The organism is Euzebya rosea, assembly GCF_003073135.1.
In the GTDB taxonomy this organism is placed as follows: Bacteria; Actinomycetota; Nitriliruptoria; order Euzebyales; family Euzebyaceae; genus Euzebya; species Euzebya rosea.
This window is the reverse complement of sequence record NZ_PGDQ01000003.1, coordinates 401,036-457,854: the sequence shown is the minus strand read 5'-3', so window position 1 is coordinate 457,854 and position 56,819 is coordinate 401,036. Positions and strand designations below refer to the sequence as shown.

General features: G+C 70.9%; 48 protein-coding genes, 1 tRNA gene and 2 riboswitches. Of the genes, 33 read left to right on the top strand and 16 right to left on the bottom strand.

The window, feature by feature from the left end:
* The first annotated feature begins 310 nt into the window (after positions 1 to 310).
* On the top strand, positions 311 to 925 hold the full coding sequence (locus CUC05_RS05045; protein ID WP_108664966.1) for a 2,3-bisphosphoglycerate-dependent phosphoglycerate mutase: 615 nt from the start codon (positions 311 to 313) through the stop codon (positions 923 to 925).
* Positions 926 to 945: 20 nt separating this feature from the next.
* Here the strand turns inward: CUC05_RS05045 and CUC05_RS05040 are convergent, their stop codons facing one another.
* Positions 946 to 1,212, bottom strand: coding sequence for a hypothetical protein (locus CUC05_RS05040; RefSeq protein ID WP_108664965.1), 267 nt, complete (start codon positions 1,210 to 1,212; stop codon positions 946 to 948).
* A 36-nt stretch (positions 1,213 to 1,248) separates the two neighbouring features.
* Here CUC05_RS05040 and CUC05_RS05035 point away from each other — a divergent pair, with 36 nt between their 5' ends.
* The 4 genes from CUC05_RS05035 to CUC05_RS05020 all read left to right on the top strand — a co-directional run bounded on the left by CUC05_RS05035 (position 1,249) and on the right by CUC05_RS05020 (position 7,369).
* Positions 1,249 to 2,199 (top strand): threonine ammonia-lyase, encoded by a 951-nt coding sequence (locus CUC05_RS05035; RefSeq protein WP_108664964.1) that lies wholly within the window; start codon positions 1,249 to 1,251, stop codon positions 2,197 to 2,199.
* A gap of 90 nt (positions 2,200 to 2,289) precedes the next feature.
* The gene (locus tag CUC05_RS05030; RefSeq protein ID WP_157965217.1) at positions 2,290 to 3,765 is read left to right on the top strand and encodes a leucyl aminopeptidase; all 1,476 of its coding nucleotides are present in this window, start codon (positions 2,290 to 2,292) and stop codon (positions 3,763 to 3,765) included.
* 61 nt (positions 3,766 to 3,826) lie between these two features.
* Positions 3,827 to 5,548 carry a putative bifunctional diguanylate cyclase/phosphodiesterase gene (locus CUC05_RS05025; RefSeq protein WP_108664962.1) on the top strand — a complete coding sequence of 574 codons (1,722 nt, stop codon included), beginning with the start codon at positions 3,827 to 3,829 and terminating at the stop codon, positions 5,546 to 5,548.
* A gap of 48 nt (positions 5,549 to 5,596) precedes the next feature.
* A complete protein-coding gene (locus CUC05_RS05020; protein WP_170127920.1) occupies positions 5,597 to 7,369 on the top strand; it encodes a proline--tRNA ligase in 1,773 nt (590 codons plus the stop codon).
* Between the two features lie 22 nt (positions 7,370 to 7,391).
* Here the strand turns inward: CUC05_RS05020 and CUC05_RS05015 are convergent, their stop codons facing one another.
* Positions 7,392 to 9,581, bottom strand: coding sequence for a sensor domain-containing protein (locus CUC05_RS05015; protein WP_170127919.1), 2,190 nt, complete (start codon positions 9,579 to 9,581; stop codon positions 7,392 to 7,394).
* Between the two features lie 185 nt (positions 9,582 to 9,766).
* On the opposite strand from CUC05_RS05015, the gene CUC05_RS05010 reads away from it, so the two are divergent.
* The 6 genes from CUC05_RS05010 (at position 9,767) to CUC05_RS04985 (ending at position 14,027) form a co-directional block, all read left to right on the top strand.
* On the top strand, positions 9,767 to 10,837 hold the full coding sequence (locus CUC05_RS05010) for an alpha/beta hydrolase family protein (protein ID WP_108664960.1): 1,071 nt from the start codon (positions 9,767 to 9,769) through the stop codon (positions 10,835 to 10,837).
* A 59-nt stretch (positions 10,838 to 10,896) separates the two neighbouring features.
* Positions 10,897 to 11,427, top strand: a complete 531-nt coding sequence (locus CUC05_RS05005; protein WP_108664959.1) for an O-acetyl-ADP-ribose deacetylase — start codon at positions 10,897 to 10,899, stop codon at positions 11,425 to 11,427.
* Positions 11,428 to 11,473: 46 nt separating this feature from the next.
* A complete protein-coding gene (locus tag CUC05_RS05000) occupies positions 11,474 to 12,598 on the top strand; it encodes an AI-2E family transporter (protein WP_157965216.1) in 1,125 nt (374 codons plus the stop codon).
* 88 nt (positions 12,599 to 12,686) lie between these two features.
* Positions 12,687 to 13,100, top strand: coding sequence for a PaaI family thioesterase (locus CUC05_RS04995; RefSeq protein WP_108664957.1), 414 nt, complete (start codon positions 12,687 to 12,689; stop codon positions 13,098 to 13,100).
* A gap of 23 nt (positions 13,101 to 13,123) precedes the next feature.
* Positions 13,124 to 13,363: a hypothetical protein gene (locus tag CUC05_RS04990; protein WP_157965215.1), complete on the top strand. Its 240-nt coding sequence runs from the start codon at positions 13,124 to 13,126 to the stop codon at positions 13,361 to 13,363.
* 67 nt (positions 13,364 to 13,430) lie between these two features.
* Positions 13,431 to 14,027: a Uma2 family endonuclease gene (locus tag CUC05_RS04985; protein WP_108664955.1), complete on the top strand. Its 597-nt coding sequence runs from the start codon at positions 13,431 to 13,433 to the stop codon at positions 14,025 to 14,027.
* A 51-nt stretch (positions 14,028 to 14,078) separates the two neighbouring features.
* Here CUC05_RS04985 and CUC05_RS04980 read toward each other — a convergent pair whose 3' ends face one another.
* Together CUC05_RS04980 and gcvP are read right to left on the bottom strand one after the other, a co-directional pair.
* Positions 14,079 to 14,543, bottom strand: a complete 465-nt coding sequence (locus CUC05_RS04980; RefSeq protein WP_157965214.1) for a GNAT family N-acetyltransferase — start codon at positions 14,541 to 14,543, stop codon at positions 14,079 to 14,081.
* A gap of 28 nt (positions 14,544 to 14,571) precedes the next feature.
* Complete coding sequence (gene gcvP, locus CUC05_RS04975; RefSeq protein ID WP_420810893.1) at positions 14,572 to 17,358, bottom strand: aminomethyl-transferring glycine dehydrogenase; 2,787 nt, start codon at positions 17,356 to 17,358, stop codon at positions 14,572 to 14,574.
* A 97-nt stretch (positions 17,359 to 17,455) separates the two neighbouring features.
* Positions 17,456 to 17,546: riboswitch (glycine riboswitch) on the bottom strand.
* A gap of 2 nt (positions 17,547 to 17,548) precedes the next feature.
* A riboswitch (glycine riboswitch) is annotated at positions 17,549 to 17,647 on the bottom strand.
* 190 nt (positions 17,648 to 17,837) lie between these two features.
* Here gcvP and CUC05_RS04970 point away from each other — a divergent pair.
* The 3 genes from CUC05_RS04970 (at position 17,838) to CUC05_RS04960 (ending at position 22,163) form a co-directional block, all read left to right on the top strand.
* On the top strand, positions 17,838 to 19,328 hold the full coding sequence (locus tag CUC05_RS04970) for an alkaline phosphatase PhoX (RefSeq protein WP_205712131.1): 1,491 nt from the start codon (positions 17,838 to 17,840) through the stop codon (positions 19,326 to 19,328).
* A 76-nt stretch (positions 19,329 to 19,404) separates the two neighbouring features.
* Complete coding sequence (locus CUC05_RS04965; RefSeq protein ID WP_108664952.1) at positions 19,405 to 20,673, top strand: FAD-binding domain-containing protein; 1,269 nt, start codon at positions 19,405 to 19,407, stop codon at positions 20,671 to 20,673.
* Positions 20,673 to 22,163 (top strand): cryptochrome/photolyase family protein, encoded by a 1,491-nt coding sequence (locus tag CUC05_RS04960; protein ID WP_108664951.1) that lies wholly within the window; start codon positions 20,673 to 20,675, stop codon positions 22,161 to 22,163. Before CUC05_RS04965 ends, CUC05_RS04960 begins: the two co-directional genes overlap by 1 nt.
* A gap of 13 nt (positions 22,164 to 22,176) precedes the next feature.
* Here the strand turns inward: CUC05_RS04960 and CUC05_RS04955 are convergent, their stop codons facing one another.
* From CUC05_RS04955 to CUC05_RS25265, 3 genes are read right to left on the bottom strand one after another with little or no spacing between them, the layout of a single operon-like run.
* Positions 22,177 to 23,025 carry an Fpg/Nei family DNA glycosylase gene (locus tag CUC05_RS04955; protein WP_108664950.1) on the bottom strand — a complete coding sequence of 283 codons (849 nt, stop codon included), beginning with the start codon at positions 23,023 to 23,025 and terminating at the stop codon, positions 22,177 to 22,179.
* Between the two features lie 59 nt (positions 23,026 to 23,084).
* Positions 23,085 to 23,729: a response regulator gene (locus tag CUC05_RS04950; protein WP_108664949.1), complete on the bottom strand. Its 645-nt coding sequence runs from the start codon at positions 23,727 to 23,729 to the stop codon at positions 23,085 to 23,087.
* Positions 23,726 to 24,982, bottom strand: coding sequence for a sensor histidine kinase (locus CUC05_RS25265; protein ID WP_205712130.1), 1,257 nt, complete (start codon positions 24,980 to 24,982; stop codon positions 23,726 to 23,728). Before CUC05_RS25265 ends, CUC05_RS04950 begins: the two co-directional genes overlap by 4 nt.
* A gap of 283 nt (positions 24,983 to 25,265) precedes the next feature.
* On the opposite strand from CUC05_RS25265, the gene coxB reads away from it, so the two are divergent.
* Genes coxB through CUC05_RS04910 form a run of 7 tightly spaced genes read left to right on the top strand, consistent with a single transcriptional unit; the run spans position 25,266 to position 31,920 of the window.
* Positions 25,266 to 26,483, top strand: a complete 1,218-nt coding sequence (gene coxB, locus CUC05_RS04940) for a cytochrome c oxidase subunit II (protein ID WP_108664948.1) — start codon at positions 25,266 to 25,268, stop codon at positions 26,481 to 26,483.
* A 4-nt stretch (positions 26,484 to 26,487) separates the two neighbouring features.
* Positions 26,488 to 28,434, top strand: coding sequence for a cytochrome c oxidase subunit I (ctaD, locus tag CUC05_RS04935; protein ID WP_108664947.1), 1,947 nt, complete (start codon positions 26,488 to 26,490; stop codon positions 28,432 to 28,434).
* A complete protein-coding gene (locus CUC05_RS04930) occupies positions 28,434 to 29,042 on the top strand; it encodes a cytochrome c oxidase subunit 3 (protein ID WP_108664946.1) in 609 nt (202 codons plus the stop codon). The genes ctaD and CUC05_RS04930 overlap by 1 nt, the downstream gene beginning before the upstream one ends.
* Before the next feature lie 15 nt (positions 29,043 to 29,057).
* The gene (locus CUC05_RS04925; protein ID WP_108664945.1) at positions 29,058 to 29,375 is read left to right on the top strand and encodes a cytochrome C oxidase subunit IV family protein; all 318 of its coding nucleotides are present in this window, start codon (positions 29,058 to 29,060) and stop codon (positions 29,373 to 29,375) included.
* A 27-nt stretch (positions 29,376 to 29,402) separates the two neighbouring features.
* Positions 29,403 to 30,281 (top strand): cytochrome c oxidase assembly protein, encoded by an 879-nt coding sequence (locus CUC05_RS04920; protein ID WP_108664944.1) that lies wholly within the window; start codon positions 29,403 to 29,405, stop codon positions 30,279 to 30,281.
* Positions 30,278 to 30,907 carry a plastocyanin/azurin family copper-binding protein gene (locus CUC05_RS04915; protein WP_108664943.1) on the top strand — a complete coding sequence of 210 codons (630 nt, stop codon included), beginning with the start codon at positions 30,278 to 30,280 and terminating at the stop codon, positions 30,905 to 30,907. The genes CUC05_RS04920 and CUC05_RS04915 overlap by 4 nt, the downstream gene beginning before the upstream one ends.
* 53 nt (positions 30,908 to 30,960) lie before the next feature.
* Positions 30,961 to 31,920 carry a glucosyl-3-phosphoglycerate synthase gene (locus CUC05_RS04910; RefSeq protein WP_205712129.1) on the top strand — a complete coding sequence of 320 codons (960 nt, stop codon included), beginning with the start codon at positions 30,961 to 30,963 and terminating at the stop codon, positions 31,918 to 31,920.
* 24 nt (positions 31,921 to 31,944) lie between these two features.
* Here the strand turns inward: CUC05_RS04910 and CUC05_RS04905 are convergent, their stop codons facing one another.
* Positions 31,945 to 33,627: an alpha-amylase family glycosyl hydrolase gene (locus tag CUC05_RS04905; RefSeq protein ID WP_108664942.1), complete on the bottom strand. Its 1,683-nt coding sequence runs from the start codon at positions 33,625 to 33,627 to the stop codon at positions 31,945 to 31,947.
* Between the two features lie 144 nt (positions 33,628 to 33,771).
* On the opposite strand from CUC05_RS04905, the gene CUC05_RS04900 reads away from it, so the two are divergent.
* Positions 33,772 to 35,058 (top strand): citrate synthase, encoded by a 1,287-nt coding sequence (locus CUC05_RS04900; protein WP_108664941.1) that lies wholly within the window; start codon positions 33,772 to 33,774, stop codon positions 35,056 to 35,058.
* Between the two features lie 380 nt (positions 35,059 to 35,438).
* Here the strand turns inward: CUC05_RS04900 and CUC05_RS04895 are convergent, their stop codons facing one another.
* A complete protein-coding gene (locus CUC05_RS04895) occupies positions 35,439 to 40,214 on the bottom strand; it encodes an NAD-glutamate dehydrogenase (RefSeq protein ID WP_108664940.1) in 4,776 nt (1,591 codons plus the stop codon).
* Positions 40,215 to 40,305: 91 nt separating this feature from the next.
* On the bottom strand, positions 40,306 to 40,686 hold the full coding sequence (locus CUC05_RS04890) for an ACT domain-containing protein (RefSeq protein WP_108664939.1): 381 nt from the start codon (positions 40,684 to 40,686) through the stop codon (positions 40,306 to 40,308).
* A gap of 194 nt (positions 40,687 to 40,880) precedes the next feature.
* Between CUC05_RS04890 and CUC05_RS04885 the strand changes: the two genes are divergently transcribed.
* From CUC05_RS04885 to CUC05_RS04860, 6 genes are all read left to right on the top strand, one after another.
* Complete coding sequence (locus CUC05_RS04885; protein ID WP_108664938.1) at positions 40,881 to 41,273, top strand: universal stress protein; 393 nt, start codon at positions 40,881 to 40,883, stop codon at positions 41,271 to 41,273.
* 332 nt (positions 41,274 to 41,605) lie between these two features.
* Positions 41,606 to 43,063 (top strand): septal ring lytic transglycosylase RlpA family protein, encoded by a 1,458-nt coding sequence (locus tag CUC05_RS04880; RefSeq protein ID WP_108664937.1) that lies wholly within the window; start codon positions 41,606 to 41,608, stop codon positions 43,061 to 43,063.
* A gap of 37 nt (positions 43,064 to 43,100) precedes the next feature.
* Positions 43,101 to 45,056, top strand: a complete 1,956-nt coding sequence (locus CUC05_RS04875; protein ID WP_108664936.1) for an acetoacetate--CoA ligase — start codon at positions 43,101 to 43,103, stop codon at positions 45,054 to 45,056.
* 148 nt (positions 45,057 to 45,204) lie between these two features.
* Entirely contained in the window at positions 45,205 to 46,641 is a 1,437-nt protein-coding gene (locus tag CUC05_RS04870) for a choice-of-anchor B family protein (RefSeq protein WP_108664935.1), read from the top strand.
* Positions 46,642 to 46,756: 115 nt separating this feature from the next.
* Positions 46,757 to 48,172, top strand: coding sequence for a choice-of-anchor B family protein (locus CUC05_RS04865; protein WP_108664934.1), 1,416 nt, complete (start codon positions 46,757 to 46,759; stop codon positions 48,170 to 48,172).
* A gap of 31 nt (positions 48,173 to 48,203) precedes the next feature.
* Positions 48,204 to 48,893 (top strand): DUF1269 domain-containing protein, encoded by a 690-nt coding sequence (locus tag CUC05_RS04860; protein ID WP_108664933.1) that lies wholly within the window; start codon positions 48,204 to 48,206, stop codon positions 48,891 to 48,893.
* Here CUC05_RS04860 and CUC05_RS04855 read toward each other — a convergent pair.
* The 3 genes from CUC05_RS04855 to CUC05_RS24470 are packed head-to-tail and all read right to left on the bottom strand — an operon-like array spanning position 48,890 to position 50,912.
* Complete coding sequence (locus tag CUC05_RS04855) at positions 48,890 to 49,375, bottom strand: SRPBCC family protein (RefSeq protein WP_108664932.1); 486 nt, start codon at positions 49,373 to 49,375, stop codon at positions 48,890 to 48,892. The two genes, CUC05_RS04860 and CUC05_RS04855, sit on opposite strands and share 4 nt — an antisense overlap.
* A 22-nt stretch (positions 49,376 to 49,397) precedes the next feature.
* Positions 49,398 to 50,153, bottom strand: a complete 756-nt coding sequence (locus CUC05_RS04850; protein WP_108664931.1) for a 3'(2'),5'-bisphosphate nucleotidase CysQ — start codon at positions 50,151 to 50,153, stop codon at positions 49,398 to 49,400.
* A 3-nt stretch (positions 50,154 to 50,156) separates the two neighbouring features.
* A complete protein-coding gene (locus CUC05_RS24470; protein WP_157965213.1) occupies positions 50,157 to 50,912 on the bottom strand; it encodes a PP2C family protein-serine/threonine phosphatase in 756 nt (251 codons plus the stop codon).
* Positions 50,913 to 50,958: 46 nt separating this feature from the next.
* Between CUC05_RS24470 and CUC05_RS24465 the strand changes: the two genes are divergently transcribed.
* The 4 genes from CUC05_RS24465 to CUC05_RS04830 all read left to right on the top strand — a co-directional run bounded on the left by CUC05_RS24465 (position 50,959) and on the right by CUC05_RS04830 (position 55,023).
* Positions 50,959 to 51,387 (top strand): hypothetical protein, encoded by a 429-nt coding sequence (locus CUC05_RS24465; protein ID WP_157965212.1) that lies wholly within the window; start codon positions 50,959 to 50,961, stop codon positions 51,385 to 51,387.
* Positions 51,388 to 51,441: 54 nt separating this feature from the next.
* Positions 51,442 to 52,842, top strand: a complete 1,401-nt coding sequence (locus CUC05_RS04840; protein WP_108664929.1) for an ABC1 kinase family protein — start codon at positions 51,442 to 51,444, stop codon at positions 52,840 to 52,842.
* A 193-nt stretch (positions 52,843 to 53,035) separates the two neighbouring features.
* Positions 53,036 to 54,580: an LPXTG cell wall anchor domain-containing protein gene (locus CUC05_RS04835; protein ID WP_108664928.1), complete on the top strand. Its 1,545-nt coding sequence runs from the start codon at positions 53,036 to 53,038 to the stop codon at positions 54,578 to 54,580.
* A gap of 29 nt (positions 54,581 to 54,609) precedes the next feature.
* Entirely contained in the window at positions 54,610 to 55,023 is a 414-nt protein-coding gene (locus tag CUC05_RS04830) for a hypothetical protein (protein ID WP_108664927.1), read from the top strand.
* Positions 55,024 to 55,213: 190 nt separating this feature from the next.
* On the opposite strand, the gene CUC05_RS04825 is transcribed toward CUC05_RS04830, so the two are convergent.
* Both CUC05_RS04825 and CUC05_RS24460 read right to left on the bottom strand, forming a co-directional pair.
* Positions 55,214 to 55,287 (bottom strand) — tRNA-Cys (locus CUC05_RS04825).
* Between the two features lie 60 nt (positions 55,288 to 55,347).
* Positions 55,348 to 55,605 carry a hypothetical protein gene (locus CUC05_RS24460; protein WP_157965211.1) on the bottom strand — a complete coding sequence of 86 codons (258 nt, stop codon included), beginning with the start codon at positions 55,603 to 55,605 and terminating at the stop codon, positions 55,348 to 55,350.
* Positions 55,606 to 55,669: 64 nt separating this feature from the next.
* Between CUC05_RS24460 and CUC05_RS04820 the strand changes: the two genes are divergently transcribed.
* Positions 55,670 to 56,389, top strand: a complete 720-nt coding sequence (locus CUC05_RS04820) for a class I SAM-dependent DNA methyltransferase (protein ID WP_157965210.1) — start codon at positions 55,670 to 55,672, stop codon at positions 56,387 to 56,389.
* Positions 56,390 to 56,473: 84 nt separating this feature from the next.
* Here CUC05_RS04820 and CUC05_RS04815 read toward each other — a convergent pair whose 3' ends face one another.
* Positions 56,474 to 56,800 carry a hypothetical protein gene (locus tag CUC05_RS04815; RefSeq protein ID WP_108664925.1) on the bottom strand — a complete coding sequence of 109 codons (327 nt, stop codon included), beginning with the start codon at positions 56,798 to 56,800 and terminating at the stop codon, positions 56,474 to 56,476.
* Positions 56,801 to 56,819 lie beyond the last annotated feature (19 nt).

Here is a 56,819-nt window from a genome sequence, read left to right as displayed (position 1 = left end):
GTCGCTGCGAGGTGCGACCCACGGCACCCGGTCGAGCACCCACCCCCCCTGCCGCGTGCCCCGGCTGGGCGCGCTCCACACCGCTGTCGCTGCGAGGTGCGACCAACGGCACCCGGTCGAGCACCCACCCCCCTGCCGCGTGCCCCGGCTGGGCGCCGCCCCGGAACCCTTGTCGCCACGAGGTGCGACCGAACCCGCTGTCCTAGAGGTCAGGGCGGAGCCACTCAGCACATGAACCGGTGGGGACCGGCGGGTGAACGCGTGGGCGCTGCTGGCACGAGGATCCACTCCCCCGGTAGCGTGCCCGCCCATGAGCACCCTGATCCTCATCCGCCACGGCCAGTCGACGTGGAACGCCGAGAACCGCTTCACCGGGTGGGTCAACGTGCCACTCACGCCGCAGGGCGAGGCCGAGGCGACCGCCGCCGGCGAACGCCTCGCCGCCGAGGGCCTGACCGTCGACATCGCCTACACCTCCGAGCTGCAGCGGGCCATCAACACCGGCCAGCGGGTCCTTGCCGCGATGGGCCAGCCCGATCTGGAGCAGATCCGCTCCTGGGAGCTGAACGAACGCTTCTACGGCGCGCTCACGGGACGCAACAAGCAGCAGACGCGCGAGGAGTTCGGCGACGAGCAGGTCCACATCTGGCGGCGGTCCTACGACATCCCGCCGCCCGCCGGGGAGAGCCTCGCCGACACCGGCAAGCGGACCCTCCCGTTCTTCCACGACACGATCATCCCCGCCACCCGTGAACACGAGGTCGTCCTGGTCGCCGCCCACGGCAACTCGTTGCGCGCGATCCTCAAGGAGCTCGACGGGATCAGCGACGAGGACATCCCCTCGGTCAACATCGACACCGGTGTCCCCTACCTCTACGAGATGACCGACGGCGCGCCGACCGGCAAGCGCATCCTCGAGGCCTGAGCCCCGTGACGACCGGGCCCTCATGCCTGGACGTCGCGGGCGTGGCGGGCCCCGCAGGCCATGCAGGTGTGCCAGAGCTGGCCGTGCTCACGGCTGATCACCGCCCCGCTCGCGTGGCACTCGATGCAGCGCACCGAGGACGTCCAGAGGTTCTGCCCGGCTTCGCCCTGCCCCGACCACTCCGACCCGCGTGCCGCGCGCCGTCGCACGTCACGCCGCAGGTGGGCCACCCACAGCCCGCCGAGCACCACCGCACCGACCAGCGCGACGGCGACGAGCGGATCCATGCGGCCGAGGCTACTGCTGCGTAGGGTTCGGCCCGAATGGACACCGCACCCCGCGTCACCGTCACCCCCGACGACGTCGAGGCGGCCGCGCGCCGGCTCGACGGCGTCCTGCGGTACACGCCGACGATCCGCATCACCACCGACGACGGCCGCCCGCTGACCCTCAAGCTGGAGCAGCTACAGGTCACCGGGTCGTTCAAGGCCCGTGGGGCGACCAACGCCATCCGCGCGTTGCCCGCCGACACGCCGGGCGTGGTCACGGCGTCAGGCGGCAACCACGGACAGGCGGTCGCCTGGGCCGCCACCAACGCGGGCATCGACGCCGTCGTCGTGGTGCCGACGACCTCCCCCGACCTGAAGGCCGACCGGGTCGCCGCCTTCGGCGCACGGGTCATCCGCCACGGCGAGGTCTACGACGACGCCGAGGCCCTGGCCCGACGCATCCAGGCCGACGAGGGCCGCACGTTCGTCCACGCCTTCGGCGATCCGATGGTCGTTGCCGGCCAGGGGACGGTCGGCCGCGAGATGTTGGCCCAGGCCCCCGACTGCGATGCGCTGGTCGTCGGCATCGGCGGCGGCGGACTGGTCTCCGGGGTGGGCGTCGCCGCGTCCACGAGCGACGTCCGGGTCATCGGTGCCGAACCCGTCGGGGCCCCGACGCTGCACAAGGCCGTCGCTGCCGGCGGTGTGCCGGTCGAGGTGACCGTCGACACCATCACCCGCCCGTCCCTGGGCGCCCGCGTGACCACCGCGCTGAACGCCCACCTCGTCGTCGAACACGTGGACCGGGTCGCGCTGATCGACGACGACGCTGTCCTCGCCGCCCGGGACTGGCTGTGGGACCGGGTCCGGATCGCCGCGGAGCTCGGCGGCTGCATCGGCCTCGCGGCGGTCCTGACGGGGGCGGTGGACGCTGACCATCCGTGCGTGCTGATCTGCGGCGCCAACGACGACTGGACCCCGCCCACCTTCCCGCGAGGCCGCTGACCCACGCGGTCGCCCGAGCACGGGCCTCGTGGGCCACCGTCCCGAAGGGGCCACCCGGGGATGCCGACGGCCACTAGACTCCCCGGCCACATGATCACCATCACCGCGCAGAGCACCGACCTGGCCCAGCTCGACGTCGACGCCATCGCCGTCGGCGTGTTCAAGGGCGGCATCGAGGGCCCCGGCGCCACCCACCTCCTCTCGGTCCTCGGGCTCGACGACTTCCCCGTCACCCCGTCGTTCCGCGGTGACGTCGGCCAGACCCTGCGCATCGCCGCACCCGGTCAGCCGTTCGGCAGCATCGTCCTCGTCGGCCTCGGCCGGATGGACGGCATCAGCCCCGCATCGCTCCGCCGCGCCGCTGGTGACGTCATCCGCGCCGTCCCCCAGGCCGCACGCATCGCGACCACCCTCGCCGAGGTCCACCCGACCAGGGCCGCGATCGAGGCGGTCGCCGACGGCTTGACCCTCGGCGCCTACACCTTCACCGAGTTCACCTCCACCGGTGCCGGCGACACCCCGACGGAGCGCGAGGCGATCCTCGTGCTCCCCTCCTCGATCCTGGCCGAGGCCGACGCTGCCATCGAACGCTCCCGCGTGGCATGCGAGGCCATCGCCTTCGCCCGCGACCTGGTCAACACCCCGCCGGGTGACGCCACCCCGATCGACATCGCCGACCGTGTCCTCGAGAGGATGGGCGACCGGCTCGACGTGACCGTCCTCGACCAGGACTGGCTGGCCGAGCAGGGCTTCGGCGCGATGCTCGGCGTGGCCCAGGGGTCGGCCAACCCACCCCGCCTGGTCCGCATCGACTGGACCCCGGAGAACCCCCTGGCCCACGTGGTCATCGTCGGGAAGGGCATCACGTTCGACAGCGGCGGCCTGAACCTCAAGCCGGGCGCCGGCATGATGACGATGAAGTCCGACATGGCCGGTGCCGCCGCGGTCGCCGGCGTCATGGACGCCATCGCCACCCTCGGGGCACGCGTCCGGGTCACCGGCTTCATGGGCCTCGTCGAGAACGCCATCGGCGGCAACGCCCAGCGACCCAGCGACGTCGTCACCGCTTGCAACGGCACCACCATCGAGGTGGCGCACACCGACGCCGAGGGCCGTCTGGTGCTGGCCGACGTGCTGGCCCACAGCTCGGCGATGGCGCCCGACGTCATCATCGACCTCGCCACCCTGACCGGCTCGGCGGTCGCGGCGCTCGGCCCCTACACCGCCGCGCTGCTGTCCAACGACGACAGCCTGCGCGACGCCGTCACCCGGGCTGCCGGCGCCGCCGGAGAACCCCTGTGGCCCCTGCCGTTGATGGAGGACCTCGACGCCTGGCTGGACACCGGCACCGCCGACGTGCACCACCTCGGCCCGGACAAGGGCCCCGACGCCATCATGGCTGCGCTGTTCCTCCAGCGCTTCGTCGGTGACGTGCCCTGGGCCCACCTCGACATCGCCGGCCCGGCGTTCCTCGACCGCGCCCACGTCCGCGGTCACCAGCCCGCCGGCGGCACGGGCTACGGGGTCGCCACGCTGCTGGCCTACCTGCAGCAGCAAGCCATCTGACAGGCCCCGAGGTGCCCAGGGTGCTCAGGTCGCGGCCGAGCGAGCCGATCGATAGCGAGACATGCCTGCTCCCGACGCGCACCACGCTGCGCCCGCCCGCGACGAAGGCCAGGATGCGCTCCGTGATGCGGAGGAGCGGTTCAGGCGTGCCTTCGAGATGGCGCCGACCGGCAACGCGATCCTGCAGCCGGACGGCCAGCTGATCCGCGTCAACGCCTCGCTCGGGGCGATGCTGGGCACCGACGCGCAGGCCCTGCTCCTGCGCCGCGTCAGCGAGCTGGTCAGGCCCGAGGACCGCGACCGGCTGCGGCAGTTCCTCGACGAGGTCGTCGCCAGCGCTGGCCCCGCCCGAGCAGAGCTACGGTTGGCCCATGCCTCCGGCCGTCCGGTGCACGTGGCGGTGACCGCGTCCGCGGTCCACGACGCGGACGGCTCGGCGTCGTGTGTGATCGCCCAGATCGAGGACGTGACCGCCCGAAAGCTGGCGCAGGCCGCCTTGACCCACCAGGCGACCCACGACCCGCTGACTGCACTTCCCAACCGCACGTTGCTGCTCGACCGCCTCGGACAGGCGCTGGAGCGGTCGCGCCGCAACGGGGGGCACATCGCGTTGCTCTTCTGCGACGTCGATCGATTCAAGCGGATCAACGACTCCCTCGGCCACGAGGTCGGCGACCAGCTGCTGGTCGAGATCGCCCGGCGGCTGCGCACCTCCATCCGCGGCGCCGACACCGCGGGACGGCTCAGCGGTGACGAGTTCCTGGTGATCTGCGAGGAGCTCAGCCGCGAGTCCGATGCGATGCGGTTGGCCGAACGCGTCCGCGCGCTGACCGACGAACCGATCGCCGTCGCAGGGCACTCCCTGTCGATCACCCTGTCCATCGGGGTTGCCCACGCCGGCCCCGACGACCAGCCGGCCGCGCTGCTCCGCCGTGCCGACACCGCGATGTACGAGGCGAAGGAACGCGGACGGGGACGCATCGAGGTCTTCGACGAGACCCTGCGCGAACGGGCACGGGCCCGCCTGCAGCTCGAGACCGAGCTGCGCACGGCCGTGGACGGCAACGAGCTGCGCCTGCACCACCAGCCCATCGTGGACCTCGCGACGGGCGACATCGTCGGCCGCGAGGCCTTGGTCCGGTGGCAACATCCGGTCGAGGGGTTGCTCGGTCCCGGGGCGTTCCTCGACGTGGCCGAGGAGTCCGACCTGATCGTCGACCTCGGGTCGTGGGTGCTCGACGAGGCATGTCGCCAGGGGCGCCTCCTGACCAGCAGCAACAGCCAGACCCATGTGGCCATCAACGTCAGCGCACGCCAGCTCGGACGGCCGGACTTCCGTCGCCGGGTGGAGCACGCGCTGGCCACCAGCGGCCTGGGACACCGGCAGCTGATCCTCGAGCTCACCGAGACCTCGTTGCTCAAGGCCGCCCGGTCGACCCTCGCCGACGTCGATGCCCTGAACCGGGCGGGAGTACGCCTGGCCGTCGACGACTTCGGGACGGGCTACTCCTCCTTGACCTACCTGCAGAAGCTGCCGGTTGGCGTCGTCAAGATCGACCGGTCGTTCGTCGCCGACATCACCACCGACGCCAAGCGGCGGGCCATCGCCAAGGCCGTCATCAGCCTGGGCCAGGCACTCCAGCTGGACGTCATCGCCGAGGGAGTCGAGGACGCCGAGCAGGCTGCGGTCCTGGCCGACATGGGCTGCCGGCACGCGCAGGGATACCTCTTCGGACGCCCCACGCCGTTCGAGCAGCTCGTGGGCACGGCCGCCGGGTCCTGACCTGTCGACGTGCCCGACCCACCGTCGAGCACGTACCCTGCCGTCCCTATGCTGCGGATGTCGACCCTGTTCCTGCGCACACTGCGCGAAGACCCTGCTGACGCCGAGGTGCCGTCCCATCGGCTGCTCGTGCGCGGTGGCTACATCCGTCGGGCTGCGCCCGGCGGGTTCACCTGGCTGCCGCTGGGCTGGATCGTCTACCGCAAGGTCGAGCGGATCGTCCGCGAGGAGATGGACCGCGCTGGCTTCCAGGAGGTCCACTTCCCCGCGATGCTGCCGCGCGAGCCCTACGAGGCCACGGGCCGCTGGACGGAGTACGGCCCCAACCTGTTCCGCCTCAAGGACCGTCGCGACAACGACATGCTGCTGGCGCCCACCCACGAGGAGATGTTCACCCTCCTCGTGAAGGACCTGTACAGCTCCTACAAGGACCTGCCGCTGTCGATCTACCAGATCCAGACCAAGTACCGCGACGAGGCGCGTCCCCGCGCTGGCCTGCTCCGCGGCCGTGAGTTCGTCATGAAGGACTCCTACTCCTTCGACATCGACGCCGATGGCCTGCAGGCGTCCTACGACCGCCACCGCGACGCCTACATCGCCACCTTCGAACGCCTGGGCATCGACTACGAGATCGTGTCGGCGATGTCCGGGGCGATGGGCGGGTCCGCCAGCGAGGAGTTCCTGGCCCCGATCGAGGTCGGCGAGGACACCTTCGTGCGCTGCACCGCCGGTGACTACGCGGCCAACACCGAGGCCGTCGAAGTCGCGGCCCCCGACGCACAGCCGACCGACGGCCTTCCCGACGCCGTCGTCTGCGACACCCCCGACACCCCGACCATCGCCACCCTGGTCGACATGCTGAACGGCCGCGAGGACCTGCGTCGCGAGGATCGCGACTGGACCGCCGCCGACACGCTCAAGAACGTCGTCATGATGCTCGAGCACCCCGACGGGACCCGGGAGCCGCTGGCCATCGGCGTGCCCGGCGACCGCGACGTGGACCTCAAGCGCGTCGAGGCCCAGCTGGCACCGGCCGTCCCCTCCCCCTTCACCGAGGCCGACTTCGCGAAGTACCCCTCGCTGGTCAAGGGCTACATCGGTCCGGAGGTCCTGGGCGAGGAGTCGCCGTCGGGCATCCGGTTCCTCGTCGACCCCCGCATCGTCGACGGCACCCGTTGGGTGACGGGCGCCAACGAGCAGGACCGCCACGTCGTGGGCCTGGTCGCCGGTCGTGACTTCACCCCGGACGGCACCATCGAGGCCGCCGAGGTGCACGACGGCGACCCCTGCCCCCGCTGCGGCTCCCCCATGGAGATCGCCCGCGGTGTGGAGATCGGCCACATCTTCCAGCTCGGCACCAAGTACGCCGAGGCGCTGGACCTGACCGTGCTCGACGAGAACGGCAAGACCCGCACCGTCACGATGGGTTCCTACGGCATCGGGGTCTCCCGCGCCGTCGCGGTGCTCGCCGAGGCCAACCACGACGACGACGGCTTGATCTGGCCTCGGGCCATCGCCCCGGCCGACGTGCACGTCGTCGTCGCCGGCAAGAAGAACGGCCCGCAGGGCCCGGCAGCCGAGACGCTGGCCGCCGAGCTGGAGGCCGCTGGCCTGGAGGTCCTCCTCGACGACCGCATGGGGGTCTCCCCCGGCGTGAAGTTCAACGACGCCGAGCTGCTGGGTGTGCCCACCATCGTGGTGGTCGGGCGTGGCCTGGACAGCGGCGTCGTCGAGGTCAAGGACCGCCGAACCGGTGACCGGCAGGACGTTGCGCTCGAGGCGGTCGTCGACCGCCTCGTGGAGGTCTGCACCACGGGCTGATCGACCGACGGCGCCCCGCGGGTCAGCCGATCGGCGGGGAGGCCATCAGGACATCCAGGTCCTCGGCCGGCTGTGGCCGGCCGAGCAGGTACCCCTGGGCGATGTCGGCCCCGAGCGCGCGGAGCCGATCCAGCGCCTCGGGCGTCTCCACCCCCTCCGCCACCACCTGCAGGCCGAACGCGTGGGCCAGCGAGATCACCGAACCCATGACGTCCTCGGCCTGCGGGTCGACGCCGAGGCCCTCGCTGAACGACCGGTCGATTTTGACCGCCACGACCGGCAGGTCCCGCATGCGGGCGATCGAGGAGTACCCGGTCCCGAAGTCGTCGATGACGATGTAGAGGCCCATCCTGCGCAGCTCCTCCAGCACCGTCCGGGCCACGTCGATGTGACGCATGACCGCCGATTCGGTGACCTCCACGACCAGGAGGTGCGATGGAAGCTCGTGGCGCTCCAGCATCTCCGCCAGGCGGCTGACCAGGTTGGGGTCGGTGAGCTGTGAAACGGCCAGGTTGAACGAGACCGGGCGGGTCACGCCGCGCCGATGCCAGGTCGCTGCCTGCGCCACGACCTGCTCCAGCAGCTGCATGCCGAGCGGCACGATCTGGCCGGTCTCCTCGGCCAGCCCGATGAACCGGTCAGGGGTGGCGACGATCCGGCCGTCACGATGCCACCGGGCCAGCGCCTCGACCCCACCCCATTCCCCCGTCGCCAGCCGGACGCTGGGCTGGTAGTGCACGGAGAACTCGCCGTCGTTGAGGCCACGGCGAAGCTGTGCCTCGAGCTCGACACGTTCGAGCACCCGCTGGCGCAGGGAGTGGTCGAACTCCACCCACCGAGCCCGACCACCCTCCTTGGCGGCGTACATGGCCGCATCGGCGTCACGCACGAGCCCCTCGGCGCTGCTGTCGTCGTCGGCGACGGCGACCCCGATGGACACCGTCAGCACGAACTCGCCGCGGTCGACGACGAACGGCTCGGTCAGCACCTCCGCGGCCAGGCGTGCCGCGTCACTGATGCCCCTCGCGGTGGCGTCGTGGAGCAGCACGGTGAACTCGTCGCCCCCGAACCGGGCGACGGTGTGCTGGCCATCGAAGGCGGCGCTGAACCGCTCGCCCAGCTCTGCGAGGATCCGGTCGCCGGTCGGATGGCCGAAGCTGTCGTTGATCCACTTGAACCGGTCGAGGTCCAGGAACAGGACCGCAGGGCGGGAGTCGCCCCGGGCCAGGCGAGCGCTGAGCTGCTGCAGGAACTGCTGGCGGTTGGGCAGCCCGGTGAGCGGATCCACCTGCGCCGTCCGGACCAGCAGCCGCTCGGCCCGTTCCCGCTCGACGGCCAGCGCCACGACGTCAGCAGCCGCTCTGACGACCATGACCTCGTCGTCGTCCGGGGTGTGCGGGGTCGATCGGTACAGCGCGAACGTCCCGAGCGGTTCGCCAGCGGCGTTCTTCAACGGGTGGGACCAGATCGCCCGCATGTCGTAGGTGCGGACGAGGTCCTGGTAGCTCCGTGTGAGCGGATCGACGAGGGTGTCGTGGATGACCACCGCCTGTCCTCGGTGGGCGGCGGTGCCACAGGCACCCTCCCCCTCGCCTATCCGCAGCCCGTCGAGGGCGTCCCTGGCCTCTCGCGGCAGGCTCGGGGCGGCGCCGTCGCGCAGGACGACCCCGTCGTCGTCGACCAGCATCACCGAGCACTGCGACCCGGGGAAGCGACGCTCGATGTCGCGGCACATCCGGTCGAGGGTGACGGCCAGCGGCTGGCCACGGACGATCTGCTGGAGGATCCCCTGATGTGTCGCCAGGTCCTCGTGGGCGCGCCGGCGGCGGACCTCGGCGTCCCGTTCGTCGGTGACGTCACGGACGACCCCGACGACCTGCGCCACACCCTCCTCGTCGACGTCGGCGTGTGCACGGGCGTGCAGCCACCTGAGGGCCCCGTCCGGCCGCGTGATGCGGAAGTGGCCGCTCCACGGCCCGCCGTCCTCCAGCATCTGCTCCCAGCTGGTGCGAAGGTCGTCTCGGTCCTCGGGGTGGACGATGTCGAGGTACGTGCTGCGGCCGATCGGTTCGGCGTCGGGGGAGACGCCGTAGAGGCGATGCATCTGGGCGGACCACCACAGCCCGTTGCGGCGGTCCCACGTCCACGTCCCGATGTCGGCGACCCGCTCGATCTGGGCGAGGCGCGCGTCGCTGGTCCGTGGGTCACCCACGTCGTACCTCCGTCGAGCTCCGGTACCGGAACCCCGCGTGGATCCCGGGCCCCGTCCCGCTCGCAGGATACCGGCACCTCCGTTGTCTGCGCGGCAGCCCGGGTCCAACGGCATCCGCGACGACGAACCTCGCTCGTCCGCAGGTCGGGCAGGAGAACGGGGCGTGACGTCGAACTGACGGAGCGATGAGCCGATTCCTCCACCAGCCGTTCCGTGCGCTCCTTTCGCTGGCCCTGGCGCTGGCCCTGCTCGCGCTGTCCCCGGTGGCGTTGCCCGCCGGCGCCGATCCGATCGACGAGAACCCCTGCACGGACACAGCGGACGCGACGAGGGACTACACCGTCGATGTGGACGGCGACACGGCCACGGGTGTCGTGGCGTTCCCCCAGCAGGACCCGCGGGCCCTCGTCGTCTTCGCCCACGGCTACAGCCACGCGTCGGCGTCCTGGGTCGAGCACTCCCGGTGGGCGGCCACCGAGCTGGGTGCGGCGGCCGTCGCCATGGACTACCGCGGCACCCACGTGGGTGAGGACGGCGCCATCCGTGGATGGCAGGTCGCAGAGGGTGCGGCCGACATGATCGCCGCCGCCCGCGACCTCGAGGGCCGTTGCGGTGGGTTCGAGACGATCGTCATATTCGGCGTGTCGATGGGTGGCAACTCCAGCGGCCTCGCGTTGGCTGCCCAGCCGACCCGCCTGGACGGGACCACTCCGCTGTTCGACTGGTGGTTCGACCTCGAGGGGGCGGCCAACGTGATCGAGACCTACCAGGGCGCCCGCGCGCTGGCCGCCGTCAACACCTTCGCCCGTTACGCCCAGGCCGACATCGAGGCGGAGATGGGCGGCACGTTCGAGGAGGTTCCGGAGGTCTACGCCGACCGAGCCGTGGTCAACCGGGTCGACGACATCGCTGCCTCGGGGGTGAAGGGCGTGTACATGGTCCACGGCGTCGAGGACGGGCTGGTCCCCTTCGACCAGGCCGCAGAGCTCCACGCCCTGCTCACCGAGGCCGGCGTGCCCACCACCTTCGACATCAGGGTCGACAACGGCGGGGCCGAGTCGGGCACCACGCTCAGCGGCTACGCCGTCCAGGGGTCGCCGCTGGCCGGCCATGCCTCGGAGACCTCCACGACCCACGTGGTCATGCGGGCGGGCTTCGACCGGCTTCGCACCCTGCTGGTGGACGGCGAGCCCATCTGCAACGCCACGACGTTGAGCAACCCCGTGATCCGTCCGACCATCAGCCGGGGCTGCTGACCGACGGCCCCGTGCCTGTCGGCGGGCAGGGGCCCAGCGGCGAGCGTACGCTGCGGGCGATGGGATCCATCGAGGTCATCGACGCCGACATCACCACGCTTCGGGTCGACGCGATCGTCAACGCCGCCAACCAGCGGCTGCGCGGCGGCGGCGGCGTGGACGGTGCGATCCATCGAGCCGGCGGCCCACGCATCCTCGAGGACTGTCGCCGCGTCGTGCCCGACGGTGCACGGCTGCCCACCGGCGAGGCCATCGCGACCACGGCGGGTGACCTGCCCGCCCGCCTCGTCGTCCACACCGTCGGCCCCGTGTACGCCGACGCCGGCGAGGACGCGCCTGCGCTGCTGCGGTCCTGCTACGAGCGGAGCCTGGCGGTGGCGGGCGACGAGGGCTGCCGGTCCATCGCGTTCCCGTCGATCTCGACGGGGGTGTACGGCTACCCGGTGGAGGAGGCCAGCCGGATCGCCATGGCGGTCCTGACCGCACACGTCGACGCCGCACGCGAACCGTCGCGCGTGGTGATGTGCTGTCACGGGGAGCACGATCGGGCCGTGTACCAGCGGGCGCTGGAGGACCTCCGGGGCGGGTGACCGGGGTCCGTGCATCACGGGGCCCGTATCCGGGTACCCACATGCCGTGTCCACCACGTCACCCACCACGGACCCGTCCGTCGCACCGCGAGGGGACTCGAGCGACTCGAGCCCGACCCTCGCGTCGATCGGACGCAGCGCGTGGCACCTCCTCGGCATCCTGCTGGCGTTCGCCGCCGTCGGCTGGCTGGTCAGCAGGGTCGCGCTGGTCGTCGTGGCGTGCATCCTCGCCCTGCTGATCGCGGCCACCATCGAACCGCTGGTCGAACGGCTGGAGGACCGTGGGGTCTCGCGCACGGTCTCGGCGCTCGGGCTGACCGTCACGTGGATCCTCGTCCTGCTGGGGGTCTTCGCGCTGGTTGGGTGGCGGTTCGTGGACCAGGTCCCCGAGCTGGCCGACCAGCTGCGCCAGGCGCTGGAACGGCTGCGCAGCCAGTTCCCGGGGCTGCCGATCCCCCGCAACGGTGGGATCGAGGAGATGTTCTCCTCGATGGCCGGTGGTGGCGAGGACAGCGGGACCAGCCCCGCGGTGTCGGGACTCCGCGTGCTCGCCGAGGTGCTGACCGGCGCGGCGCTGGCGGTGGTGCTGTCGTTCTTCCTGCTGCGCGACGGCCGCTCGATGTGGTCCTGGTTCCTCGGCCTGTTCTCCCGTGCCCGGCAGGCCCGCGTCGACCGCATGGGGCATGCCGCCTACGGCACGATCGCGCAGTACGTCCGTGGCCTGACGGTCGTCGCCGTGGCGGACGCAACCCTGAGCGCCATCGGGCTGTTCGCGCTGGGGGTGCCCCTGGCCGAGGCGCTGGTCGTGCTGACCCTCTTCGCCGCCTACATCCCGACGATCGGGGCCTTCGTGGTCGGCGGGCTGGCGGTCGCCACCGCGTTCGCGTCGGGCGGCACCGGGCTCGCGATCACCGTGGGGGTGCTCTACACCGTGATCCAGCAGGTCGACGGCAACGTCCTGCAGCCGTGGGTCATGGGCTCGCGGCTGCCGCTGCATCCGGCTGCGGTCCTGATCGCCCTGACGTGCGGCGGGCTTGTCGCCGGCGTGGTGGGTGCGCTGCTGTTCGTGCCCCTGTCCGCTGCGGTGGTCGCGGCGTTCCGGGCGTGGCGCGACGACTCGGACGGCGCACAGGAGGACGGGACCACCGTCCCAGTGGGCGAACCCGCCTGACCACATCCGTGGCCCCTGCGGTACGGACGGATTCCTGACCGGCGGGCAGCCTACCCACTCTCGCCCGGTCGATGGCTAGCCTGCGCCCATGCCGACGCTGACCATGGACCGTGCCGAGACGCTGCTTGCCGACGGCTTCAGCAAGTGGGTGTGCGAGCTGGACCTGCGCTTCGACGCCATCACCGAGGAAGGGGTCGTCATGCGGATGCCGTTCGACCCGAAGCTGTGCCGGGCCGGTGGCATCGTGTGTGGCCAGGCGTTCATGGCGCTGGCCGACACGGCGTCGGTGTTCGGCATGTGGGCGGTCGCCGGTGACATCCGCGCCTGCACCACCGTTGACCTGTCGACGCAGATGATGCGCCCGATCAGCGACGCTGACGTGCTGGCGACCACCCGGGTCCTGCGCCTTGGCCGGTCGATGGCGTTCGTGCAGGTGCTGCTGACCGCCGACGGCGACCCGCGACCCGCCGTGAACGCCCAGGTGACCCTCGCCCTGGTCTGACCGGCTCAAGCGAGCGGGCGTTCGTGCCGATGGTGGAGGAGATGATGGTCTTCGGTACCGCCAGCGGCGCGGTCTACGAGTGGCACGGCAACCTGCTGACCCGTGCCCTCGACGGCGTGCTGCAGGCCCGGACCGACATCAACGACGTGGCGCGGGTCGCCGTGGGCCAGCGCGCGGTGCTGATGACCCACGACGGCACGATCAGCCTGACCGACCGGGTCACCCGCGTCATGGTCGGTACCGGCTTGGTCGAGGCGGTCTGAGTCAGGTCGGGCGTGCGACACTCGTCCACAGCCCACCCCTTGCCGGGTTCGCCGAGGAGGTCCGACCATGCCGTCCATGTCCACTGCGGAGATCTACGCCGAGCTGGCGCCGCACCTACGACGGCTGACTGTCGACGACTACTACGGGATGCTCGACGCCGGCCTGCTGCAGGAGGACGACAGGGTCGAGCTGCTCCGGGGTGTGATCGTCGAGATGTCGCCAACCAACCCACCACACCACCTCGTCGTGGAGTGGTTGACGATGTGGGTCGCACGCCGGGTCGCCGAAGGGCTCCATGTGCGGGTCCAGAGCCCATGGTCGGCGGCGATCGACTCCGAACCCGAACCCGATCTGGTCGTGGCCCCAGCCGGTTGGCACCGCCGCCCCGCCTCCAGGCGGTCTCCCCACGAGGCGGCGCTGATGGTCGAGGTCGCCGACTCCTCGCTGCGTCGTGACCTGCTGGTCAAGGCGGCTATCTACGCCGAAGCCGGCGTGGCCGACTACTGGGTGGTCGATGTGATCGCCGAGCAGGTGGTGGTGCACCGCGACCCGGTGGACGGCGTGTACCAGTCCGTTCAGCGGGTGGGTTCGCCCGAGGTCCTGATCGGTGCCGGGGTGGACGTGCCCCTCGGCGACCTGTTCTCGTTCGTCAGAGGGGAATGACCGACGGCGTTGCCTCTCCGGAGGAGCCCCGCCTCATTCCCGGGGGACCCGTCACTCCCCGCCGGCCAGCGACAGCGTCCAGCGCTCGTAGCCGTCCGAACCGTCGGCCACTTGGTGGAACCCTGCCTGCTGATAGAGGTGGCGAGCGGGGTTGTGTGGCCGCACCCCGAGGTCCATGTCGGTCGCGCCGGCAGCGCGTGCGTCGCCCAGCGTCCGGGCCAGCAGCCCTTTGCCGACCCCGGTCCGGCGTCGCGTCGGGTCGACGTTGATCGAGACGAGGACGGCTCGCGCACCCGACGGCGTCCACATGGCGTAGCCCACCGCGACGTCGTCGACCTGGGCGACCACGGTGCGGTTCAGGTTGTCGATCCACATCGCGAGGTTGCGGTCGATGGCGTTGAGCCAGCCCTGCACCGACTCGGGTTCGACGTCGTCCATGTAGCGACGCTCGAACCGGGCGATCAGCGGTAAGTCCGCGACGATCGCCCCGCGGAGGGCCATCGCGGTTTCGGTCACGATCGACTCTGAATGGAGCGTCCGAGCACTACTCGAACGCCTCCGGCGGCGGGCAGGCGCAGACAAGGTTCTTGTCGCCGTAGGCTTGGTCGATCCGGCTCACGGGGGCCCAGTACTTGATGGTCCGGTCGGGGTAGGCGGTGCCGGGGTAGGCGGCCTCGTCGCGGGTGTAGGGGCGGTCCCACTCCCCCACTAGGAGGTCCTCGGCTGGGTGGGGGGCGTGGCGCAGCGCCGAGTCCTCGGCGGCGACCTCACCGCGTTCGACGGCGGCGATCTCCTCGCGGATGGCAAGCATCGCGTCGCAGAACCGGTCGACCTCGACCAGCGGTTCGGACTCCGTCGGCTCCACCATCAGGGTGCCGGGCACCGGGAAGCTCATCGTCGGGGCGTGGAAGCCGTAGTCGATCAGCCGCTTGGCGACGTCCTCGTTGGTGATCCCCGTCTCCTTGGTCAGGGGACGCAGGTCGAGGATGCACTCGTGGGCGACGGTGCCGTTCTCACCGGTGTACAGGACCGGGTAGGCGTTCTTGAGCCGCTCGGCGATGTAGTTGGCCGACAGGATCGCCACCGACGTCGCGTCGGTCAGCCCCTCCCCGCCCATCATGCGGATGTAGGCCCACGGGATCGCCAGGATGCCGGCCGACCCGTTGACCGCCGCGGAGATCGCCGGCGCGGCAGCGGAGCCCGGCAGGAACGGTGCGAGGTGCTCACCGACCGCGACCGGCCCGACGCCGGGCCCACCGCCGCCGTGGGGGATGCAGAAGGTCTTGTGGAGGTTCAGGTGGCTGACGTCGGCGCCGAACCTCCCCGGCTGGGCCAGGCCGACGAGGGCGTTGAGGTTCGCCCCGTCGAGGTACACCTGCCCGCCGTGCTCGTGGACGATGTCGCAGATGTCGGTGATGCCCTGCTCGAACACCCCCGCGGTCGAGGGGTAGGTGACCATGATCGCGGCCAGCGTGTCGGCGTGTTCCTCGGCCTTGGCCCGCAGGTCGTCGATGTCGACGGCACCGGCTTCGGTGGTGGCGACCACGACGACCCGCATGCCGGCCATCACGGCGCTGGCGGCGTTGGTACCGTGCGCCGAGGACGGGATCAGGCAGACGTCGCGCTGGGTGTCACCGCGGGAACCGTGGTACCCGCGGATGGCCAGCAGGCCGGCGAGCTCGCCCTGCGAACCCGCGTTCGGCTGCACGCTGACGGCGGCGTACCCGGTGATGTCGGCCAGCCACTGCTCGAGCTGCTCCACCATCAGGCGGCTGCCCGCGGTGGTGTCCTCGGGCGCGAACGGGTGGATGTCGGCGAACTGATGCCAGCTGATGGCCTCCAGCTCGACGGCGGCGTTGAGCTTCATCGTGCACGAGCCAAGCGGGATCATCGCCCGGTCCAGGGCGAGGTCCTTGGCCGCCAGCCCGCGGACGTAGCGCATGAACGACGTCTCGTTGCGGTGGGCGTGGAACACGGGGTGGGTCATGAACTCGCTCGTGCGCGCCAGCTCGGCGGGCAGCGCGGGCGGCTCGACCTCGTCGTGGTGGCCGAGCACGTCGACGCCGAACGCGGCGCAGACCACGTCCAGCTCGTCCTGCCGTGAGGTCTCGTCGAAGCTGACCCCGACGTGGTCGGCGTCGATGCGCCGCAGCAGCACACCGGCCTCGCGGGCAGCGGCGACGATGGCGTCGGCGCGGCCGGGCACGCGGGCGGTGACGGTGTCGAACACCACGTCGGCGACGACCTGGATCCCACCGGCGGTCAGCGACGCGGACAGGGTGGTGGCCAGCCGGCGGCAGTGCTCGGCGACGGCGGTCAGGCCCTCGGGCCCGTGGTAGGTCGCGTAGAACCCGGCGGCGACGGCCAGCAGGACCTGGGCGGTGCAGATGTTGGAGGTGGCCTTCTCGCGGCGGATGTGCTGCTCGCGGGTCTGCAGCGCCAGCCGGTTGGCGGGACGGCCCTTCGCGTCGACGCTGACGCCGACGAGGCGACCCGGGAGGGTGCGCTTGTAGTCCTCGCTGGTGGAGATGTAGGCGGCGTGCGGACCACCGAACCACATCGGCACGCCGAAGCGCTGGGTCGACCCGACGGCGATGTCGGCGCCCAGCTCACCGGGAGGGGTCAGCAACGTCAGCGCGAGCGGGTCGGCGGCGACGATGGCCAGGCCGCCCCGGTCGTGGATGGCGTCGATCGCCGGCCGCAGGTCCCGGACGGCCCCGCCGCTGCCGGGGTACTGCAGCAGCAGGCCGAACGCCTCGGGCAGCTCGTCGTCCCATGGGTCCACGGTGGCGACCTTGACGCCGAGCGGCTCGGCGCGGGTCTGCAGCACCGCGAGGGTCTGCGGGTGCACGTCGGCGTCGACGAGGAAGGTGTCGGGGGCGCCACGGACGGCCCGGCGGGCCATCGTCATCGCCTCGGCAGCCGCAGTCCCCTCGTCCAGCAGGCTGGCGTTGGCCAGCGGCAGGCCGGTCAGGTCGGCGACGACGGTCTGGAAGTTCAGCAGCGCCTCGAGCCGCCCCTGGGAGATCTCGGGCTGGTACGGCGTGTAGGCGGTGTACCAGGAGGGGTTCTCCAGCACGTTGCGGCGGATCACCGGCGGGGTGACCGTGCCGTAGTAGCCCTGCCCGATCAGGCTGGTGAGCGGCTTGTTCATGCCGGCCAGCTCGCGCAGCTCCTCCAGCGCCTCGTCCTCGGTTGCGGCGCCGGTGAACCCGGTCAGCGCCAGCGGCTCGGCCTGGCGGATCCGCGAGGGGACGGTGGCGTCGAGCAGCTCGTCGAGCGACCCGCGGCCGAGGGTCTCCAGCATGCGGGCGACGTCACCGTCGTCCATGCCGATGTGCCGGGTGGTGAAGGGGTGGGCGGTCACGTGAGCTCCAGCGATGGTCGAGTCAGCGCCCTCGTCCCGGTGCGGTGACGAAGGGGTGACCCCCGCTGTTCGTGGCCTGAGAGCTTCACCGGCCGGATGCGGACGGCTTTCCCCTTCGGCGCCGACCGCGATGGGCCGAGCTCTTCAGCGTGCGCCTGATCGGGCGGTCCGGGTGCCTGAGAGTTTCCGGGGCGGTTGCTCCTTCGGCGCCGGTCGGGATGGGTGCCCGACCGAACTCTCCCGCGCGACCGTGGCAGCGCACGCCGAATGGTAGCGCCCGCTCGTCCCGATCGGGACTTGTCCGGCCGTCGGCCCGGTCACCGGACCTTCACGGGACGTTCACCCCCGTGCGGAAGGTCCTCGAACCGTCGGGATCGAACTCCTCGAGTAGCGCCCCGCTCCCCCTCCCAACAGCCGCCGACGCGGAGCGCCAGGAGACACCAGTGCCCTTCGCCATGCCCACCGACCGCCGTTCGTTCCTGCAGCGCAGCGCCTACTTCATCGCCGGGGCTGCCGCTGCCGGCCCGCTGTCCGCGCTTGCCGCCAACGCCGCCCATGCCCAGACCGGCCCCGTGACCGTCGGTCCCCTCGGCCTCCACCTCGACGAGGCCCTGCAGCTGTCCGACAACGGGGGATACGGCCCCCTCCAGCCGTCCAACCTGGGCGAGGAGCTGTACCTGCCCGAGGGGTTCACGGCCACGCGGCTGTCACCAGCGGGGACCACGATGAGCAACGGCGTCCCCGTGCCCGGCGCCCACGACGGCATGGCCTGCTTCGGGATGCCCGACGGCACGTTGCGCCTGGTCCGCAACCACGAGACCTCCGGCGGATCGCCCTTCGGTGCCAACGCCTACGACACCCAGCTGGGTGGCACCACCACGATCGTGTTCGATCCCGAGGGCGACGGCGTCGAGCTGTCGACGCACCCGTCGGTGACCGGCCTCATCCGGCCGTGCGGCGGCGGTCCGACGCCGTGGGGGTCGTGGCTGGCCTGCGAGGAGACGACCGCCACGACCGGCAAGCCGCACGGCTATGTCTTCGAGGTCCCCGCCGCAGCCGATGCGCCCGTCGACCCGGTGCCGGTCGTCGCCATGGGCCGCTTCAACCACGAGGCCGTCGCCGTGGACCCCCGTTCGGGCGACGTGTACGAGACCGAGGACTCGGGGACGTCGGGCATCTATCGGTTCCGCCCCACCGAACCCGGCAACCTGGCCGCCGGTGGCGAGCTGCTGATGCTGAAGGTCGTCGGCACCGACGGCTACGACACCCGAACCGGCCAGGTCGTCGGATCGAGGCTCGGGGTCGAGTGGGTCCCGATCACCGACCCCGACCCCGACGAGTCGATCTGGCACGGCAAGAACCTGTACGAGGAGGGTGTCGCATCCGGTGGCGCGACGTTCGCACGCGGCGAGGGCGCGTGGACCGGGGTGACGACGGACGTCGCCGGCGACATCGTCGACGTCACGATCTGGTTCGCCTGCACCTCCGGGGGCGACGCCGGCGAGGGTCAGGTCTGGGCCTACCACCCCGACGTGGCCGACCCCGAGCACGGCACGCTCGAGCTGGTCTTCGAGTCCCCCGGGAACCACGTCCTCGGGCACCCCGACAACATCACCGTCCACCCGGTCAGCGGGGTCGTCACCGTCTGCGAGGACGGCGGTGGCGCGCCCCTCTCGCTGGCCGGTGAGGGACTGCCGGGGTCGACCAACGGCATCCCGGGCGAGGCGACGTACAACGAGACCCTCGCCCGTCGGCAGCGCGTCCACGGCGTGACCGCGGACGGCCGGATCTTCTCCTTCGCCCACCAGTTCGCCTCGGAGTTCGCCGGTGCATGCTGGAGCCCCGACGGGAAGTGGTTCTTCGTCAACATCCAGGGCAACGCCACCACCTACGCCATCACCGGGCCGTGGGAGAAGGGTCCCTTCGGGCGGTGACACCCCGGCCGGACGGCAGGCGATCGGGGGGGTGGTTCGGTTCGGCCGGACGCGACCGGGGAAGCCTGAGGTCTCCGTGCCGCCATCACCCCCGACGCCGCTTCCGGTTCCGTCCCTCGACGAGGTCGACGTGTGGGTCGACACCCATCTGGCGGACCTGATCGGCCCGTCGCCCGTTGCACGCCACCCGAGCATCCGCGGCGGGCAGTCGGCAGCCGATGCGGCGCTCGCCGGGTGGGACGTCCGTGGCTATGCGTCGACCCGCAACGAGGTCTGGCCCGTCAGCCGCCAGGGCGCGTCGGGCCTGTCGCCCTGGATCCGCCACGGCCTCCTCCCGCTGCGACGGGTGTGGGACCACGTCGAGGGCGGCCCGACCCGTGACGTGCGGAAGTTCCACGACGAGCTGCTGTGGCAGGAGTACGCCCGCCACCTCCACGCCCGGATGGGCCGAGCCACCGGCCGGTCGTTGCGGGCCCAGCCGCCACCCGTCGACCCGGCCGGCGCCGAACGGGCGTGGGACGGCGACATGGCCTGCATGGCGCTGACGGTCGGATGGTTGGAGGAGGGCTGGCTGCCCAACCAGACCCGCATGTGGCTGGCGTCGGACTGGACGGTCCGCCACCACGCCCGATGGCAGGACGGAGAGGACCGGTTCTTCCGCCACCTGCTCGACGGGTCGCGGGCCGCCAACCGGCTCGGCTGGCAGTGGACCGTGGGAACGGGCAGCCGGAAGCGGTACGGCTTCTCGCGCTGGCAGGTGGAGAAGCGGGCACCGGGGCTGTGCGACACCTGTCCGCTGGTCGATCGTTGCCCGATCGAGTCGTGGCCGGACGGTCCGCAGGAGAGCCCGTGGCTGGCGCAGGCCGACCCTCGCCTGCGTGGCGGCCCCGACGACGCGGGTCCGCCGAGCGCCGAGGTGACCGGCGAGCCCGAGGCGGTGTGGCTGACCGGGGAGTCCCTCGGCGACGCCGACCCTGCCCTCGCGGCATGGCCCGACCTTCCTGCCGTGTTCGTGTTCGACGCGCCGTTGCTCGCGTCGCTGCAGCTGGCCCGACCGCGGGTGGTGTTCCTCGTCGAGACCCTGGCCGACCTGGCGCGACGGCGGCCCATCGAGGTGTGGCGAGGCGACCCGAGGGTGCTGCTGGCCGGCCGTCGGCTCGCCGTGACGCACGCCCCCGTCCCCGGCTTCGGTCCCCGCGCCGCCCGGCTGGACGTCGTGGCCACACATCCGTGGCCGTGGTTGCTCAGTCCCGCCGGCGGTCCGGTCACGTCGTTCTCGGCCTGGCGGAAGGCCGTCGGCACGGTGCCGGCGCGCAATGCCCAGCTGTCGCTGGAGGTGCACTGATGGGTCGCCGCACGGTGCTCGTCCTCGGGGATCAGCTGAACCGGGCGACGGGAGCGCTGGCCGACGTCGGCCCCGAGGACGTCACCGTCCGCATGGTCGTCAGCCGTGCCAAGCTCGCCCAGCGGCCATGGCACCGCGCCAAGCTGCACCTCGTCCTCTCCGCGATGCGTCGGTTCGCCGACGACCTGCGCGAGGACGAGTTCGAGGTCGACTGGCGCGTGGAGGATCGTTGGGCCGACGGGCTGGACGGCGCCGTGGACCCGGTGGTGATGGCCCCGTCGTCGTGGGACCTCCGGCAGCGGCTGGACGGGCTGGGGGTCGAGCAGGTCCCCAACGATGCGTTCGTCGTGGGCGAGGAGGGGTTCGCGGACTGGGCGGCGGGCCGCAAGTCCCTGGGCCTGGAGTGGTTCTACCGGCAGGTCCGCACCGAGACCGGCTGGCTGATGGACGACGGCGAACCGGCCGGCGGGCAGTGGAACCACGACAAGGCCAACCGCGAACGCCCACCGGCGGACGGTGTGTCCCCTCCTCCCCCGTGGCGACCGACCGAGGACGCCCTCGACGAGGAGGTCCGCCGGCAGGTCGCCGGCTTCGAGCAGGCGCTCGGGCTGGAGCTGTACGGGTCGATGGACGAGCGGCTGTTCCCGACGTCGCGCGCCGAGTCGCTGGCGGCGCTGGAGGACTTCCTCGACCACCGCTTGGCAGGGTTCGGCCCCCTGGAGGATGCGGTGGTCGACGACGAACCGTTCATGTGGCACTCGTTGCTGTCGGTGCCACTCAACTACGGCCTGCTGCATCCCCACGAGGTCGGCGAGGCCGTCGACGCCCGCTGGCGGGACGGTCGCCGGAACCTGCCGGTCGCCTCGGTGGAGGGGTTCCTCAGGCAGGTCGCCGGCTGGCGGGAGTACGTCTGGGGCATCTACTGGTACCGGATGCCCGGTTGGCGGGAGGAGAACCACCTGGGCCACGACGGAACGGTGCCCCAGCCGTTCTGGGACGGCGAGACCGACATGGCCTGCATCGCCGGGACGATGGAGGACCTGCTGGCGCGGGGCTGGACCCACCACATCCCCCGGCTGATGCTCCTGGGCAACTACGCCCTGATGGCCGGGGTCGACCCGCAGGCGCTGACGGAGTGGTTCCACTCGATGTACGTCGACGCGTTCGACTGGGTGATGGTCCCCAACGTCATCGGCATGTCGCAGTGGGCCGACGGAGGGGTGATGGCCACCAAGCCGTACGCCTCGACCGCCCGCTACGTCAACAGGATGACGACCCACTGCGACGGGTGCGCGTTCGACCACCGCACCCGCACCGAGGACGACTCGTGCCCGTTCAACGCGTTGTACTGGGACTTCCTGTCGCGGCATCGGACGACGCTGTCGGCCAACCATCGGATGGCCCCGATCCTGGGCAACCTCGACCGGTTCTCCCGCAGCGAGCGGAACGCGATCCGCGAGCGGGCTCGGCTGTTCCGCACCGACGGTTGAGCGGGTCGTCGGGTCAGGCCCGGGAGAGGTCCTGACAGGTCGGGCAGCCCCAGATGGTCCGGGACCGGGGCGTCCACATCACGATCGGCGTGCCGCAGCGGTGGCACGGCCGGTCGTGGCGCTTGTAGACGTAGCGCTGCTCGTCACGCGGCAGCCTCGCCCGGCTGCGACGTCCCACGTCCGCGGGGTCGACGGTGACGATGCGCCCCGACTTCTCCCCCTCCTTCAGCAGGGCGACGGCGTCGTCCCACAGCGCCATGACCTGCTCGTCGGTGAGGTCGGACGCGGGGATGTCGGGGTCGATGCCGGCGCGGAACAACATCTCCGCCCGGTAGACGTTGCCGATGCCGGAGATGGCCTTCTGGTCCAGCAGCGCCTCACCGATCGGCAGCCTCCTTCGTCGCATGGCGGCCACGAACCGGGCCGGGTCGGCCCTGCGGTCCAGCGGGTCGGGCCCCAGCCGGCCGCGGATCCCCTCCTCCTCCGACGGGCTGATGATGTCCACCACCGTCGCGCCCGCCAGGTAGATCGTCGTGCCGGCCGCCGCCGCCTCGCCCTCGATGGTCCGCAGCGCCAGCCGGGTGCCGTCAGTCGGGGCCGGCGGCTCGTCGACGAAGGTGCGGAACTTGCCGAACAACCCGAGGTGGACGTGCAGCAGCTCGCCCGTGGCCGTCCCGTCGGGCGTGCCCCACTCGTAGAAGAGGTGCTTGCCGACCGCCCGGATGTCGCGGACGGTGCCCCCGTCCAGGCGGGCCGCCCCGTCGTCGAACCGCCCCTGCGGCGACCACGCGGCCACCCGCTTCCCCTTCAGGTGGCGACGCTGCAGGCGGGCATGGCGATGGATCGTGTGGCCTTCGGGCATGCCGGCCAGTCTGCCCCTCCCCCTGTGTGTCGCCCCACCCGGCGCCCGGAGCCTCTGGGTCAGGTGATGTTGCGCTCGGCGGCCCAGCGGGACAGCTCGTGGCGGTTGGAGAGCTGCAGCTTGCGAAGGACGTTGGAGGCGTGGGTCTCCACGGTCTTGACGGCGATGACCAGCGCCTCGCCGATCTCGGCGTAGGTGTAGCCGCGGGCGAGGTGCTGCAGGACCTCCCGTTCGCGAGGGGTGAGCTGCCCGAGCTCGGCGTCGACCTGGACCACCGGGATGGCCGCGAACGCGTCGAGGACGTAGCCGGCCAGCTGCGGGGAGAAGTAGGCGTCCCCGGCGGCGATGCGGCGCACGGCCGTGACGAGCTCGTCGGAGGCGACGGTCTTGGTCACGTATCCACGGGCACCGGCCCGGATGATCGCCACGACGTCGTCGGCGGAGTCCGACGCCGACAGGGCGAGGAACTCCACGTCGTCCACGCCGGCCCGACGGACTCCCTCGATGACCGCGGCGCCGCCCCCGTCGGGCAGGTGCACGTCGAGCAGCACGACCGCCGGTCGGGCGTCCACGATCCCCTCGATGGCCTCGGCGACGGTGCCGGCCTCACCGGCGATCCACAGCGACTGGGCGATCTCGGCGCGCAGGCCGGACCGGAAGATCCGGTGGTCGTCGACGACGTAGACCTTGAGGCGTTCGTTCATGGCTGCTCCTGTCCGTCGACGGCGATCCGGAGTGCCACCTCCGTGCCGCGGCTCGGCCCGCTGCTGATGGTCGCCGATCCGCCGGCTCGGTGCATCCGGCCACGGATCGACCCGGTGACCCCGTGTCGGTCCGCCGGCAGGTCGTCGGGGTCGAAGCCGATCCCCCGGTCCCGGATCCACACGGCCACGGTCGCCCCGTCCCGCTCGGCGAACACGTCGACGGTGTCCACGCCGGCATGCACGGCCGCGTTGGCCATGGCTTCCCTGGCGGCACGGGCCAGCGCCCCGACGCCCTCGTCGACCGGTGGGACGGGCAGGTCGGCCGCGCCGCCGACGCTGACCACCCGGACGGAGACGCCGTAGCGCTCCTCCATGTCCTCGGCGTGGGCCTCGAGGGTCGGGCCGAGGCGGCCGAGGGGCTTCGGGACGTCGGGATCGTGCCCATCATCGTCCCCCGCCGACGCAGGCCCCGATCGCGCCGACCGGGGCGCGGACGACCCCAATGACGACCCCGTTGACGGCCCCGATGACGACGCCGCGACGACCACCGGGCCGGTCTCCGGCGGGAACAGCCATTCGCGGAGCTCGCGTTCCTGGCGGCGGGCCAGCGAGCGGACGGCGCCTGCGTCGTCGGCGCGTCGCTGGACCAGGGCGAGGGTCTGCAGCACCGAGTCGTGCAGGTGGGTGGCCGTCGTGGCCCGCTCGCGCGCGACGGCGAGCTCGGACTCCGCCAGCCGGGTCCGTTCCTCCTGCCGGCGCAGGACCTGCACGCCCAGCCACAGCGCCGACGCGCCCAACCCGTAGAACAGGACGTTGGAGGTCGCCGACGGCAGGGAGGGCGTGCCCACCGAGAAGAGGTTCAGCAACGTCGCCGCGCTGAGGACCGCCGCGGCGACGCCGACGCCGGTCCGGTCGGCAACCGCCAGCGCGACGACCAGCGACGCGAACGGGTACCCGCCGGCGAACCCCGTCGTCTCACCGAAGAACCCGGGCCCGAGGATCACGACCACGGTCACGGCCACGTCGACCCATGCGGCGAACGACCCAGCGGCCGACCCCCGCTCGATCAGGCCGGTGCGCCACGCCAGGACGGCCCAGGCGACCGCGAAGGCCGTCACCGCCCAGGAGGCCACCGGGGCGACCAGCTGGCCGGCCGCCCAGGTCGTCGCGACCAGCAGCACGATCCAGACCGCGCCGATCAGGCGCAGGACCACGGCCACGCGCCCGAGCGCCGCGTCGACACCGGAGTTCACGGTCTCCATCATGCGGGCAGACGCCACGATCGGCGGGCTTCTGCATCCTCTGCGCACCCCGCGGTCGTGCCGTTGGGCTCCCGCGCATCGGATATGTCACAATCGGCGGCCCTGAACGTCAGCAGGGCCCCAGCTGCCCACACGGCAGCGTGTTACGGGCCCGCCATTCACGACACGGTGCGCACCCCGCACGCCGGTAGTCGATGCCGGACTTCGATGAGCTGGCAGGATTCCCCCTCACGAGCTCGGGCCCACACCGGGCCACCAGAACCATGGAGGATGCATGGGTCGCCGACCCGCAGACGCCCCAACCACCACCACCGCCGCCCCGCCCGGGGCCAGCGGCCGGGTGACCAGCACCACTGACCGTCTTCGCGAATCCCTGCCACGCCTGCATCGGCGTGCGTACCTCGCGCTGGGCGGCCTGGCGATGCTGGCCACGGGCTGCTCGGTGGACCTGGATGGCTCCGACACTGCCCAGATCCCCGGTCCCAACCCCAACCGTCCGCTGCCGGCCGACGCCCTGAACCCCCTGGGTCCGGTGGCGCGATCGCAGGACGAGCTGTGGGACATCGCCTACCCCATCACGATCGCGGTCTTCCTGCTGGTCTTCGGTGGCCTGGCGTTCATCGTCGTCCGCTTCCGCGACAAGGGACAGACCGAGCTGCCCAAGCAGGTGCACGGCAACACCCGGCTGGAGATCGCCTGGACGCTGATCCCGGCCGTCATCCTCGCCGTGATCGCCGTGCCGACGGTGCAGAAGATCTTCGAGCTGGCCGAACCGCCCGCCGAGGACGCGGTCCTCGTGACCGCGGTCGGCAAGCAGTACTGGTGGGAGTTCCAGTACACCGAGGAGGACTTCTACACCGCCTCCGAGCTGCACATCCCGGTCGGCCGCGAGGTCTTCATCGAGCTCGACGGCACCGCCGACGGTGCCGACGTCATCCACTCCTTCTGGGTGCCGAGCCTCGCCGGCAAGCGTGACTACGTGCCGGGCGGCCAGCGCCAGCTGCGGATCGAAGCCGACGAGCCGGGTGTCTACCCCGGCCTGTGCGCGGAGTTCTGCGGCCTGTCGCACGCCAACATGCGCTTCACCGTGATCGCCCACGAGGAAGCCGACTACGAGGCCTGGGTCGACCGGATGCAGCAGCCCGTCGCCGAACCCGAGGACGAGCTCGTCGCCCAGGGTGCGGAGATCGCCGGCAGCGTCTGCATCGGGTGCCACACGTTCACCGGGCTGGAGGGCAACGCCGACTCCCGCTTCGGGCCCAACCTGACCCACTTCGCCGCACGCGAGGCCTTCGCCGGCTACATCTTCGACTCGCCGTTCGGCGACGAGGTCGAGGACCCCGAGCTGGCCATGGAGCGCATGGAGCAGTGGATCCGCGACCCCCAGTCGCTGAAGCCCGGCGCACAGATGCCCGGCTTCGGCAGCGGTGGCGACGCCCTGACCGATGAGCAGATCGACGCCGTGATCGCCTACCTCGGAACCCTGGAGTAACCCAGTGAGTGCCATCGCAACCACCCGCCGAGGGATCTTCCCTCGCCCCACCAAGACGACCGGCATCGTGTCGTGGTTGACCACCGTCGACCACAAGCGCATCGGCATCATGTACGGCGTCGCCGCGCTGTTCTTCTTCGTCGTCGGCGGCCTCGAGGCGCTGCTCATCCGCGCCCAGCTTGCCGGCCCCAACGGCGAGATCCTGTCGGCCGACGCCTACAACCAGATCTTCACCATGCACGGCCTGACGATGGTGTTCTTCGTCGTCATGCCGCTGGGCGCGGCCTTCATGAACTACCTGCTGCCGCTGCAGCTCGGTGCTCGTGACGTCGCGTTCCCCCGCATCAACGCCCTCTCCCTGTGGGTGTGGCTGGCCGCGGGTGTCTTCCTGTACTCCGCGGTGCTCTTCGACGGCCTGCCCAACGGGTCGTGGGTGAACTACTCACCGCTGGCCGGCCAGATCGGTCCCGACCCGGCGTCGCTGACCCTCTCCGAAGCCGCCGCCGTGCACCAGTCGCGGATGCTCTTCTACTCCCTGGGCCTGCAGATCGCCGGTGTCGCCTCGCTGGCCTCCGCGGTCAACTTCATCACCACGGTCCTCAACATGCGCGCGCCGGGCATGACCCTCATGCGCATGCCGGTCTTCACCTGGATGACCTTCGTGGTGGCCTTCCTGCTGCTGTTCGCCATGCCGGTCATCGGCATCGCCCTGTGGCAGCTGATGTTCCAGGTCCGCTTCGCCGCACCGTTCTACGACCCCACCAACGGCGGCGACCCGGTCCTCTGGCAGCACATGTTCTGGCTGTTCGGCCATCCGGAGGTCTACATCATGATCCTCCCGGCCTTCGGCATCATCTCCGAGATCCTGCCGGTCTTCAGCCGCAAGCCCCTCTTCGGGTACTCCGCGATCGTCTTCTCGGGTATCGCCATCGGCTTCATGGGCTGGGGCGTGTGGGCCCACCACATGTTCACCGCGGGCCTGGGCCCCGTCGCCGACGCCTCCTTCGGCATCGCGACGATGTTCATCGCGGTCCCCACCGGCATCAAGATCTTCAACTGGCTGGGCACGATGTGGGGCGGGCAGATCCGCTTCACCACCCCGATGCTGTTCTCCATCGGCCTGGTGTCGATGTTCACCATCGGTGGCCTCTCGGGCGTCACCCACTCCCTGGTCCCCCACGACACCCAGCAGCACGACACCTACTACATCGTGGCGCACTTCCACTACGTGCTCTTCGGTGGTGCGCTGTTCGGCCTGTTCGGTGGCATCTACTTCTGGTTCCCCAAGATGTTCGGCCACCTGCTGAACGAGAAGCTCGGCAAGCTGCACTTCGCGTTGATGCTGATCGGCTTCAACCTGACGTTCGCCCCGATGCACCTCCTCGGCCTCAACGGCATGCCGCGGCGCTACTACACCTACGCCGACGGCATGGGCTGGAACTTCTGGAACGCCATCGTCGGTGTCGGCGCGCTGATCATCGCGGTGTCCTTCATCGTGTTCGTGGTCAACGTCTTCGTGTCCCGCAAGAACCCCGCTGCTGGCGCCGACCCGTGGGACGCCCGCTCCGTGGAGTGGCTGACCTCCTCGCCGCCGCCCGTCCACAACTTCGACGAGATCCCGACGATCTCCGACCGCGACGAGCTGTGGTACCGCAAGTACACCCAGGCCCCCGACGCCGAGCCGGTCCGCGTGCCGGCCGGCGGGTCCACCGACAACCCCGGTGGTCCCTACGGCGACCGCGTCAGCGGCAAGACCGCCAAGGAGCTCGGCATCCACATGCCCGATCCCTCCTGGTTCCCGCTGACCCTGTCGATCGGCCTGCCCATCGCCGCGTACGGCGTGTTCTACGAAGGTGCCACCATGATCGCCCTGCTGGCGGTCGGTGGGATCATCACCTTCGGCTCGATGATCGGCTGGGCCCTGGAGCCCAGCGCAGAGGGAGACCACTGATGGCCGCTGACACCGCCCACGCCGACGCGGGACACCACCCGCCGACCAGCCTGGGGATCAGCAACGAGAAGCTGGGCATGTGGACCTTCATCGGGTCCGAGTGCCTGTTCTTCGGCGCGCTGATCGCCACGTACCTGCTGTACCTGAACCGGACCAACGACGGTCCGACCGCGCTGGACATCTTCGACATCCCGTTCACCTCGGCGTCGACGTTCATCCTGCTGATGAGCTCGCTGGGCATGGTCCTGGCGCTGGACGCCCTGCAGCGCAACAACCTGCGCAGCTTCCGGGTCTGGACGCTGACCACGGCGTTGCTCGGCGCCATCTTCCTCGCCGGGCAGATCTACGAGTTCACGATCTTCGTCGAGGAGGGCTTCAAGCTGGAGACCAGCCCGTTCTCCTCGTCCTTCTTCGTCCTCACCGGCTTCCACGGCATCCACGTCACCATCGGCGTGCTCATGCTGCTGGCCCTCTGGGCGCTGTCGCTGGGCGGCAAGTTCGGTCCGGAGAAGTCCGAGACCGTCGAGCTGGTCGGCCTGTACTGGCACTTCGTGGACATCGTCTGGATCGTCATCTTCACCGTCATCTACCTGATCCCTGTCGGGTAGGAGGGACCCTTCACCATGGCTGAGAACGAAGAGCACCACGACCACCCGTCCCGCTCGACCTACCTCGAGATCGCCGGGATCCTGGCGGTCATGACCACCCTCGAGGTGCTGCTGTACGTCTTCCGCGAGCAGCTCGGGCGCCAGGTCACGACGCCTGCCCTGATCATCCTGACGATCGGCAAGTTCGTCCTCGTCGGCGCGTGGTTCATGCACCTCCGCTTCGACAACAAGGTCCTGCGACGCATGTTCATCGCGGGCATCGCCCTGGCCGCGGCGGTCTTCACCGTCGTCGCTGCCGACTGGTTCCTGGCCGCCACCGGCCCGGGCTTCTAGCCCTCCTCCCCCACACCGGAGCCACCCGTGCCCACCATCGACCCGAGCATCGCCCTGCGACCCCAGGCGTCCCCCGACGCGTGGCTGCTGATGCTGTTGCTCGGGGGTGGGTACCTGTACCTGCTCAGCGCCTGGGGGCCGACCTCGGCGCCCAAGCACCTGGCACGATCGGGCTGGGCGACCCGGCAGCAGAAGGTCCTGTACTTCACCGGTGTCCTCGTCTTCGGGATCGGGGCCAGCTCCCCGATCCACAACGTCGGCGAGAACTACCTGTACAGCTTCCACATGGTGCAGCACCTGATGTTCCAGCTGGTGGCGGCACCCCTGCTGATCCTCGGCAGTCCGGCCTGGATGCTGCGGCGCATGCTGGTGCGCCCCGGGGTGCTGCCGGTCGCGAGGGTCATCACCAAGCCCCTCGTCGCCCTGCTGCTGGTCAACGCGTTCGTCGCGACGGCGCACACGCCGCAGTTCGTCGAGGCCACGCTGTCCAACGGCCTGTTCCACCTGTTCACCCACTTCCTGTGGGTGTTCGTCGGCCTGCTGATGTGGTGGCCGGTCATGTCGCCCCTGCCGGAGGTACCGCACTACAGCTACCTCGGTCGGATGGGCTACCTGTTCAGCCACTCGATCCTGCCGACCGTGCCGGCGTCGTTCCTGACGTTCGCCAGCACCCCCCTGTACTCCTCCTACGAGAACGCACCCCGCATCTGGGAGTTCATCACCCCCCTGGTGGACCTCCAGATCGCCGGGTTGCTCATGAAGATCGGTGGCGGGCTGCTCCTGTGGTCCGTCATCGCCGCCCTGTTCTTCCGTTGGTCCCACGAGGACCGAACCGGCGGTCCCGACGCCCTGTACTGGCGGGACTTCGCCGGCACCGACCAGACACCGGAGCTCGTCAAGCGATGAACCAGACCACCCGTCGGCGCGTGTTCGTGCCGCTCGTCATGCCCCTCACCCTCCTCGGCGCCGTCCTGCTGTTCTCCGGATCGCTGTCCAGGGTGCTGCTGGCCGTCGAAACCGAGGTCAGCGTCCTGGTGGCCGTCCTTGCGGCCGGCTACGTGATGGCGACCGCGTTCGTCGTCGAGCGCAACCCCGACATCTCCTCCCGCGCCCTGGGCGTCGGCATGGTGCTCGGCATCGCCGGCATCGTCGGCGCCGGCATCGTGGCCGGTTCCGTCGGCATCCGCGACGTGCACCACGAGGAGCACGCAGAGGAGGGTGGGGAGGTCGCCGAGGAAGGCGCCGTCGCCATCCCCGAGGGCGCGCTCGTCTGGGGGGCCGACAACGGCCTGGCCTACACCTCCGCCCCGTCGGAGGGCACGGCCGGCGAGAACATCATCGCCATCGACAATGCTGGCTCGCTCGAGCACAACGTCGTCTTCGAGGGCCTCAACAACGATCAGCCCGTCGTGGCCTCGGCCGGCGGCGCCGACGTCGCGCCCTTCGGCCTGGACGCCGGCACCTACACCTACTACTGCAGCATCCCCGGCCACCGTGCCGCCGGGATGGAGGGCGAGATCACCCTCTCCTGACCCCCGGGCTCCCAGTCCACCCCCTCGAGCCGAGGAAGAAGACCCCGCACCCCGTGCAGCCCTCCCCCACCCCCTTCGACATCGAGACCTGGTTCGCCGAGCGGACCTTCACCGCAGGACAGTTCGACCCCACCGACCTCGCCGCCCGCAAGGCGGAGCAGGACGTGACGGTCAGCGTGGTCCTGCCGACCCGCAACGAGTCGGCCACGGTCGGGGGGGTGATCGACTCGGTCATGTCGCTGGCCGGCGAGCTGGTCGACGAGATCGTCGTGCTCGACGGGGGGTCCAGCGACGACACCCAGCGCGTCGCGGCCGACCACGGCGCACGGGTGCACACCGACATAGGGGTCTTCCCCGACCTCGGTCCCGGGCTGGGCAAGGGCGACGCGCTGTGGCGCAGCCTCGCGGTCACCAGCGGTGACATCGTCGCCTTCATCGACACCGACATCCGCAACCCCGACCCGCGGTTCGTCTCCGGCTTGCTCGGCCCGCTGCTGACCGACCCCGACGTCGAGCTGGTCAAGGCCTTCTACGACCGGCCGGTGGAGCTCGACGGGGTCATGCACGCCTCCGGCGGCGGACGCGTCACCGAATTGCTGGCCCGGCCGTTGCTCAACCTGTTCTGGCCGGAGCTCGCCGGGCTCGTCCAGCCCCTGTCCGGGGAGTACGCCGGCCGGCGCACCCTGCTGGAGTCGATCCCGTTCCTGACCGGCTACGGCGTGGAGGTCGGCATGCTGATCGACACGTTGCGCCTGCGGGGTGCCGGCGCGATCGCGCAGGTCGACGTGCAGCAGCGCATCCACCGCAACCAGTCCCTCGAGGCGCTCAGCCGCATGGCGTTCGGCGTTGCCCAGGCGGCGCTTCGACGCCTTCCCGACGCCGACCGGGCCCAGCTCGGCGACCTGCCCACGGCCTACCGCCAGTTCGTCCGCGGCGACGACGGCACCGTCGGGATGTCGGAGGCACAGTCGATCGCCATCGTCGAGCGGCCGCCGATGGGCTCCCGCCGCTGAGGATCCCGCTCCACCGGACAGGGGTCAGTCCTCGTCCAGGGCCAGCCAGGCCACGCCCCACGGGGGCAGCACGAGGACGTCGTCGGGACCGTAGGGCGTCGTCCCGGGCGAGCCCAAGCGGTCGCGCCACCGACCCCCGACCCCGAGGTCACCCAGCCGAACGGCCCTGTCACGGTCCGAAACGCTGACCAGCACCACGTGCCGGTCCGGTCCCTCACCCCGCTGGACCCCGAACAGCCACGACGGTCCGGCCAGCACCCGCTGGGGGCTGTGCGGGTCGAACGCGGGGCTGCTGGTGCGCAGGGCCACGAGCTCGGCCAGGCCGTGGAAGACCGCCGACACGAAGGACCCGTCGCGCTGCAGGTCGGCCATCAGCTCGTCGAGCAGCAGCCGACGTCGGTTGACCGTCCGCAGCCGGCCGGTCTGCTGGACGCCGTCGGTCCAGTTGCGCACCCCGAGGAGTGAACCGGCCCACATCCCGGGGACGCCCTGGAGGGCGAGGAGGATCGCATGGGCGGCGACGATCCGCTGGATCGTGCCCCCGTCGTCGGCCACCGCGTCGAGGGCGTCGAGGACCGTCGTGTTCAGCTCGTAGGGCAGCTGGCGCCCGTTCGGGCCGGAGCGGTAGGACACCCCTCCCCCGGCGGCGCGAGCCAGCGCGCACAGCCCGTCGACCTGGGTGGACGACACCAGCCCCTCGGCGGGTCGGAGCCCGATGCCGTCGTGGGAGGCGAGGAAGTTGAAGAACGTCCCCTGGCCGGGCGGTGGCTCCAGCGATGCGGCCCAGCGGGTCAGGTCCTGGGCGTTGCCCCACATGAACGAGGCGAGGACCAGGGGTGCGAGTGCGAACTGGTAGACGAGATGTGCTTCGTCGCTGCCGTCACCGAAGTAGCTGATGTTCTCCTCGTGGGGGACGTTCGTCTCGGTGATCAGCATGCTGCCGGGGGCACACCAGTCCAGCATGGTCCGCCACAGCCGGATGACCTCGTGGGTCTGCGGCAGGTGGATGCAGGGGGTGCCGCTCTCCTTCCACAGGAAGGCGACGGCGTCGAGGCGGATGACCGACGCGCCGCGCTCGACGTAGCCGAGCAGGACGTCGGTCATGTCCACGAGCACGTCGGGGTTGCCGTAGTCGAGGTCCACCTGGTCGGGCGAGAACGTGGTCCACGCGTGGCGCACCAGCCCGTTCGGTGCCTCGAATGGCGTCAGCAGCGGGCTGGTGCGGGGGCGGACGACCTCGGAGGTGTCGAACGACTCGTGCGGGCTCAGGACGTGTCCTGTCCAGTCGCGCACATGGGTGGAGGACGCCGACATGTGGTTGACGACGGCGTCGACCATCAGGCGTCGTCCACGCCCGACCGCGACGACGTCGTCCCAGTCCCCGACCGCGGGATCGACCGCCCGGAAGTCCACGACCGCGAAGCCGTCGTCGGACGTCCACGGGTAGAACGGCAGCAGGTGGACGCCGTTGACGACGTCGGCCAGCGGTCCCGACAGCAGCTCGTCCATGACCTGCAGCGGTGGTCGGCGGCCGTCGCCGACATGGTCGGCGTAGGCGATCAGCCACACGTCGTGCTGGTCCAGCGGACGGACCTCCCGGGGGCGCCGATGGCGTTCGGCGAGCGCCATCAGGCGTGGCAGCGTCACCTCTGCGACATCGGGCGGATACAGGGCGGAAAGGTGTGTGCGCAGGGCGGAGTCGAGCACTTCCACAGCCTGCCACCGATCGGTCCGCGGACCCAGCCTCGGCTGCACGAACCACCCGGTCGTCGGCTACATTCGCCACCGGCGGACGTGTGATCCGACCGCCACCCGAATACCGCGTTACGCCCCGACCCAAAGGCATCTCCCATGACTGACCACGCACGCATCGAGCTGGAAGGCGATCACTTCGAAGCACCGGTGGTCCAGGGAACCGAAGGTGATCGCGGCATCCACTCCTCCGGCCTGCGTGGGGCCACCGGGCTGACCACCTACGACCCCGGCTTCGCCTCCACCTCCTCGTGCCGAAGCGACATCACCTACCTCAACGGTGAGGCGGGCATCCTGCGCTACCGCGGCTACCCGATCGAGCAGCTTGCGCAGTCCTCCAACTTCCTGGAGGTCTCCTACCTGCTGATCTTCGGCGAGCTGCCCACCCAGTCGGAGCTGGACTACTTCGAGCAGCAGATCACCATCCACACGCTGCTCCACGAGGACATGCGCCAGTTCTTCGACGCGTTCCCCAAGAGCGCGCACCCGATGGCGATCCTCTCCGCGGCCACGGCTGGCCTGTCGACGTTCTACCAGGACCACTACGACCCCAAGGACGAGCGGGACGTCGAGGTGTCGATCTACCGCCTCATGGCCAAGATGCCGACGATCGCGGCGTGGTCGTACAAGAAGTCCATCGGGCAGGCGTTCATCTACCCGTGGAACAAGCTGAGCTACCCGGCGAACTTCCTCCACATGATGTTCGGCGTGAAGGCCGAGCCCTACGAGGTCGACCCCGAGATCGCCAAGGCGCTGGACCTGCTGTACATCCTGCACGCCGACCACGAGCAGAACGCCTCCACCACGGCCGTGCGCCTGGTCGGCTCGACGCAGGTGAACATGTTCGCCGCCATCGCGTCGGGCATCAACGCGCTGTGGGGCCCGCTGCACGGCGGCGCCAACCAGGCCGTCCTGGAGATGCTGGCGGAGATCCGCGACGCCGACGGTGACACCGCCTCGTTCGTCAACCGGGCCAAGGACAAGAACGACCCGTTCCGCCTGATGGGCTTCGGGCACCGCGTCTACAAGAACTTCGACCCGCGGGCCACCATCATCAAGGAGACCGCGGACAAGGTCCTGCAGAAGCTGGCGCCCAACGACCCGCTGTTCGAGATCGCCAAGGAGCTGGAGGAAGTCGCCCTCAACGACGACTACTTCATCGAGAAGAAGCTGTACCCCAACGTCGACTTCTACTCGGGCCTGATCTACCGGGCCATGGGCCTGCCGGTGGAGATGTTCACCGTCATGTTCGCCATCGGCCGCCTGCCGGGCTGGATCGCCCAGTGGAAGGAAATGATGAGCGACCCCGACACCCGCATCGGCCGCCCCCGGCAGATCTACACCGGCGCCGCCACCCGCGAGTACGTCCAGATCGAGGACCGCTGACGCGGTCCCCGATCTGTTCCACATGATCCTCGCTGCGCTCGGATGGTCCTCGGCGCCGTGACTCCCGTCTTCCCTCGTCGATTCTCGCCCCTCGCTCCGCATCGGGCCTGCGAGTCTCCTCAGTCCAGACGGGGTGCGCCTGCGGCGGTGCACGCAGGATGATCCAGATCGGTTGACGGAAACAGGAACGCCCCGCCCACCGGCGGGGCGTTCTGCATGATCCTCGCTGCGCTCGGATTCCTCGGCTCCGTGACCCTCGGGCGCCTGCGACGGTGGACGCAGGACTGCCCAGAGTCAGCCGTGTGCTCAGCCGGCGATACCAGCCCGGGGGGACACCCCCCGTACCCCCCGAATCGCCGGATTGCGGTCCAGTGGTGTCCTCATCCGGCGATCTCGCTGAGGGCTCGGACGGCGACGGCCAGGGCGTCGAGGTCGACCTCGGGCTGGCCCTGAACCTGGCGGGCCAGGCCCACGGCACGTTCGACCGTGCCGGCGCGGGAGGTCAGGAACCCGTCCACGACCTCGGCCGGTTCGGTCTCGAGGTCCGCCATGGCCAGCGCCTCGCGGGCGGCGGCGTGGTGCAGGCGGCGAACGTCGTCGACCAGCCCGCGGTGCTGCCAGCGTTCCCAGCGACCGTGCGGCTCGTAGGCCTTCAGGCTGCGGGTCATCTGCTCCAGCGGCAGCCGTTCGGCCACCAGCTGGTACACCACCCCGATGTCGGTCAGGCGGCGGTCGGTCGTGCGGGCCGTCGCCGCCACCCCCGGCACCAGGGTCAGCGCCGACAGTCGGGCCAGCCGGTCGGCCAGGTCGTCGTCGATGCCGAGGTCCACCCACCGTGTGGCCGTCCGCTGGATGGCCACGTGCTGCTCGCTGGCGCGGGTGGTGCCGACCAGGTCGAACAGCTCGAGGAAGGCCGGCCGGTCGGCGGCGATGGCGCCGGCGATGTCCCCGGTCCTCCCCTGCCGCACGAACGACCTGGCGAACGCGTCGACCAGCTGGTCGACCTGCGCCTTCAGCTCCAGCTGCAGCGTCGGGTCGATCCGATCGTCCTGCGCCTCCACCTCTCGCCACAACGCGTCGGCGTCGATGACCTCGCGGGCGATCCAGTAGGCCCCCGCCACGGTGGAGACGTCCACACCGAGGTCGGTCGACGTGCGCGTCGCCCAGGTGATCCCCATCCGGTTGCAGAGGTCCCCGGCCACGATGGTGGCGACCAGGTCGCGACGCAGCCGGTGCTCCTGTGCCAGGTCGGCGAACCGTGTCGCTGCCTCGCCCGGGAAGTAGCTGGCCCGCACCGGCTCGAACGCCGGCTGGTCGACCACGCCGTCGGCCAGCAGCTGGTCGGTCACGTCGATCTTGGCGTAGGCCAGCAGCACCGCCAGCTCCGGACGGGTGAACCCCGCCCCCTGCGTGCGACGCTCCTCGACCTCGGCGGTGTCGGGCAGCAGCTCGACCGCTCGGTCGAGCCGTCCGCGGGACTCCAGCGACTGCATCATCTGCTCGTAGGCGCCCATGCCGCCCGGCGCCGAGCCGATCTCCTGACTGATCGCCCACGTCTGCAGGTACTGGTCGCGGAGGACCTGGTCGGCGACGTCCTCGGTCAGGCGAGCCAGCAGGTCGTTGCGGTTGTCCGGCTCCAGCTCACCGGCGTTGATGGCCAGCGACAGCAGGATCTTGAGGTTGACCTCGCGGTCGGAGGTGTTGACGCCCGCAGCGTTGTCGGTGGCGTCGGTGTTGCAGCGTCCACCACGTCGGGCGTAGCCGATGCGGCCCAGCTGGGTCATGGCCAGGTTGCCACCCTCCCCGACCACGCGGGCGCCGACCTGGTCGGCGTTGACGCGGACGGCGTCGTTGGCACGGTCCCCGACCTCGCCGTTGCTCTCCTCGCGCGACTTGACGTAGGTCCCGATGCCGCCGAACCACAGCAGGTCCACCGGTGCCTTCAGGATGGCGTTGATCAGCTCGGGCGGTGACAGCTCCTCGGCGTCGATGCGCAGGGCCTCCCGGGCCTCCGGCGACAGCCGCACGGACTTCACGGTCCTGGAGAAGACGCCGCCACCGGCGGACAACAACGACTGGTCGTAGTCCTGCCACGACGAACGGGGCAGCTCGAACAACCGGCGACGCTCCTCGAACGACGTCTCCTCGTCGGGCGTCGGGTCGATGAAGATGTCGCGGTGGTCGAAGGCCGCGACCAGTCGGATCGCGCGGGACCGCAGCATGCCGTTGCCGAACACGTCACCGGACATGTCCCCGACCCCGACGACGGTGATCGGGTCGGTCTGCACGTCGATGGACAGCTCGCGGAAGTGTCGCTGCACCGCGACCCACGCGCCTCGGGCCGTGATGCCCATGGCCTTGTGGTCGTAGCCCTGCGACCCGCCGGAGGCGAAGGCATCGTCCAGCCAGAAGCCGTACTCCGCGGAGATGCCGTTGGCGATGTCGGAGAACGTGGCGGTGCCACGGTCGGCCGCGACGACCAGGTAGGGATCGTCACCGTCGGCCCGGACGACGTGCTCGGGCGGGACGACGTCGCCGTCGACGATGTTGTCGGTCACGTCGAGCAGGCCGCGGATGAAGACGCGGTACTGCGCCTCGACCTCCGCGCGCAGCTCCGCGCCGTCCACCGGCCGGTGCTTCAGCACGAAGCCGCCCTTGGACCCCGTCGGCACGATCACCGCGTTCTTGGTGACCTGGGCCTTCATCAGGCCGAGCACCTCGGTGCGGAAGTCGTCCAGCCGGTCGGACCAGCGCAACCCGCCGCGGGCGACGGGGCCGCCGCGAAGGTGCACGCCCTCCATCTCCGTGGAGTACACGAAGATCTCGCGGTACGGCACGGGCTTGGGCACACCGGGAACCCGGGATGAGTCGATCTTGAGCGACAACCACGGACGACGACGCCAGCGGTTGGTCCGCAGGGTCGCGTCCATGACACCGAGGAACGACCGGAGGATCCGGTCCTGGTCGAGCCGCTCGACCGCCTCCAGCGCGCTGAGGACGTCGTGGCGGGCCGAGTCGGCGGCCACCAGCCGCGCCTCCTCGTCCTCGATCGCCGGGTCGAACCGGGCGTCGAAGTAGGCGATGAGGGCCCGGGCGACGGCCGGGTACTCGATCAGGGCGTCGTTGGTCGTCGCCTCGGTGTAGGTCGTCCCGATCTGGCGCAGGTAGCGGCGATAGGCACGCAACACGGTGACCTGCTCGATGGACATGTCGGCCCCGAGCACGAGCCGGTTCAACGAGTCGACGGACGCGCGCCCCTCCCACATGGCGACCGCTGCATCGGCAAGGCGTGGCCCGTCGGACCGGACGTCGATGGGCAGCCCCTCGGTCCGGACCCCGTAGTCGTGCATCTGCAGGGCACCCCAGACCGGTGAGGTGTCCATCCGGTAGGGCTGCTCCTCCACCACGATCAGGCCCAGGGACTCCAGGAGCGGGAGGAACCCGGAGAGCTCCACGCCCTCGCCCGCCTTGTACAGGCGGAACCGCAGCAGTCGCTCGCGAGACGACGTCCCGTTGGGCGACGGCGGCCGGATCAGGCGCATGCGGACGGCGTCGGGGCCGTCGAGCGCCTCGAGCTCCTCGATGTCGGTGACCGCGGTGGCCACCGCCGTGCTCTCGGTGTAGGCCACCGGCAGCACCCTGCACCACTGCTCGGCGGCGATCCGGGCGTCCGCCATCCCCCGACGGCCGGCGAGCGCTTCGGTGAGCGCGTCGGAGAACGTCCGGGTCAGCCGCTGGATCTCCTGCTCGACCGCGTCGACGTCGAGGGGTGACGTGACGCCCTCGGGCAGGTGCAGCGTGAAGTGCAGCAGCGGCTGGTCGCGTTCGGTCATCGACAGCTGGTAGTCGACGGTCGTGGCGCCCGAGCGCTCCTGGAGCAGCTCCTGCACCTGGCTGCGCAGCTCGGCGGAGAAGCGGTCCCGCGGCACCGTCACCAGCGCCGACACCGACCGCCGCACGGGCTCCTGGCGGACCAGCAGGCGGACCTCCTGCCGGCGGGAGACCTCCAGCAGCTTCACCATCGTCTGGCGCAGCTCGTCGACGTCGCTCTCGAACAGCTCCTGCTTGGGGAAGGCGTCGAACAGGGTCCGCAGCGCGCGTTCGTCGTGGCTGTGGTCGACGACGTCCTCGGCCTCGAGGACCAAGCGCAGCTTGCGACGCAGCACCGGGATGGTCGACGCGGGTTCGACGAACGCCTTCTGGGCGAGCAACCCGAGGATGCGGTGTTCCCCGACGAGGCGTCCCGACGGGTCGACCTTCTGGATGGACACGTCGATCATCCGGACCTGCCGGTGGACCGTCGACAGCCGGTTGGTCCGGCTGATCCGCAGCAGGGGCCCCTCGGTGGCCTGGTGCAGGAGCGCTTCCGACAGCGACGACAGCGGGACGGGCTCGGCGTAGCGGGACCGTTCCTCGCTGTGGAGGATCCCCAGGCCGCTGCCGGGGGTCACGACGGCGGTCGCGTCATCTCCACTCCCGTTGATGTCGTAGCCGCGGTAGCCGAGGAAGACGAAGTAGTCGTCGAGCAGCCAGCGCAGGAACGTGGCGACCTCGGTCACCTCGGCGGCGTCGTAGCGCGACCCGGCGGTCACCTCGACCTCCATGGCGATGCCTGCGATGCGCTGCTTGATCGGCAGGAAGTCCCGCATGGCGTGCAGGGCGTCGTCGAGCACGTCCCGGAGGTACTGGGCGACCGTCTCGCGGGACGCCTCGTTGAGCGCCTGGTGAAGGTCCATCGCCAGGTAGGTCTCGCGTCGCGGCGCAGTCCGCGCCGGCCCGAGCGACTTGAGGTTGCCGTCCCCGTCACGGGCGACGCCGACCACGGGGTGGAGCAGGTCGATGGGCGCCAGCCCCAGCCGGTGCAGCTCCTCGGTGACCGTCGACACCACGAAGGGGCCGTCGACGGCGTGGACGTGCACGATCGTGGTCGCCCCGTCGGGTTCCAGCCGGATCTGCGGCGACGAGCCGTCGCCGGCCTCGAACGCCGCGAGGGCGTCGAGGATCAGCGACTCGGCGCGGTCGAGGTCCAGCGCAGCCCGTTCGGCGGCGGGGAGCCGGCGGTAGGCCGCGTTGGCGAGCTCGACGGCATGGTCGGCCCGGTCCTCCGGCAGCGCGTTGCGAAGACGTTCGTAGAGGCGATCGAGTCCGTCGGACACAGCGATCCTCCAAGTGGCCGCCACCTCGGCCGTGCAGGGTGTGCGGTGGCCCGCGTCGACGTCGTTGGCGACGCGGGGTGTTGCCGTGCTGCTAGTCCGTGCCGCCGACCAGCTCGCGGGCCTCGACGACCTTGTCGACGACCATCACCATGCGCCCGCCGGTGGCCAGGTAGGCCTGCTCGATGTTGATCCCGGCGTCGGCGATCGTGCGACAGATCTCGCCCATCGCCCCGGGACGGTCGGCGATGTCGACGACGACGACGTCACGGGCGGCCCGCACGTCGAGACCGGCGTCCTGGAGGACCCTGAGCGCGTGCTCGGCGTCCGGGACGAGCACGTGCACGACCCCCTTGCCCTGCCCCGTGAACGCGCTGATGCCCTCGATGCTGATGTCCGCCGCCCCACAGGCTTCGCCGAGGCGGGCCAGCACACCCGGTTGGTCATCGGGAATGAGAACGAAGTCCTTGTGCATCGGTTGCCTCCTGTGCGCACCCGACCGCTGATTCGGCCGCGACTCGTGCGCGGCCCGAGTCTGGCACAGCGACGTCGTCGACGGCGGCACGATCCACGCCCGATCAGCCGAACAGCCGGGTGCGCGGGGCGACGCCGCGATACCGTCAGCGGCCTCGATCACCCGGATCAGCCAACGCTGGAGGAGCTGCACCCATGAAGGTTCTCGTCGGATTCATCACCACGCCAGAAGGTGAGGCGGCCCTGGAGGCAGCGATCGCCGAGGCCAAGCTGCGGTCGGCGACGTTGGTCGTGGTGCACTCCCTGCACGGTGGCGGCAGGGACGAGGACCTCCTGCCGGAGTACACCCGGGCCCTCCACGAGGTCGAGACCCGGCTCCGTGGCGAAGGTGTGGCGTTCGAGATCCGCGAGCTCGTGCGGGGCAACTCACCCGGCGACGACCTGCTCAAGTTCGCCACCGACGAACACGTGGACCTGATCGTCATCGGCATCCGCCGCCGCTCGCCCGTGGGCAAGCTGGTCCTCGGATCCAACGCCCAGGACATCCTGCTGGGCGCCGACTGCCCGGTGCTGGCCGTCAAGCCCTGACCGCGCCGATCGACGCACCTGCCTGTCGGGACGTTTGGGGCCCCGACAGGCGGGACATGATGGCCGCGGCCGCGGGAGCTGCGGACGCGTGAGCCGGAAGTGGGCGGCTGGAGGGGCCGGGTCAAGGGTTCCGCACTGGCCATGAGTACACCGACCATCGGGGCGGGTGGGGCGGCTGGTTCGACCGCACGGGGACCGGCATCCTCGGGTCTCCTGTCCCGTGGAGGGCCGCACGCCATGCGGTCTGGCCCCACGGGCCCCGGCCACCGAGCCGGAACCCGTCGCCGTACTTCCCCCCAAGTCGGTGGCGCCCCGACCCCCACCCCCCACACATGCTTCGTCACTTCACGACGTTCCTGCGCGCCTCGCTCGCAGCCACGTTGCTGCTGTCCGTGCTGGCGCTTCCCGCCCACGCCGACAGCGTCGTCAGGCGCTCCTTCGGGCCCGACCGCATCTCCACGGCCGTCGAGGCCAGCGAGAACTTCCGGGTTTCCGCCAACGATGCGCTCCTGGCAACCGCCTTCGCCTTTCCCGACGCCCTCACCGCTGGCGCCCTGGCCCATCGCATGGACGCACCCGTCCTGCTGACGGGTCGTGACGAGCTGCCGGCCATCGTCGCCGACGAGCTGGCGCGCCTCGGGGTCACGACCGTGTGGATCCTGGGCGGTGAGGGCGCGATCTCCGCCGAGGTCGAGCAGACCCTCACCGACATGGGCCTGCGAACCCGCCGCCTGGCCGGCACGAGCCGCTACGGCACCGCCCGCGAGATCGTCCGTGCTGCCGGGGCCTCCGCCACCGGCGAGGTCGTGCTGGCCCTCGGTGAGCACGACGACCCCGACCGGGCCTGGCCCGACGCCGTCGCCTCGGGCGCGCTGGCCGCCACGCCCGACCGGATCCCGACGGTGCTCACTCGCCCCGATGCACTCCCGGAGGAAACCGAGGACGCGCTGCGGATCATCGGCGCCACCGACGTGATCATCCTCGGCGACGACAGCGTCATCGATGACGGCGTCGAGTCGCACCTCAACATGCTGGGCTACGCGACCCGCCGCGTGACGGGTGACAACCGCTACGAGACCTCCGTTGCCCTGGCCAGCGACGCGCTGGCCCGCTTCGACTCCACCGAGCAGCCGGCGGTCTTCGCCTCCGGTCGGGCGTTCCCCGACGCCCTGTCGGCCGGGTCGCTGGCCGCCAGCCTGGGCGCCCCCCTGCTGCTGGTCCCGCCGACCGAGAAGCTGCCCGGCACCAGCGAGCGGTTCCTCCGCGACCACGCCGACCGGTTCTCCATGGGTGTCGTCGTCGGTGGCCCCGCGGCTGCTGACGAGTACGTCCTCGCCCAGCTCGACGCCGCGCTGCAGGGCCAGCCCTCCCCCACGCAGCCCGGCAGCGACGAGCCCGAGGCCGAGCCCGCCTCTGCGCCGCCTGCCGAGCAGCCCGCACCGGCTCCGGCTCCTGCCCCGGCCCGCGACCAGGACCAGGAGCAGGACGACCCCGACACCTTCGAGGGTGACGCGTCCTACTACGGCCCCGGGCTGAACGGCAACCCGACCGCCAACGGCGAGACGTTCGACATGTACGGCATGACCGCCGCGCACCGGACGCTGCCGTTCGACACGATCATCCGTGTCACGAACCTCAACAACGGCCACCAGGTCGACCTGCGGATCAACGACCGTGGACCCTACGCCGACGACCGTGTCCTGGACGTCTCCTACGGTGCGGCGCAGGAGCTGCAGATGATGGACGACGGCGTCGTCCCCGTGCGCGTCGAGGTCCTCTCCTACGGGTAGGGCCCGACCAGCGGCGGGCCGTTAGGCTCATCGCTCGATGAGCCACTCCCCCGACGTCCTGTGGACGCCGTCGACCGACCGGATCGACCGCGCCAACCTGACCGCCTTCGCCGACGACGCGCCCGTGGACCTGCCACGGGGGGCCAACGGCACCGTCGACGACCAGGCCCTGTGGCGCTGGTCGGTCGATGACCTGCCCGGCTTCTGGGCGCACGTGTGGCGCTGGTGCGGGGTGATCGCCAGCGAGCAGCCGACGACGATCATGGGCGACCCGGCGATGCCGGGCACGACCTGGTTCGAGGGTGCGCGGCTGAACTACGCCGAGAACCTGCTGCGCGGCGACCCCGACCGGCTGGCCGTCGTGTCGGCTGCCGAGGGTCGCGAGACCCGCCGGTTCACCGTCGGCGATCTCCGGCGCGACGTCGCCCGGGTGCAGGCGTCGCTGGTGGCGATGGGCGTCGGCAGTGGCGACCGGGTCTGCGGCTTCGTGCCGAACACCGTGGAGTCGCTCGTGGCCATGCTGGCCACGACGGCGCTGGGGGCCATCTGGTCCTCGACGTCCCCGGACTTCGGCGCGCAGGGGGTCGTCGACCGGTTCGCGCAGGTCGAGCCGTCCGTGCTCGTCGTCGCCGATGGGTACCGCTACGGCGGGCGCACCCACGGCCTCCAGGACAAGGTCGCCGACGTCGTGGCGGCCCTGCCCGGTCTGGCCCACCTCGTCGTCATCGACTTCGCCGGCGTCGGGCTGGCCGTCGACGGCCCGGCGGTGCACGGCTGGGACGACCTGCTCGCCGACGGCCCCGACGAGCCGGAGTTCGCGCAGGTCCCGGCCGACCATCCGCTGTTCGTCATGTACTCCTCCGGCACCACCGGGATTCCCAAGTCGATCGTGCACGGCCACGGCGGGACCCTCGTGAAGCACCTCGTCGAGCACCAGCTGGCCACCGACCTGCACCCCGGTGACACGCTGATGTGGTTCACCACGTGTGGGTGGATGATGTGGAACTGGCTGGTCTCCGCCCTGGCGAGCGAGGCCACGATCGTGCTGTACGACGGCAGCCCCACCCACCCCGATGCCGGCATGCTGTGGCGGCTTGCCGCGGAGGAGGGCGTCACCCATTTCGGGACCAGTCCGAAGTTCCTGGCGGCCAACGCGAGCCTGGGCCTGGTCCCCGGGCAGCAGGCCGACCTGTCGGCCCTCCAGGCGGTCCTGTCGACAGGTGCCCCGCTGAACCCCGAGCAGTTCGACTGGGTCTACGCCAACGTGTCCGACGACGTGACGCTCGCGTCCGTCAGCGGCGGCACCGACATCATCGGCTGCTTCGCCGGCGGCGTCCCGACCAAGCCGGTGCGCCGCGGGGAGCTGCAGGGCCTGGCCCTGGGCATGAAGGTCGAGGCCTGGGACGATCATGGCAGGCCGCTGCCACCGGGAGAGAAGGGGGAGCTCGTCTGCACGCTGCCGTTCCCGTCGATGCCGGTCGGCTTCTGGAACGACCCCGACGGCACCCGTTACCGCGAGGCCTACTTCGCCGAACATCCGGGGGTGTGGACCCACGGCGACTTCATCGAGCTGCGTCCCGAGGGTGGCGTGGTCATCCACGGCCGGTCCGACACGACGCTGAACCCCGGTGGCGTGCGGATCGGAACCGCGGAGATCTACCGGGCGATCGACCCGATGGGCGAGGTCGTCGACGCCATCGTCGTCGGCCGGACCCACGACGGGGACGTCGAGGTCATCCTGTGCGTCGTCCTTGCCGACGGGGTGACGCTGGACGAGGAGCTGATCGGCCGCATCCGACGGACGATCCGCACCACGGCGACCCCACGGCACGTCCCCGCCCACGTCTTCGCCGTGCCCGACATCCCGTACACGATCAGCGGCAAGAAGGTGGAGAAGGCGGTGCGACGGGTCATCGAGGGCGACCGGGTCGACAACACCGACGCGATGGCCAACCCGGAGGCACTCGAGGCCTTCCGGCACCTCTTCGACTGACGTCGCGTCCGGCCGCGTCGTCGGACGAACGGGAGAAGTTCCGGTATTCGGGAAGGAATCCGGCGTCGAGTCCAGAACTTGGACAGGAAGGGCCTGTTGTCCAGCGCCCGTCCGTCCGAGCCGCCGTACTCGAGGAGCTTCTCGCATCATGACCCGTCGCACGTCCACTGCCCTGCTCGCGCTCGTCGCGTTGCTGAGCATCGCCGCCATCAACCCGCTGCAGTACATCGATGCCTGGACCGCCGAGGCGCGCGCCCACGGCCACAAGCTGGGCTACGCCGCCTCCGCGGAGATCCCCACCGAGACGGTGAGTGACATCCCGTGTGTGAACGGGATGGCCGGCGAGTTCGCCTGCGACGGCATCGACCTGCTGTCGTTCATGCCCTCCAGCGAGTTCGGCGGGGTCATCGGTGACGCCGTGGCCAGCGCCGACGTGCTCGGGCTGATCTCCGGCAACTCCGACGTGTGGGGTTGGACCGATCCCGAGACCGGCGACGAGATCGCCATCATCGGCCACACCCAGGGCACCGCCTTCATCCGCGTGACCGACCCCCTCGACCCGGTGTACCTCGGCTCGGTGCCCAACACCGCCGCGGCCCAGCTGATCTGGCACGACATCAAGGTCATCGACAACTACGCACTGATCGTCTCGGAGTCCAACCCGCACGGCATCCAGGTCTTCGACATGACCATGCTGCGTGACATCCCCGACGCGATCGTTGCCCCCTCGCCGCTGCCGCTGACCAGCTTCTACGCGCTGAGCAACGCCCAGCACAACATCGTGGTCAACGAGGACGCCAAGATGGCCTACATCGTCGGCGGCAACACCGGCATCGTCGTGGGCGACGAGTGCAGCTCCGGCCTGAACATGGTCGACTTCTCCAACCCCCTCCTGCCGCTGCCCGCCGGGTGCTACGCCGGTGACGCCTACATCCACGACGCGCAGTGCCTGACCTACCCCGAGACCGGCGCACCCGACTCCGATGAGCACGGCGGCAAGCACATCTGCGCCAACTTCGCCGAGGACATCATCTCCATCGTCGACGTGACCGACCCGGCCAACCCGATCAAGCTGTCCGACGCCGAGTACAACGACGCCTACACCCACCAGGGCTGGTTCACCGAGGACTTCCGCTACATCCTCGCCAACGACGAGCTCGACGAGCAGGAGCTCGCGTCCGTCACCCACACGCGCACCCTCCTGGTCGACACCGCCGACCTCGACAACATCCAGGTCGTCACCGAGTTCCAGCGCGACGGGTCCGACGGCAACCCGGCCACGGTCTCCATCGACCACAACCTCTATACCCACGAGGGCCTCGTCTACCAGTCCAACTACGAGTCCGGCCTGCGGGTCATCGACACCGCTGGCCTGGACGAGGACGCCAACGACGACGGCAAGCCCGACTGGAACGAGGTTGCCTTCTTCGACACCTACCCGGCCGACGACGCCAACCCCGGTACGGAGTTCAACGGCACCTGGTCCAACTACCCCTACTTCGAGTCCGGCACGATCGTGGTGTCGGGCATCGGCGAGGGCATCTTCTTCCTGAAGCTGCAGGACGGCGTGGCCTCCGGCCAGTAGCGCACCCAGCGATCCAGACGACGCCCCCGGCGCCAGGCGGGGGCGTCGTCGTGTCCGGACCAGAAGTTCCCGCGCCGGGCAGGAATCCTGCAGTCGTCCGTCGAACCGGCCGGACATGACCCGTCGAACGTCATCCGTCCTGATCGCCCTCGTCGCCATCCTCGGGATCGCCGCCGCGAACCCCCTGGCCCTGCTCGACCAGCTGCTGGCCGAACAACGCGCCCACGTCCACAAGCCTGCCTACGCCGCGACCGCCGAGATCCCCACGGAGGTCACGACCGACGTGCCCTGTGACGGCGGCACCGCTGACGCCTTCGCGTGCGACAACGTCGACCTGCTGGCGTTCTGGCCGTCGGCGGACTTCGGTGGCGTCCTGTCCATGGACCCCTCCGGTCAGGTGTTCTCCGGCAACTCCGACGTGTGGGGCTGGACCGACGCCGAGACCGGGACCGAGATCGCCATGATCGGGCACGCGAACGGCACGGCGTTCTTCCGCGTCAACGACGGGACCGACGCCGAGTACCTCGGCAGCGTCGCCAACACCGCCGCCCAGCACGCGATCTGGCACGACATCAAGACCGTCAACGACCACGCGCTGATCGTCTCGGAGTCCGCGCCCAACCACGGCATGCAGGTCGTCGACCTGACCGCGCTGGTCGATGCCCCCGCCGTCCCGGCCGGCACCCCCCTGCTGCCCGACGCGATCTTCACCGGCTCCGGCAGCCAGCACAACGTCGTCACCAACGACGACACCGACTTCGCCTACATCGTCGGCGGCGGGCTGAAGCTGCGGACCCCGATCGGCAGCCTCGGCATCCGCTCGGAGTGCGACGGCGGCCTGTTCATGCTCGACATGGCCGACCCCCTGAACCCCGTCGACGCCGGGTGCTACGAGGGCGACGAGTACATCCACGACGCCCAATGCGTCACCTACGCCGGCCCCGACACCGCCTGGACCGGCCACGAGATCTGCGCGACGTTCTCCGAGGAGTACATGTCCTTCGTCGACGTGACCGACAAGGCCAACCCGCACCCGATCGGGCGGCTGCGCTACGACGACACCCAGTACACCCACCAGGGGTGGTTCACCGAGGACTTCCGCTACGTCCTGATGAACGACGAGCTCGACGAGATGCGCGCGGGCGCCGTCACCCACACCCGCACCCTCGTCATCGACGCCACGGACCTCGACGACCCCGTCCTGCACCACACGGCGATGCGCGACGGCACCGACGGCAACCCCGCGACCCCGGCCATCGACCACAACAACTACACCCACGAGGGCCTGGCCTTCCAGTCCAACTACACCGCCGGCCTGCGGGTGATCGACATGGGCGGGCTGGACGCCGCCACCCCCGTGTGGGACGAGGTCGCGTTCTTCGACACCTACCCGGCCTCCGACACCGCCACGTTCAACGGCACGTGGTCCAACTACCCGTACTTCGACTCCGGCGTCATCGTCGTCTCCGGCATCGGCGAGGGGATCTTCTTCCTGAAGCTTGACGATGCCGTGACCTCCACCATCGAGTAGCCACACCTGGGCAGGGGTAGGGTCCGCAGCGATGAGCTACGACCCCACCGAGAACATCCCCGCGGGCGCTGCCGGTGGCAGCGCCCCTGCCACCGTCGACCCCGACGGCTCCCCCACCGCGGCCACGCCGTCGGCCGGACTGGCCGACGGCCCGGCGACCCTGTCCCCCGCCGAGGTCGACGAGAACCGCGCCGACGACATCGCCTCCGGCAACGGCTGCGTGGTCGCCCTCCGGTTCCGCGACCCGCTGATGGCGCAAGAGGCCCTGCTGGCCGCCATCCGGCTGCGCACCAAGGGACGGCTCGGCCTGCAGGACGCCGCCATCGTCGCCAAGGAGTTCGGCGGCAGGGTCCGCATCCAGCAGACCAAGGACCTGGACACGATCCAGGGTGCCTCCAGCGGCCTGTGGCTCGGCGTGCTGGCTGGCCTGTTCGTGCCCGGTGGTGTGCTGATCGGCGGTGCCCTCGGGGCAGCCGTCGGTGGCCTGTGGGCCAAGCTGCGCGACATCGGCATCTCCGACAAGCGGATGAAGGAGCTCGGCGACGAGCTGCCGGAGGGCGAGGTCGCCCTGTTCATGCTGGTCGACGACGCCCACCGCTACCACGCGCTGGCCGAGCTGCGACGCTTCCCGGCGACGCTGTTCTACTCCACGCTGGGTGCGGCGGACCGTGCGTCGGTGACCGAGTCCCTTGCGTCGGGGATCGTGGACGAGGGCTTCTAGCCCTCGGCGTCCCCGTCGGAGGGGGTGGCCCGTCCGTCGTGGCGGGCCGCCAGCATGTCGAGGGACTGGTCGAGCATCCCGCCGAGCTGTCGGCGGGCCAGCAGCTTCAGCGCGATGGCCTGCACCGCCCCCCTCGGTCGCTGCCGCGAGGTGATGGTGACGTCGGTCCCGCCGTCGGCCGACGGCTCGAGGACGACCTCGACGGTGGTCTCGATGGCCACGGACGGTGCCGGACGCCCGTCGAGCTCCTCCGCGACGTGGCGCCACGCGAACCTGGTCGGCTGCTCGGCCGCCACGATCTCGGTGGTCACCGCCGACCGCTGGGACCCCCAGGATCCCAGCAGGACCCGGGTACCGGGTGCGGGCTCCTCCACCTCGTCACAGAAGGCGTACCACTCCGCGAACCGCTGGCCGTCGACGAGGTCGGGCCAGATGGCCTCGGGGGTCGCGTCGACGTGCCCGTTCCTGCTCACCTCGCGCACGGCTGTGGCTCCAGTCGGGGGGTCACGAGCCGGCGAGCGCGTCCAGCGCCCGCTGGGCCAGCTCCGGGCGGCAGATGATCAGGTCGGGAAGGTAGGGATCGGCCCGGTTGTAGGCCATCGGGCTGCCGTCGAGGCGCGAGACGTGCAATCCGGCCGCCAGGGCCACGACGGCCGGCGCGGCGCTGTCCCACTCGTACTGCCCGCCGGCGTGCACGTAGGCGTCGGCGACGCCGCGGACGACGGCCATCGCCTTGGCCCCGGCGCTGCCCATCGGCAGCAGCTCGCCCTCGAGCGCAGCGCGGACCTGCTCGGCCTGCACGGGCGGGCGGGTGCGGCTGACCACGATGCGCGGCGGGCCGTCCACCGCCGCGGGCAGCACCGGCGGATCGTCCGTGCCGAGGGTCAGCCCCATGGCGGGCAGGGCGACCGCACCGGCGGTCAGCTCCTGTCCGCGTTCCCAGAGCGCGACGTGCACCGCCCAGTCGTCGCGCGGTGGTTCGCCGAACTCACGCGTGCCGTCGACGGGATCGATGATCCACACCCGGTCCGCCGACAGCCGGACGTCGGTGTCGACGGCCTCCTCGCTCAGCACGGCGTCGTCGGGGAAGCAGTCGCGCAGCTGGGCCGCGATGAAGGCCTGCGATCCGGCGTCACCGGCGTCCTTCAGGGCCTGTCGTCGCGACACCGGGTCGGGATGGGCGTCGCGCATGCGCACCAGCAGCTCGCCGGCGTCGGTGGCGATGCGCCGCGCCTGGGCGTGGTCGGTCGGGGTGGCCATCGGTCAGTGTCCTCGAGCGGTGTGGGCGAGGACGGCGAGCGCGATGTTGTCCCCCGCACCCCCCTCCCCCGCAAGGTCGACGAGCGCACGCACGGCCGCCTCGGGTGCGAGGCCGGCCACCGTCGGGCCGATGGCGTCGAGCGTGGCGAAGTTGGTCAGGCCGTCGCTCGCCACGACGACGAGGTCGCCGTCGACGAGCTCGGTGACGGAGTGGTCGACGGAGCCCGCGACCTCCGGGGCGCTCAGCCGGTCGCCGAGGAAGCGGTGGCGGTCGCGTGTGACCTGGGTGGCCACGCCGTCCCGGACGACGATGACGGCGGAGTCCCCGACCCCGGTGGCCTCCACCGTCGCAGCGCCGTCGTCCCCGGCGGCGATCAGCGCCAGCACCATCGTGGACCGTGTGCCGCGGTTGGCACCGGTCAGCTGGCGTCGGACGGCCCGCATGTGTTCGTTGGCTGCGTGGAACGCCATGACCGCAGGACGCCTGTCCAGGCGTGGGGGCAGCGGGTCGGGCAGCGCGCGGAGCAGCCCGTCCACGAGCGCATGGCTGCCCTCGTGGCCGTTGTGGCCGTCGGCGACGACGAACGCCGTCACCCCGGCGTCGCGCACCATGGCCACCACGTCCTCGTTGGGGTCGACGTACTCGTAGCGCTTGGGGTGGGGACCGCGGGTGATCCCGATCGCCACGTCGTCGGCCGGCGTCAGGACCTCCACCACACCGACATCGGTGTGGTCGCGGCCCAGCAGGATGGCGTCCATGGCCCCGAAGGGTAGTTGCCGCCGCGAGAGGTGGAAGAATGCCGCCATGATCAAGTGGCTGGACGTCGGCGTCGAGGCAGAGGGGTTCGTCGCCATCGGCCAGCATGCCGTCGGCGTCATCGCGATCGGGCAGGTCGCCACGGGGGTCGTGGCCATCGGCCAGCTCGCCCGAGGGGTGATCGTCGTGGGGCAGCTGGCCGCCGGGCTCGTGGTGCTCGGCCAGCTGTCGCTCGGGGTGGCGTGGAGCGCCGGCATGGTCGGGATCGGGGCCACGTCGCCGGGCTGGCTCGTCTGGCCGCTCCTCGGCGGGTCGCGCGGCAGCCGCGTCGACCTCGTCAGCGGGCCCCGCCTGGTGGTCGGCATCGTGATCCTCGTCGGCCTCGCAGCGGCGTGGTGGCTGGGGGTCGGGCAGGAGCTCGTGGACGTGCTGCTCGGCGACGGCGGGATCCTGCGACCCGAACGGCAGCTTCGCTGACGACGCCCTCGGCTCGGTTCGGGTGGACGGGGCCGAGCGGGGCAGACTCGCGACATGGCACGTTCCCCCGACGACGACCCGAAGGCCCCCTCCCCTGCCCTTGGCAGCCGGGCAAGCCGTGCGGGAGACCTGGCGAAGTTCTCCGCCAACGCCGGCGTCGGCATGGTGGCCGCGCGCCTGCGACAGATGGCCGGCAACGACGATGCTGCCGACGCTTTCCACGGCCGCACCGCCCAGCAGGCCGCCGAGCTGCTCGGCTCGATGAAGGGGCTGGCCATGAAGATGGGGCAGATCGCCTCCTTCGTCGACGTCGACCTGCCCGAGGAGGTGCGCGACACCTACCGCGACCAGCTCGCTGCGCTCCAGGCGGCCGCCCCCGCCATGGACACGGCCGTGATCGCGGAGGTCATCGAGGAGCAGTACGGCGCCCCGCCGGAGGCGGTCTTCGCCAGCTGGGCCCCCGAGCCGATCGCCAGCGCGTCCATCGGCCAGGTCCACCGGGCGACCCTGCCCGACGGCACCGAGGTGATCACCAAGGTCCAGTACCCGGGGATCGCCGAGGCCATCGAGCACGACCTGGACAACGCCGAGGTGCTGGCCCCCCTCGTCAAGGTCGTCAGCCCCAACCTGCAGGTCAAGCCGTTGATGACGGAGCTGCGCGACCGGATGCGCGACGAGCTGGACTACCAGCGGGAGGCCCAGTACCAGCACGCGTTCGCCCAGCGATACGACGGCCATCCGTTCGTCCGCATCCCCGCGGTGCACGCCGACTGGTGCCGCCCCCGCGTCCTCGTCGCCGACTACGTCCGCGGCGCGTCGTTCGAGACGATGCTCCAGACCGCGACCGAGGAGGACAGGCAGCGCTACGCCGAGGCCATCTACCGGTTCTCCTTCGGGTCGCTGCACCGCTTCCGCCTGTTCAACGGCGACCCCCACCCGGGCAACTACCTGTTCCCGGGTGACGGCACGGTGGTGTTCGTGGACTTCGGAGCGGTCAAGGCGTTCAGCTCCGAGACCCGTTCGTTGATCCGCCGTCAGCTCGCGCCGCTGTGGGAGCAGGACCCCGCCGCGCTGATGGACGTCTTCGACGAGGCCGGCTTCTTCCCCGGCAGCCGGCCGGACCCCGAACGGCTGATGGAGTGGTTCCGCCTGTTCAACCGCCCGATCATCGACCACGACCCGTTCACCTACACCGCCGAGTTCGCCCGAGAGGTCATCACCGCGACGTCGGACCCCCGCGGCGGGTACCTCGACATGATCCGCAAGCTGAACCTGCCGCCGGACTACCTGGTGCTCAACCGGATCCAGTGGGGCGTGAACTCCATCCTGGCCATGCTGGGGGCGAGGAACCGGTGGCGATCGATCTCCGAGGAGTTCTGGTTCGGCGCGCCGCCGGCGACACCGATGGGCGAGGAGGAACGGCCGTTCATCGACGCGTCGCCGTACCTCGCATGATTCCTGCCCACCTCGAGGGCGATTTTCGGCGTGAGGGGTGTCCGACTCGCCCACGAGAACACGCACGATTCCGGGTCGGCGCAGGGTATCCTCAGGCCGATCAGGGGTCGCACGCCCTCTTGCGGTGTTGAGTTCCCCTCCGCAGGCTGCACACAATGCGACTCCGACGAGCCCCGGAAGGTCCGCCGATTCGATGAAGAAGTTCTTGTTCACAGCGCTGGCAGTGGCGCTGCTGGTCCCCGCCGTTCCAGGCGGAGCCCAGCTTCCGGTCGGGTCGACCCCGACCCCCACCCCGACGCCGACACCAACGGCAACGACCGCGGCCACGACCTCCACGACGCCCCAGCAGATCTACGCCGGTCGCACCTCGACCCGCGGCCTCGCCGTGACCATCGCCGGGCAGGGCCTGCGCGCGGGCGTGACGACCACCAACGTGGCGTCCGACACCACCGACACCTGCACCGGGCTGGCCTGCGCCACCGCTGCCGGTGCAGCGGAGCCCTTCGGTGAGACCGCAACGTCGACCACCCCCGGTGGCGAGCCCACCGCGTCGGTGGAGATCGCCAACCTCGACGCCTTCGCCGGCGCCCTGGACGGCGTGATCGGTGCGGCCACGGCCACGACCACCAGCGGTCCGACGGCCGACGGCACCGCCAACGGCCTGACCGTCGACGTCACCCTGACCCAGTCCGTGGTCAGCCAGCTCCCGGCCGAGCTGACCGGGGGCCTCAACGACGGCCTCGGCCAGATCGCCGACGCCCTGCAGCCCCTCGCCGACGGCGACCCGACCGGCATCATCGGCGGCGTCACCGACCAGCTGACCACGCTGCTGGACGACCTGGCGGCCGGCCCGCTGCTGCGCATACAGGGCGGGCAGTCGACCTCCAACTCGACCTTCGACGACGGCACGGTCAGCTCCACCGCGGCCACCGAGGGTGCGATCATCGTCCTCCTGCCGACGCCGGAGTCCACCCCGCTGCTGCCCGAGGGCCTCGCGGTCATCGAGGTCGGTCGCTCCACGGCCACCGCATCGGCTGACGGGACCAACCCGGCGACCGCCGACGCATCGGCGTCGATCGCCAAGATCACCCTGCTGCCCGGCATCCTCGACGCGCTGCCGGACATCGACCCGGGCGAGGCCGAGGGCCTGCCGCTGGAGGACCTCCTGGACCTCCTGCCGGAGGAGATCACCGACCTTCTGCCCGAGCCCATCACCGGCCTGCTGGGCGGCGGCGGCTCCGAGGAGCCCACCGCGACCCCGACGGCCACCACCTCCGAGGAGGGCGGTCCGACGGGTACGCCGATCGACGACATCCTCCCCCGGTCGATGTACATGCAGGCCGACGAGGACTCCGGCGGCTTCGTGATCAACCTGGAGACCGGCACGGAGACCACCTGCATCCTCGAGGACACTCCCCTCGAGACCTGCATCACCCTGGGCGGCACCAGCCAGACCTTCAGCGAGGACAACCTCGGTGTCGGCGTTCTGGCCGCCGGTGCCGACATCTCCCTGCTCCGCGCTGACGGGCAGGGCCAGGTCGAGGTCTCGCTGGCCCGTTCCGAGGCCGGTGCGGCTGCCGGGTTCACCCAGGTGACCCCGCCGACCCCCACCCCCACCCCGACCCCGCAGACCGGACTGCCCTCCACGGGCGGTGGCACCAGCTTCCTCGTGCCGGCCCTGATGCTCATGGGCATCGGTGGCACCGCGCTGTTCGGCCTCCGTCGCCGACGGGGCTGACCGCGCCAGCGACGCCACACCGCGAAACGATGACGACGACGGCCCGACGGGCCGTCGTCGTCGCGTGTGTGGGCCTCGTGGTGGCGTGCGGGGGCCCGTGGTCACCCGAGTCCCCGGACGCCCTCCTCGACGACCTGGAGGCCCGTGGGGCGGTGACGTGCACGAACAGGGTGGAGGTGGGCCCGCGGATCGTGACCTGCGCGGTGGACGGTTCGCCCGGCCAACCACCGCGGGGGGCTGACCTGACCGTGGGCCTGACCGACGACCCGGCGGCGGCCCTGCGGACGACACGCGGGCCGGGCGGCCCGTGGATCGTCGGTGAGGACTGGATCGTGATCGCCCACGACGACGACCTCGAGCGCCTCCGTGCCGTGCGCGATGCCCTCGGCCACGGCGACCTCTACGTCGACATCGACGAGGTCCCCGTCCGCGTCGACGACTGACCCCTGGTGCCCGGCAGTCCGGTCGTGCCGGTCGCCGGGGCCGACGTCGTGGCCGTCGCCATGGCTGAGCCGTCTCCGGCGCCGGCGCGAGGCAGTGACGCGTGTCGGATTCAGGGCCGCCCGTCGCGATCCCCCGACACGGGTCGACGGGGCCGGAACGGCGAAACCCCCGCCGGGGCGGGGGTTTCGATGGAGGCCCGAGCCGGAATCGAACCGGCGATAAGCGAGTTGCAGTCGCATGCCTTACCACTTGGCCATCGGGCCGTGATGGACGGGGAAGTGTGACACGACGCCGGGTGCGCTTCAAACACCCATGACGTCCGATCAGCCAGCAGCCTCCCGTCGACGGCGTACACGACCGACCGCGACCCACGTCGCCAGGAACCCGAGGCCGAACCCGGCGTTCATCCAGGCTGGCATGCGCTGACCCTTGATGGCCCAGCCGGCCACGATCGCCACCACCCCTGCCTCGAGGAGGAGGAACAGCGGAAGGTTGCGACGCCAGGCGATCCGCAGCAGGCCAGCGGTCGTCGGCACGGCCGCCACGTACCCGGCGGTCAGCAGCGCGGTGGAGGTGTCCATCGCCTCCGACCCTACCGACCCATCCCGTTTGCTGCGCCGGCCCGGCGCGGGGCACGATCCGCAGATGTACGACCGCGACCTCGCCGAGTTCCACGACGCCCACGCCGGCGAGCTGGCCCGCGAGGGGGCGTTGACCATGGTCGGCCACCTGCGGGCCGCCGGGTGGACGAGGGGCACGGTCGCCGACCTCGGGTGCGGCGGCGGCATCGCGGCGCGCGTGCTGGTCGACGCCGGCTTCGACGTGGTGGCCGTCGACCCCTCAGCCGCCATGCTGGCCATGACCCGTGACCGGGTGCCGGAGGCGACGACGGTCGAGGCGACCATGGCGTCGGTCGAGCTGCCCGACCGGCTGGTCGGCATCGTGGCGCTGGGAGAGGCCCTGGCCTACGACCTGACCATCGACCTGGACGAGGTACTGGAGGCCTTCCACGCGGCGCTGCGGCCCGGCGGGGTGGTGCTGCTGGACGTGCCCGGTCCCGGCCGGCACGGCGAGGACGAGGAGTCCACGCTGGTCCAGGACGGCGGCACCGTGTTCCTGTCGGTGCGGACGACGTCGGAGCGGTTCCGCACCACCCGACGGATCACCCTGTTCACGCGGAACGGTCGCGGCGGCAGCTACCGACGGCACGACGAGACCCACGAACTGCGGCTGTACCCGGCCCAGGACGTGCGCACCGGCCTCGCCCGTGCAGGGTTCGTCGCGGTCCGGCCGGTGGAGCGGTACGGCAGCTGTGCGATCGAGTTCGGCGAACACTGGCCCGCGTTCGTCGCCGCTCGCCCGTAGACGGGCCGTCCGGGTCCGCACACGACGAACGGCGGCCACCCAGTGGGTGACCGCCGTCGACGTTGGCTGACTGCTCGAGGTGTCCTAGAAGGACGGCAGCTCGACGCCGCACTCCTCGGAGACGTAGGCCGTGATCTCGTCCTGGTCGGCCTCGTCGGTGGAGTTGATGATGTCGGAGATCTCGTCCGGGGCGGCTGCCTCGGCCTCGGTGACCAGCTCCTCCACGCGGGCGGTCAGGGTCTCGATGTCGTCGGTCTCGCCTTCTGCGGCGCCGGCGATGGCGTCGTTGGCGAGGGTGACGAACTCTTCCATGATCTCGCAGAAGCGGGCCGCATCGCCTCCGCTCGTGCCGCTGCCGCCGCACGCGACGGCAAACATGGCCAGGGCGATGGCCATCGTGATCAAGCGCATGGCAAGGACCTTTCGGGGT

Coding starts and splice junctions, on each gene's coding strand:
- CUC05_RS04835 (WP_108664928.1), top strand. CDS start 53,036: ATGAAGAAGTTCTTGTTCACAGCGCTGGCAGTGGCGCTGCTGGTCCCC.
- CUC05_RS04915 (WP_108664943.1), top strand. CDS start 30,278: ATGAACCAGACCACCCGTCGGCGCGTGTTCGTGCCGCTCGTCATGCCC.
- CUC05_RS04860 (WP_108664933.1), top strand. CDS start 48,204: ATGAGCTACGACCCCACCGAGAACATCCCCGCGGGCGCTGCCGGTGGC.
- CUC05_RS04950 (WP_108664949.1), bottom strand. CDS start 23,729: ATGAACGAACGCCTCAAGGTCTACGTCGTCGACGACCACCGGATCTTC.
- CUC05_RS04865 (WP_108664934.1), top strand. CDS start 46,757: ATGACCCGTCGAACGTCATCCGTCCTGATCGCCCTCGTCGCCATCCTC.
- CUC05_RS04930 (WP_108664946.1), top strand. CDS start 28,434: ATGGCCGCTGACACCGCCCACGCCGACGCGGGACACCACCCGCCGACC.
- coxB (WP_108664948.1), top strand. CDS start 25,266: ATGGGTCGCCGACCCGCAGACGCCCCAACCACCACCACCGCCGCCCCG.
- CUC05_RS05010 (WP_108664960.1), top strand. CDS start 9,767: ATGAGCCGATTCCTCCACCAGCCGTTCCGTGCGCTCCTTTCGCTGGCC.
- CUC05_RS04960 (WP_108664951.1), top strand. CDS start 20,673: ATGGGTCGCCGCACGGTGCTCGTCCTCGGGGATCAGCTGAACCGGGCG.
- CUC05_RS05020 (WP_170127920.1), top strand. CDS start 5,597: ATGCTGCGGATGTCGACCCTGTTCCTGCGCACACTGCGCGAAGACCCT.
- CUC05_RS24470 (WP_157965213.1), bottom strand. CDS start 50,912: ATGGACGCCATCCTGCTGGGCCGCGACCACACCGATGTCGGTGTGGTG.
- CUC05_RS04900 (WP_108664941.1), top strand. CDS start 33,772: ATGACTGACCACGCACGCATCGAGCTGGAAGGCGATCACTTCGAAGCA.
- CUC05_RS04955 (WP_108664950.1), bottom strand. CDS start 23,025: ATGCCCGAAGGCCACACGATCCATCGCCATGCCCGCCTGCAGCGTCGC.
- CUC05_RS24460 (WP_157965211.1), bottom strand. CDS start 55,605: ATGGACACCTCCACCGCGCTGCTGACCGCCGGGTACGTGGCGGCCGTG.
- CUC05_RS05045 (WP_108664966.1), top strand. CDS start 311: ATGAGCACCCTGATCCTCATCCGCCACGGCCAGTCGACGTGGAACGCC.
- CUC05_RS05035 (WP_108664964.1), top strand. CDS start 1,249: ATGGACACCGCACCCCGCGTCACCGTCACCCCCGACGACGTCGAGGCG.
- CUC05_RS24465 (WP_157965212.1), top strand. CDS start 50,959: ATGATCAAGTGGCTGGACGTCGGCGTCGAGGCAGAGGGGTTCGTCGCC.
- CUC05_RS05040 (WP_108664965.1), bottom strand. CDS start 1,212: ATGGATCCGCTCGTCGCCGTCGCGCTGGTCGGTGCGGTGGTGCTCGGC.
- CUC05_RS05005 (WP_108664959.1), top strand. CDS start 10,897: ATGGGATCCATCGAGGTCATCGACGCCGACATCACCACGCTTCGGGTC.
- CUC05_RS04820 (WP_157965210.1), top strand. CDS start 55,670: ATGTACGACCGCGACCTCGCCGAGTTCCACGACGCCCACGCCGGCGAG.
- CUC05_RS04850 (WP_108664931.1), bottom strand. CDS start 50,153: ATGGCCACCCCGACCGACCACGCCCAGGCGCGGCGCATCGCCACCGAC.
- CUC05_RS04870 (WP_108664935.1), top strand. CDS start 45,205: ATGACCCGTCGCACGTCCACTGCCCTGCTCGCGCTCGTCGCGTTGCTG.
- CUC05_RS04875 (WP_108664936.1), top strand. CDS start 43,101: ATGAGCCACTCCCCCGACGTCCTGTGGACGCCGTCGACCGACCGGATC.
- CUC05_RS04995 (WP_108664957.1), top strand. CDS start 12,687: ATGCCGACGCTGACCATGGACCGTGCCGAGACGCTGCTTGCCGACGGC.
- CUC05_RS04830 (WP_108664927.1), top strand. CDS start 54,610: ATGACGACGACGGCCCGACGGGCCGTCGTCGTCGCGTGTGTGGGCCTC.
- CUC05_RS04840 (WP_108664929.1), top strand. CDS start 51,442: ATGGCACGTTCCCCCGACGACGACCCGAAGGCCCCCTCCCCTGCCCTT.
- CUC05_RS05025 (WP_108664962.1), top strand. CDS start 3,827: ATGCCTGCTCCCGACGCGCACCACGCTGCGCCCGCCCGCGACGAAGGC.
- CUC05_RS05030 (WP_157965217.1), top strand. CDS start 2,290: ATGATCACCATCACCGCGCAGAGCACCGACCTGGCCCAGCTCGACGTC.
- CUC05_RS04985 (WP_108664955.1), top strand. CDS start 13,431: ATGCCGTCCATGTCCACTGCGGAGATCTACGCCGAGCTGGCGCCGCAC.
- CUC05_RS04925 (WP_108664945.1), top strand. CDS start 29,058: ATGGCTGAGAACGAAGAGCACCACGACCACCCGTCCCGCTCGACCTAC.
- CUC05_RS04815 (WP_108664925.1), bottom strand. CDS start 56,800: ATGCGCTTGATCACGATGGCCATCGCCCTGGCCATGTTTGCCGTCGCG.
- CUC05_RS04890 (WP_108664939.1), bottom strand. CDS start 40,686: ATGCACAAGGACTTCGTTCTCATTCCCGATGACCAACCGGGTGTGCTG.
- CUC05_RS04885 (WP_108664938.1), top strand. CDS start 40,881: ATGAAGGTTCTCGTCGGATTCATCACCACGCCAGAAGGTGAGGCGGCC.
- CUC05_RS04880 (WP_108664937.1), top strand. CDS start 41,606: ATGCTTCGTCACTTCACGACGTTCCTGCGCGCCTCGCTCGCAGCCACG.
- gcvP (WP_420810893.1), bottom strand. CDS start 17,358: ATGGACGACGGTGACGTCGCCCGCATGCTGGAGACCCTCGGCCGCGGG.